The organism is Paenibacillus silagei (genome assembly GCF_017874735.1).
Lineage (GTDB): Bacteria > Bacillota > Bacilli > Paenibacillales > Paenibacillaceae > Paenibacillus_AQ > Paenibacillus_AQ silagei.
Map to the genome: position 1 here is coordinate 230685 of NZ_JAGGLV010000009.1, position 57671 is coordinate 288355.

The 57671-nt window shown below is 53.1% G+C and carries 47 protein-coding genes and 3 tRNA genes (2 of these 50 cut by a window edge); 16 read left to right on the plus strand and 34 right to left on the minus strand.

Annotated elements, in window-relative coordinates; all coding sequences use genetic code 11:
- Both J2Z70_RS15680 and J2Z70_RS15685 read right to left on the minus strand, forming a co-directional pair.
- Nucleotides 1-1195, minus strand: partial view of an RICIN domain-containing protein gene (locus tag J2Z70_RS15680; protein WP_209874604.1) — the 5' portion only. 47 nt of this gene lie to the left of the window's left edge; only the first 1195 of its 1242 coding nucleotides appear in the window; the start codon lies at nucleotides 1193-1195; its stop codon lies beyond the left edge, outside the window.
- A gap of 436 nt (nucleotides 1196-1631) precedes the next feature.
- Nucleotides 1632-2291, minus strand: a complete 660-nt coding sequence (locus J2Z70_RS15685; protein ID WP_209874605.1) for a hypothetical protein — start codon at nucleotides 2289-2291, stop codon at nucleotides 1632-1634.
- A gap of 174 nt (nucleotides 2292-2465) precedes the next feature.
- Between J2Z70_RS15685 and J2Z70_RS15690 the strand changes: the two genes are divergently transcribed.
- Complete coding sequence (locus J2Z70_RS15690; RefSeq protein WP_209874608.1) at nucleotides 2466-3353, plus strand: fructose bisphosphate aldolase; 888 nt, start codon at nucleotides 2466-2468, stop codon at nucleotides 3351-3353.
- Between the two features lie 372 nt (nucleotides 3354-3725).
- Here the strand turns inward: J2Z70_RS15690 and J2Z70_RS15695 are convergent, their stop codons facing one another.
- The 3 genes from J2Z70_RS15695 to J2Z70_RS15705 all read right to left on the minus strand — a co-directional run bounded on the left by J2Z70_RS15695 (nucleotide 3726) and on the right by J2Z70_RS15705 (nucleotide 8361).
- Nucleotides 3726-4772 carry an Atu2307/SP_0267 family LLM class monooxygenase gene (locus J2Z70_RS15695; RefSeq protein ID WP_209874611.1) on the minus strand — a complete coding sequence of 349 codons (1047 nt, stop codon included), beginning with the start codon at nucleotides 4770-4772 and terminating at the stop codon, nucleotides 3726-3728.
- Nucleotides 4773-4933: 161 nt separating this feature from the next.
- Complete coding sequence (locus tag J2Z70_RS15700; RefSeq protein ID WP_209874614.1) at nucleotides 4934-7864, minus strand: insulinase family protein; 2931 nt, start codon at nucleotides 7862-7864, stop codon at nucleotides 4934-4936.
- Nucleotides 7865-7995: 131 nt separating this feature from the next.
- Nucleotides 7996-8361 (minus strand): DUF4180 domain-containing protein, encoded by a 366-nt coding sequence (locus J2Z70_RS15705; RefSeq protein WP_209874617.1) that lies wholly within the window; start codon nucleotides 8359-8361, stop codon nucleotides 7996-7998.
- 63 nt (nucleotides 8362-8424) lie between these two features.
- Here J2Z70_RS15705 and J2Z70_RS15710 point away from each other — a divergent pair, with 63 nt between their 5' ends.
- The gene (locus tag J2Z70_RS15710; protein ID WP_245368260.1) at nucleotides 8425-8814 is read left to right on the plus strand and encodes a VOC family protein; all 390 of its coding nucleotides are present in this window, start codon (nucleotides 8425-8427) and stop codon (nucleotides 8812-8814) included.
- A gap of 399 nt (nucleotides 8815-9213) precedes the next feature.
- Here the strand turns inward: J2Z70_RS15710 and J2Z70_RS15715 are convergent.
- Nucleotides 9214-9286: transfer RNA gene (locus J2Z70_RS15715), tRNA-Lys, on the minus strand.
- A 145-nt stretch (nucleotides 9287-9431) separates the two neighbouring features.
- Nucleotides 9432-10739, minus strand: a complete 1308-nt coding sequence (locus tag J2Z70_RS15720; RefSeq protein WP_245368261.1) for an APC family permease — start codon at nucleotides 10737-10739, stop codon at nucleotides 9432-9434.
- Between the two features lie 132 nt (nucleotides 10740-10871).
- Between J2Z70_RS15720 and J2Z70_RS15725 the strand changes: the two genes are divergently transcribed.
- Genes J2Z70_RS15725 through J2Z70_RS15740 form a run of 4 tightly spaced genes read left to right on the plus strand, consistent with a single transcriptional unit; the run spans nucleotide 10872 to nucleotide 14777 of the window.
- Nucleotides 10872-12152, plus strand: coding sequence for a serine hydrolase domain-containing protein (locus J2Z70_RS15725; protein ID WP_245368262.1), 1281 nt, complete (start codon nucleotides 10872-10874; stop codon nucleotides 12150-12152).
- The gene (locus J2Z70_RS15730) at nucleotides 12152-12970 is read left to right on the plus strand and encodes an ABC transporter permease (protein WP_209874621.1); all 819 of its coding nucleotides are present in this window, start codon (nucleotides 12152-12154) and stop codon (nucleotides 12968-12970) included. Before J2Z70_RS15725 ends, J2Z70_RS15730 begins: the two co-directional genes overlap by 1 nt.
- Before the next feature lie 32 nt (nucleotides 12971-13002).
- Nucleotides 13003-13785: an ABC transporter permease gene (locus J2Z70_RS15735; protein WP_036725439.1), complete on the plus strand. Its 783-nt coding sequence runs from the start codon at nucleotides 13003-13005 to the stop codon at nucleotides 13783-13785.
- Entirely contained in the window at nucleotides 13785-14777 is a 993-nt protein-coding gene (locus tag J2Z70_RS15740; RefSeq protein ID WP_245368263.1) for an ABC transporter ATP-binding protein, read from the plus strand. Before J2Z70_RS15735 ends, J2Z70_RS15740 begins: the two co-directional genes overlap by 1 nt.
- 110 nt (nucleotides 14778-14887) lie before the next feature.
- Here J2Z70_RS15740 and J2Z70_RS15745 read toward each other — a convergent pair whose 3' ends face one another.
- The gene (locus J2Z70_RS15745) at nucleotides 14888-15952 is read right to left on the minus strand and encodes an ABC transporter substrate-binding protein (protein WP_209874623.1); all 1065 of its coding nucleotides are present in this window, start codon (nucleotides 15950-15952) and stop codon (nucleotides 14888-14890) included.
- Nucleotides 15953-16200: 248 nt separating this feature from the next.
- Between J2Z70_RS15745 and J2Z70_RS15750 the strand changes: the two genes are divergently transcribed.
- Both J2Z70_RS15750 and J2Z70_RS15755 read left to right on the plus strand, forming a co-directional pair.
- Nucleotides 16201-17307: a FecCD family ABC transporter permease gene (locus tag J2Z70_RS15750; protein ID WP_209874625.1), complete on the plus strand. Its 1107-nt coding sequence runs from the start codon at nucleotides 16201-16203 to the stop codon at nucleotides 17305-17307.
- On the plus strand, nucleotides 17307-18074 hold the full coding sequence (locus J2Z70_RS15755; RefSeq protein WP_209874628.1) for an ABC transporter ATP-binding protein: 768 nt from the start codon (nucleotides 17307-17309) through the stop codon (nucleotides 18072-18074). Before J2Z70_RS15750 ends, J2Z70_RS15755 begins: the two co-directional genes overlap by 1 nt.
- Before the next feature lie 61 nt (nucleotides 18075-18135).
- On the opposite strand, the gene J2Z70_RS15760 is transcribed toward J2Z70_RS15755, so the two are convergent.
- The 5 genes from J2Z70_RS15760 to J2Z70_RS15780 form a co-directional block, all read right to left on the minus strand.
- Nucleotides 18136-18966, minus strand: coding sequence for a response regulator transcription factor (locus J2Z70_RS15760; protein WP_209874630.1), 831 nt, complete (start codon nucleotides 18964-18966; stop codon nucleotides 18136-18138).
- A complete protein-coding gene (locus tag J2Z70_RS15765; RefSeq protein ID WP_209874632.1) occupies nucleotides 18938-20656 on the minus strand; it encodes a sensor histidine kinase in 1719 nt (572 codons plus the stop codon). The genes J2Z70_RS15760 and J2Z70_RS15765 overlap by 29 nt, the downstream gene beginning before the upstream one ends.
- Nucleotides 20657-20778: 122 nt before the next feature.
- Nucleotides 20779-22434 carry an ABC transporter permease gene (locus J2Z70_RS15770; RefSeq protein ID WP_209874633.1) on the minus strand — a complete coding sequence of 552 codons (1656 nt, stop codon included), beginning with the start codon at nucleotides 22432-22434 and terminating at the stop codon, nucleotides 20779-20781.
- A complete protein-coding gene (locus J2Z70_RS15775; RefSeq protein WP_209874635.1) occupies nucleotides 22431-23537 on the minus strand; it encodes an ABC transporter ATP-binding protein in 1107 nt (368 codons plus the stop codon). The genes J2Z70_RS15770 and J2Z70_RS15775 overlap by 4 nt, the downstream gene beginning before the upstream one ends.
- Before the next feature lie 45 nt (nucleotides 23538-23582).
- Nucleotides 23583-24620, minus strand: coding sequence for an ABC transporter substrate-binding protein (locus J2Z70_RS15780; RefSeq protein ID WP_209874638.1), 1038 nt, complete (start codon nucleotides 24618-24620; stop codon nucleotides 23583-23585).
- Between the two features lie 349 nt (nucleotides 24621-24969).
- Between J2Z70_RS15780 and J2Z70_RS15785 the strand changes: the two genes are divergently transcribed.
- A complete protein-coding gene (locus J2Z70_RS15785) occupies nucleotides 24970-26112 on the plus strand; it encodes an asparaginase (protein WP_209874641.1) in 1143 nt (380 codons plus the stop codon).
- 133 nt (nucleotides 26113-26245) lie between these two features.
- Here J2Z70_RS15785 and J2Z70_RS15790 read toward each other — a convergent pair whose 3' ends face one another.
- The 3 genes from J2Z70_RS15790 to J2Z70_RS15800 are packed head-to-tail and all read right to left on the minus strand — an operon-like array spanning nucleotide 26246 to nucleotide 28650.
- Nucleotides 26246-26971, minus strand: a complete 726-nt coding sequence (locus tag J2Z70_RS15790) for an ABC transporter permease (protein ID WP_209874644.1) — start codon at nucleotides 26969-26971, stop codon at nucleotides 26246-26248.
- A gap of 12 nt (nucleotides 26972-26983) precedes the next feature.
- Complete coding sequence (locus J2Z70_RS15795) at nucleotides 26984-27736, minus strand: ABC transporter permease (RefSeq protein WP_209874646.1); 753 nt, start codon at nucleotides 27734-27736, stop codon at nucleotides 26984-26986.
- A complete protein-coding gene (locus J2Z70_RS15800) occupies nucleotides 27733-28650 on the minus strand; it encodes an ABC transporter ATP-binding protein (protein ID WP_209874647.1) in 918 nt (305 codons plus the stop codon). The genes J2Z70_RS15795 and J2Z70_RS15800 overlap by 4 nt, the downstream gene beginning before the upstream one ends.
- Nucleotides 28651-28814: 164 nt before the next feature.
- Between J2Z70_RS15800 and J2Z70_RS15805 the strand changes: the two genes are divergently transcribed.
- The 4 genes from J2Z70_RS15805 to J2Z70_RS15820 all read left to right on the plus strand — a co-directional run bounded on the left by J2Z70_RS15805 (nucleotide 28815) and on the right by J2Z70_RS15820 (nucleotide 32976).
- Complete coding sequence (locus J2Z70_RS15805; protein WP_209874649.1) at nucleotides 28815-29528, plus strand: response regulator transcription factor; 714 nt, start codon at nucleotides 28815-28817, stop codon at nucleotides 29526-29528.
- A complete protein-coding gene (locus tag J2Z70_RS15810) occupies nucleotides 29528-30910 on the plus strand; it encodes a sensor histidine kinase (protein WP_209874652.1) in 1383 nt (460 codons plus the stop codon). The genes J2Z70_RS15805 and J2Z70_RS15810 overlap by 1 nt, the downstream gene beginning before the upstream one ends.
- Nucleotides 30911-31049: 139 nt before the next feature.
- Nucleotides 31050-31613 carry a hypothetical protein gene (locus J2Z70_RS15815; protein ID WP_209874654.1) on the plus strand — a complete coding sequence of 188 codons (564 nt, stop codon included), beginning with the start codon at nucleotides 31050-31052 and terminating at the stop codon, nucleotides 31611-31613.
- 55 nt (nucleotides 31614-31668) lie between these two features.
- Nucleotides 31669-32976: a TerD family protein gene (locus J2Z70_RS15820; protein WP_209874658.1), complete on the plus strand. Its 1308-nt coding sequence runs from the start codon at nucleotides 31669-31671 to the stop codon at nucleotides 32974-32976.
- A 407-nt stretch (nucleotides 32977-33383) separates the two neighbouring features.
- Here J2Z70_RS15820 and J2Z70_RS15825 read toward each other — a convergent pair whose 3' ends face one another.
- The 3 genes from J2Z70_RS15825 to J2Z70_RS15835 form a co-directional block, all read right to left on the minus strand.
- On the minus strand, nucleotides 33384-37808 hold the full coding sequence (locus J2Z70_RS15825) for an Ig-like domain-containing protein (RefSeq protein ID WP_209874661.1): 4425 nt from the start codon (nucleotides 37806-37808) through the stop codon (nucleotides 33384-33386).
- 629 nt (nucleotides 37809-38437) lie between these two features.
- Nucleotides 38438-38764, minus strand: coding sequence for a carboxymuconolactone decarboxylase family protein (locus J2Z70_RS15830; protein ID WP_209874663.1), 327 nt, complete (start codon nucleotides 38762-38764; stop codon nucleotides 38438-38440).
- 29 nt (nucleotides 38765-38793) lie between these two features.
- Nucleotides 38794-39180 carry a tautomerase family protein gene (locus tag J2Z70_RS15835; protein WP_209874666.1) on the minus strand — a complete coding sequence of 129 codons (387 nt, stop codon included), beginning with the start codon at nucleotides 39178-39180 and terminating at the stop codon, nucleotides 38794-38796.
- A 111-nt stretch (nucleotides 39181-39291) separates the two neighbouring features.
- On the opposite strand from J2Z70_RS15835, the gene J2Z70_RS15840 reads away from it, so the two are divergent.
- Nucleotides 39292-40173 (plus strand): LysR family transcriptional regulator, encoded by an 882-nt coding sequence (locus J2Z70_RS15840; RefSeq protein ID WP_209874669.1) that lies wholly within the window; start codon nucleotides 39292-39294, stop codon nucleotides 40171-40173.
- Nucleotides 40174-40312: 139 nt separating this feature from the next.
- On the opposite strand, the gene J2Z70_RS15845 is transcribed toward J2Z70_RS15840, so the two are convergent.
- Nucleotides 40313-40792 (minus strand): IS1096 element passenger TnpR family protein, encoded by a 480-nt coding sequence (locus tag J2Z70_RS15845; protein ID WP_209874672.1) that lies wholly within the window; start codon nucleotides 40790-40792, stop codon nucleotides 40313-40315.
- A 22-nt stretch (nucleotides 40793-40814) separates the two neighbouring features.
- Nucleotides 40815-40970, minus strand: coding sequence for a hypothetical protein (locus J2Z70_RS15850; RefSeq protein WP_209874683.1), 156 nt, complete (start codon nucleotides 40968-40970; stop codon nucleotides 40815-40817).
- Nucleotides 40971-41259: 289 nt separating this feature from the next.
- On the opposite strand from J2Z70_RS15850, the gene J2Z70_RS15855 reads away from it, so the two are divergent.
- A complete protein-coding gene (locus tag J2Z70_RS15855; protein ID WP_209874685.1) occupies nucleotides 41260-41907 on the plus strand; it encodes a transcriptional regulator in 648 nt (215 codons plus the stop codon).
- A 482-nt stretch (nucleotides 41908-42389) separates the two neighbouring features.
- Here J2Z70_RS15855 and J2Z70_RS15860 read toward each other — a convergent pair.
- The 3 genes from J2Z70_RS15860 to nrdR all read right to left on the minus strand — a co-directional run bounded on the left by J2Z70_RS15860 (nucleotide 42390) and on the right by nrdR (nucleotide 43272).
- Nucleotides 42390-42462: transfer RNA gene (locus J2Z70_RS15860), tRNA-Lys, on the minus strand.
- A gap of 9 nt (nucleotides 42463-42471) precedes the next feature.
- Nucleotides 42472-42547 (minus strand) — tRNA-Ala (locus J2Z70_RS15865).
- 251 nt (nucleotides 42548-42798) lie between these two features.
- A complete protein-coding gene (gene nrdR, locus J2Z70_RS15870) occupies nucleotides 42799-43272 on the minus strand; it encodes a transcriptional regulator NrdR (RefSeq protein WP_036725557.1) in 474 nt (157 codons plus the stop codon).
- Between the two features lie 165 nt (nucleotides 43273-43437).
- Between nrdR and J2Z70_RS15875 the strand changes: the two genes are divergently transcribed.
- Entirely contained in the window at nucleotides 43438-43656 is a 219-nt protein-coding gene (locus J2Z70_RS15875) for an alpha/beta-type small acid-soluble spore protein (RefSeq protein WP_036695868.1), read from the plus strand.
- Between the two features lie 99 nt (nucleotides 43657-43755).
- On the opposite strand, the gene J2Z70_RS15880 is transcribed toward J2Z70_RS15875, so the two are convergent.
- The 10 genes from J2Z70_RS15880 to J2Z70_RS15925 all read right to left on the minus strand — a co-directional run.
- Complete coding sequence (locus J2Z70_RS15880) at nucleotides 43756-44319, minus strand: lytic transglycosylase domain-containing protein (protein ID WP_036725612.1); 564 nt, start codon at nucleotides 44317-44319, stop codon at nucleotides 43756-43758.
- A complete protein-coding gene (gene coaE, locus J2Z70_RS15885; RefSeq protein WP_209874688.1) occupies nucleotides 44319-44915 on the minus strand; it encodes a dephospho-CoA kinase in 597 nt (198 codons plus the stop codon). The genes J2Z70_RS15880 and coaE overlap by 1 nt, the downstream gene beginning before the upstream one ends.
- Before the next feature lie 9 nt (nucleotides 44916-44924).
- Complete coding sequence (gene ytaF / locus J2Z70_RS15890; protein ID WP_036725560.1) at nucleotides 44925-45626, minus strand: sporulation membrane protein YtaF; 702 nt, start codon at nucleotides 45624-45626, stop codon at nucleotides 44925-44927.
- A 178-nt stretch (nucleotides 45627-45804) separates the two neighbouring features.
- Nucleotides 45805-46647, minus strand: coding sequence for a DNA-formamidopyrimidine glycosylase (mutM, locus tag J2Z70_RS15895; protein WP_209874742.1), 843 nt, complete (start codon nucleotides 46645-46647; stop codon nucleotides 45805-45807).
- A gap of 51 nt (nucleotides 46648-46698) precedes the next feature.
- A complete protein-coding gene (polA, locus tag J2Z70_RS15900) occupies nucleotides 46699-49371 on the minus strand; it encodes a DNA polymerase I (RefSeq protein WP_209874690.1) in 2673 nt (890 codons plus the stop codon).
- A gap of 149 nt (nucleotides 49372-49520) precedes the next feature.
- The gene (gene phoU / locus J2Z70_RS15905; RefSeq protein WP_036725564.1) at nucleotides 49521-50180 is read right to left on the minus strand and encodes a phosphate signaling complex protein PhoU; all 660 of its coding nucleotides are present in this window, start codon (nucleotides 50178-50180) and stop codon (nucleotides 49521-49523) included.
- A 79-nt stretch (nucleotides 50181-50259) separates the two neighbouring features.
- The gene (pstB, locus tag J2Z70_RS15910; RefSeq protein ID WP_245368264.1) at nucleotides 50260-51015 is read right to left on the minus strand and encodes a phosphate ABC transporter ATP-binding protein PstB; all 756 of its coding nucleotides are present in this window, start codon (nucleotides 51013-51015) and stop codon (nucleotides 50260-50262) included.
- 160 nt (nucleotides 51016-51175) lie between these two features.
- Nucleotides 51176-51904 carry a response regulator transcription factor gene (locus J2Z70_RS15915; RefSeq protein WP_036725566.1) on the minus strand — a complete coding sequence of 243 codons (729 nt, stop codon included), beginning with the start codon at nucleotides 51902-51904 and terminating at the stop codon, nucleotides 51176-51178.
- 128 nt (nucleotides 51905-52032) lie between these two features.
- Entirely contained in the window at nucleotides 52033-53826 is a 1794-nt protein-coding gene (pnpS, locus tag J2Z70_RS15920; RefSeq protein WP_209874696.1) for a two-component system histidine kinase PnpS, read from the minus strand.
- A gap of 533 nt (nucleotides 53827-54359) precedes the next feature.
- Nucleotides 54360-57671 carry the 3' portion of a carbohydrate binding domain-containing protein gene (locus tag J2Z70_RS15925; protein ID WP_209874699.1) on the minus strand. It continues 663 nt past the right edge of the window, so 3312 of the gene's 3975 nt are visible here — the last part of the coding sequence; the start codon falls outside the window, past its right edge — the gene reads right to left on this strand; it ends in the stop codon at nucleotides 54360-54362.

Sequence of the window (57671 nt, forward strand, 5' to 3'; positions counted from 1 at the left end):
CCGTCCATTGCTGCACGACCGCTCCGTCTGCGGTAGAGGAGTTAGAGACATCCATAGCCAGCCCGCTGGCTTTGGAGATCAGCTTGTAATAACCGCCGCCCACATCGATGATGCTCCACCGCTGGGCGTTGCTGCCGTTGTCATTCGCCTGCTGAAGCTGGACTCCGCTTGCCGTGGAGGCATTCGGCACATCCAGCAGCTTGCCGCTATGCATCGCTGTAAGCTTGTAGAAGCCGTCTCCCGTGCTCTCCACTCTGAATTGCTGATTGGCGGCGGTGTAATTGGTCCACTGATGCATTTTGGCCCCGTCTGCTGTAGAAACATCTGTCACATCCAGTACCTTGCCGCTTGCCTTGTTCATCAAGGTGTAGACTCCGCCGCTGACAATTCCGCTCGAAGGAGCGCCCGCTTGATACACCCGCACATAATCCACGAGCATCTGCGCCGGGAAGGGGGTAGCTCCATTCGGAGCACCAGGCCAGTTGCCGCCTACCGCAAGATTCAGCAGCAGGAAGAACGGTTTCTGGAATTCCTCCGTATTGCCGGTTCCGTTCTCAATATAGAATTCATTGAACTGGTTGCCGTCGACGAACCATCTGATGTACTTCGAATCCCATTCCACACTGTATACATGGTATTGGGAGAAGTCCAGATTACCGGATACCCTTCCGAATTCAGCATGGCCGCCTGCATCCCAGTGCACCGTACCGTTGACGGCAGCGTTATTATTTACCCGCTCCATAATATCTATCTCTCCGCAGGCCGGCCAGCCGGGCGGGGTGTTGATATTGGAGCCGAGCATCCAGAACGCAGGCCATAATCCCTGGCCGGAAGGCAGCTTGATTCTGGCTTCAATTTTGCCATAGGTGAAATTCTTGAGTCCCTGTGTCTTAATCCGCGCCGAGGTATAATTCATGCCTTCATAGGATTCTTTCTGCGCCGTGATGACCAGGTTGCCGCCGGTAACCTTCAGGTTCTGTGAACGGTTCGTATAGTATTGCAATTCATTGTTGCCCCAACCGCCGGTACCTGTGCCAATCTCAGCCGTCCAGTTAGCGGTGTTCAGGGAGGAGCCGTCGAACTCATCGCTCCAGGCCAGATTCCAGGTTGCTGCGCTTGCGCTCCCCGCAGGGAGCAGTGCGATGAATAACGTGAACAGCATGAACAGACTTAAGAATTTACCTCTTTTAAGCATTATTGCCCTCCTCTATTGATTTCAAAATGGCCAGCCTTATTTCAATGCACGCGTACGTTCGTGCAGTTGAAACCTTACCCAACCGGTTTCGGACATGGATAATGGCAGCGCCTTCTTCTGCTACATCCCATATATATCGTTTTTGCTTCCCGGAAGAACCAGAAATTTGACAATTCAGCGAACCTGGGGGAAAGAGGGGGCTGGCCTTCGGAAGACACCAGTAGAGCGTCAGGTTTACATTATACATTGGGCCCACGCGCACTCGGCCATTACATTGTGTACGGTTTTCCGCATACATTGGGCCCTCGCGCACTCGGCCACCACATGCCTCATAAGACTGATGCTCTGTTAGTTTGTCAGCCCCAAACACAGCAAAAAACCGCTCTCCAACGGAGGCGGTTCATGCTTTTGCAAAGATGATACCTTGATTGCCGTACTACTCGAGTCCGTGCTCTTCGCGGATCTTATACATCCCTTGCACGAGCAGCTCCGAAGGATCACGGTTAAGCTGCAGATGCGTCAGTAACAGATGGAGCGGGATAGCGCATACGTTATTTCCGTCCGTGATTGCAGGGAAGCCTGCTTCAAAGACCGGTCCATGCTCCTCGTTCCAGGCCAGGCCGGCATGCACCTGCTCCGGTGCGAACTCCTCCGTTACAGCGGCGATACACATCGGAACCAGCACATTATCGACAGCGGCCTTGGCTTCCTCTTCACTGGCGAGCGGCTTAGGCATGGAGTTGCCTCCCTTGGTCTTCATCAGCTCGTGGAAGAAGGAGGCCATCCAGATCTCCGGACTGTTGCCGGACTGGAACCGGGCAGCCAGCTCACGAAGGAAGAAGCCGCAGTAATAATCAGCGTTATCTTTATCCTTCACACGGAATACAAATACCGGTCCGTAGTTGTCCAGGTTCAGCACCTGTCCTTCCACATCGCTGAAGCTCATTTTGAGCGCTACAATGCCGTTATGAAAAACAGCCTTGAGCAGCTCATTCCAATTCTCTTCGGTCATGGCCTGCCCGGCAGCTTCCGCTTCACCGTTCACCGGCTCATTCGTGGTCTCATTGGTGGTCTCATTGGTAGTTTCGTTTGTCATAATTAAATTCACCCCACTTTCTATCATACCATCCTATTGAACAAGGTAACATACCATATCTCTCAACTCAAATGGAAAGCTCTGCCGGACCCCCATGTATGTCCTTATGCGCAAGTGCTATACTAGACAGGGTACAGTAACCATCTCATTTTGCAGAAGGGAATGAACCTAACCATGAATACTGAACAATTGGACCGGATTCACACTGGCCAAGGCTTTATAGCTGCTCTGGATCAGAGCGGAGGAAGCACCCCCAAAGCACTGCTGCAATACGGTATTAAGGAAGACCGTTATTCAGGGGACGAAGAGATGTACACCATGGTTCACAGCATGAGAACACGTATTATTCAGAGTCCCGCCTTTAACCGGGAGCATATTCTAGGTGCAATTCTGTTCGAGAACACGATGGACCGCCTCATAGACGGGCAATATACCGCCGATTACCTGTGGGAGCAGAAGGGCGTCGTGCCTTTTCTCAAAATAGACCAGGGACTGGCCGCTCCTCAGCACGGGGTCCAGCTCATGAAGCCTATCCCCGCCCTCAATGATCTGCTGAAGCGGGCAGTCAGCAAGCATATCTTCGGCACCAAAATGCGCTCCGTAATTCATGAGGCGAACCCGGAGGGTATCCGGCAGGTCGTGGAGCAGCAGTTCGAGCTGGCCCGGCAGATCGCCGCCTTCGGACTCGTTCCGATTATTGAACCGGAAGTAGATATCCTCAGCAAGGACAAGCAGGAGTCAGAGCAATTGCTGAAATGGGAACTGGCCGCACGCTTGTCTGAGCTGCCAGATGGCGTGAAGGTCATGCTCAAGCTGTCGATCCCGACAGAGGATAATTTATACAGTGAGCTCGCCGCAGATCCCCATGTGGTTCGGATCGTAGCACTCTCAGGAGGGTATACCCAGGCTGAAGCCAACGAGAAGCTGGCCCGGCAGCATGGAGTGATTGCCAGCTTCTCCCGCGCCTTATCCCAGGGGCTCAGCGATCAGCAGACGGAGGAGGCATTCAACAGCACCCTCGCCGCGTCGATCCAGGCCATCTATGAGGCCTCGATTACTTGATCAGATCCATGCTCATTTAAGCTCATAGCTTCATATACAGAAGAGGACCCCAGGTCTAGTGCCGCGGGGTCCTCTTCTGTATATGCCGAATATAAGTTCCGAACTCAAAACTACGCCTGATAAATCACCGGCTGATCGCTGCTGTCACCGCAACAAATCTAAAGTGTTGCAGGATCTGCAACTTCCAGTCCTGTATACCTGGGTATGCGGGAGAGATGTTGCATGATATACAGGATTTCTCGAGCTAATCCGCACAAAAGAGGGGAAATGCTGCCTTTCCTGCAACAATCTTCGATCAAGACCTGTTTAGTGGAGAGAATGTTGTATTTCAGGCAGGATTTCATAGCAGTAGCGCTCTTGCTCTAGCAGGAGCTATGCCTTAAGCCGCTTAATTCCCTCCCGCACCCTAGGCGCTACCTCTGTCCCGAAGAGGCGGATGGCCTGCATCACCTGGGCATGCGGCATAGAGCCGTGCGGGACATGCAGCAGGAAGCGGGTGATCCCTACGTGCTCGTAGAGGTGGAGGATTTTGCGGGCAACTGTGTCCGGGTCGCCCACATATAGAGCACCGTCAAAGCTGCGGGCAGCATCGTAATCCGCACGGTGATACGGAGGGAGTCCTTTCTCCACCGCCCGGACATTCGTCCGCGCATGTGTAGACGGGAAGAAGGCCTCCACAGCAAGCTCGTCCGTCTCCGCAACATAACCATGAGAGTGTGAGGCAATCGGAAGCTTGGACACATCATGACCAGCCTTGGCCGCTGCCTCCTTGTAGAGCCGTACATGCATGGCATAATCGGAAGGATTCACATTGCCGATAATCGCCAGAGCAAAGGGCAGGCCCAGGGTACCCGCACGGACCGCAGATTCCGGAGTTCCCGCACTCGCAATCCATACCGGCAGCGGATTCTGCTCCGGGCGCGGATAGATCTCCAGATTCGTTATAGCCGGGCGGTGCTTGCCGCTCCAGCTCACCTTGCCGGGCTCCCGCAGCTTGAGCAGCAGGTCCAGCTTCTCGTCAAACAGCTCTTCGTAGTCCTTCAGATCATAGCCGAACAGAGGAAACGACTCGGTGAACGAGCCCCGGCCCACCATAATCTCGGCACGGCCGCCCGATATTCCGTCCAGTGTTGCGAAATCCTGAAATACCCGCACCGGATCGGCTGAGGACAGAATCATGACCGCACTGGTCAGGCGGATTCGGGTCGTCAGCGGTACAGCCGCCGCCATCAGCACAGCAGGCGACGAAGCTGCAAAATCAGGCCGGTGATGCTCACCCACGCCGTATACATCCAGTCCCACCTGATCCGCAAGCACGATCTCCTCCACCACTTCGCGCAGCCGCTCCGCATGGCTAAGAGTCACTCCGTTATTTACATCAGGCGTTGTCTCGACAAAGGTGCTTATTCCAAGTTCCACGTATTGTTCCTCCTAGAAGTCAGTAATCTTTATATTCTAAAACTAAATAGTCAAATATTCAAAGAAAACTTTAACCCGCAGCAAACAGGGCGCCCCGGCTGTATTAACAGCTCCAGAGGCACCCTGTTTCGTATTAGCTGGCTAATCGTAGCCGCTCCCGCTTACTTCACCAGCTCCTCCAGGCTGCCAAAAGCACCTGAAGCCGATTTCAGCTTGGATTCACCCCCGACTACACAGAAGTAATTCTGCTGCGTTACCGCCTCAAGCAGACTTGCATAGCTCCTGATATCCCCGGCTGTGGCTGACAGGATTTCATTACGTTCCTGCTGAAGGTCTTCCGCCGTAATCTGCTCGAAATAATGCCGGTCCGCCTGACGGCCTGTAGCGCCGGGACTCAGCGGCTGGTCCAGCATGGCCAGGGTCCCGATAATCGCCCTCTCCATCTCCGCTTCATCAGCCGAATATTCTCCGGCAAACTGAGAGGCCCGGTCATAGACCTCCAGCGTCTCCAGCAGGTTCGGATCGCGGTAGGAAGTGAACAGGATTACCCCGTCGCGGCGCAGGAGCAGATTGCCGCCATACGCTCCGCCCTTGACCCGGACCGTATTCCACAGGTAGGTCAGGCTGAGGATCTTCTTAAGCACCTGCAGCTTGCCGGAATAGGCGAAGCCCAGCTTCTTGTAATCATAACCTTTGACTACATACTGCACCTGGCTCGCGGACATGAAGCCTTCGTTGACCGCCTGCCCCTGTGCTGATAAGAGCGGCAGGGACTCTACCACCCGTCTGCTCAGGTCCAGCTCCTGCACATGTGCGGCGAATTCCGCATACGAATCCGCCGTACCGGTGAGGGAGAGCGTCAGATTCTGCGTATTGAACAACAAGCCGCAGATTTCCTTCAAGGTATCTGCAAGCCCTTCAGCCTGCTGGTCAATGCTGCGGGCAAGCTCCTTGATGAAGCGGTAATACGCCACGCCGCCAAGCTGCTCCTCGTACATTCCCCGGTCCGAGAAGTAGGACAGCACCCGGCTGGCTGCAATCTCATTGCCTTTCTGGGTCAGCATCGATTCCATGCCGGAGGCTTCCCGGCGGACAATCTCCTGCAGCTTGGACAGGTTATCCAGATTGCTGCCGTAGAGCAGCTCATGCAGCAGCTTCAGGGAACCGCCGATGTTGCCCTGCATGACCTTGATCCGCGCGCTGAATTTGGCCTGATAGCTTCCTTCCGCAGACTTCCCGGCTCCGAACACCTCATTCTGGAAACGAATGCCGCCCGTAGTAATCCCAATCTCACTGGTCAGCTCCTCAATACTGTAGGCTTCCGTCTCCAGCTGTCCGAGCACTCTCGCCAGCAGCTCCAGATAAGGAATCTGCTGTGCTGCAAGCACGCTGGTGTCCCAGTACAGCTTGATATAGGCAATTGCACCGGCAGCCACTTCATGATGCAGCACCTTAATCCCGTCCAGCGCAACCTCCACTGTGGGTACCCCGGCCGGGGCAATAGGGTTAACATCCTGGAGGGTCAGCTTCGGCAGCTTCTCCAGCTCCTCTGCGGGGTCAGGAGTATTCTGCCGGGCCAGCAGCTTCTGCGTGCTAAGCACCAGTTCATCCAGCTGTGCCGGGGCCAAAGACGCTTTATATGACGCCAGACGGCTGCGGACCGCCGCATCCTTTTCCCCCGCAAGAGTCTGAGAGGGCTGGAGAACAACGACACTACAGTGGTTACTGTTCAGCAGGTAGGTCTCAATCAGGCGCTCGAAATAGCGGGCCGAACTTTGTTCACGGATCGCCGTAAGTGCCGCTTCATACTCCAGATATGTGGATGGCAAGCCGTCATACAGCCAGGCCTTCATCACTTCCATATTGTAGGTGAGACCCTTCGGATATTGGCTGAAATCGGCTTCCCGCAGTTCAAATTCCTTGCTGTTCACCGCAGCGAGCACCAGCTTCTCATCCAGTCCGTCCGCAGCAAGGCGGCTTAAGGTAGCTCTGACCAGATTCACGAACTCCTCCTTGGCCTCAGGGTTAGAATGTGTCAAAGCAATACCCAGCATAGGCTGAACCATGCTATCTGAATAAAAAGCAACCACATCCTTGCCCAGACCGCTCTCCAGCAGCGCTTGCTTCAACGGGGCGGCGCTACTGTCCATCAGCATGCTTTTCAGAATGGCAAAGGCCAGATTCAGCTCCCGGTCCAGAGAGGTCCCTATTACATAATTCAAGCTCAAGTATGTCTTGTCCGCAGCCGTTTCCGTCTCCAGAATGGGATACTCCGCCGTAAGCTGGGTCATGCCGGTCGAGGCCTGTAGCGGAATTGAAGTGTCCATTACCTTACGGGTATAGCGGCTGAGATATTCTTCATGGATAAACTGCAGCCGTGCTTCGATATTCAGGTCACCATAGAGATAGAAATAACTGTTCGAGGGGTGATAATAATTCCGGTGCGCCTCCAGAAACTGCTCATAGGTCAATGCAGGGATATGCTGCGGATCGCCGCCGGAGGAGTGACGGTAGATCGTACCCGGGTAGAGCGATTTTTTGATCCGGTCAATCAGCACCGTCACCGGCGAGGAATACGAGCCCTTCATCTCATTGTAGACAACGCCCTTGTAGATCAGCTCATCCCCGGAATTGGGCAACTCATAGTGCCAGCCCTCCTGCTCAAAAATCTCCGGCTGACTGTAAATGTTCGGCTGAAAGACGCTGTCCAGATAGACCTCCATCAGATTGGCAAAATCCTGGTCATTCTGGCTGGCTACCGGATACATCGTTTTATCGCCAAAGGTAAAAGCGTTCAGGAACGTCTTCATCGAGCCCTTCAGCAGCTCAACGAACGGTTCCTTCACCGGGAATTTGCCGGAGCCGCAGAGGACCGAATGCTCCAGAATGTGAAACACTCCCGTGCTGTCCGCAGGCGGAGTCCGGAACGTGACACTGAATACCTTATTGTCATCCTGATTCTGTACATAGAGCAGCCGTGCGCCGCTCTGCTGATGCTCCAGCGTGTATACGGAGGATTCGATTTCCCGTATGTACTCCTTGCGTATAACTTCAAACCCGGAATAGACCTCACCTGCTATTAAGCTGCTCATAACTTTTCCCTCCTTGGTTCAGGGCTGCCCTGATTCCATGAGCTTATCATATCCGGGGTTTCGGGTTCCACTATGGGCTGCATAGAGGACCTGCTGACGGATGCAGCTCTCAGCGCTGACGCTGCGAGAATCTAGACCCGGCTCAACCGCTCAACCGCCTGCTGTTCATCCGCTACGAAAAATATATCCTTCCCTTGGTTGCATTCATAGATGAAATCACGCAGACTGCGGCTGGTATAGCTGCTGAAATTACCCACCACCGCTACCTTCACCTGATAGTTAATGAACTTCTGCAGAATCTCACCGGCCAGCCGAGTCTTGAGGTCGAAGAACTCCTCGCTCAGCAGCGCCTTATGGATCACGATCCGGTCACAGTCGGTCTCATAGCGTACCGTTGCCAACAGATCCAGCGCACTCTGGACATCACCTACCACGGCTTCGTTGCCGCTCACTACAGCGATGATCGTGCCGCCAGCTTCTATAGTTGTTATGTTCATTGTTATAACCTCCTGATCAAATATGTTAAAATATGCGGATAGCTTATCTTAGCAGCAATTGAAATGTACAGCAAAGGATGGATCATGATGGAGCTCACGATGAATTGGATTACACTCAGGGTACGCAATCTGGAGGCTTCCCTTGATTTCTATCACCGGATTCTAGGGCTTCCTGTGGAGCGCAGATTCGAGAGCAGAGGGAAGCAGATCGTCATGCTGGGGATAGAGGGGCAGCCGAAGCTTGAGCTGATAGAGGGTAGTGACCCGCCGGTGAAGCCGGAGTGCGGAGTCTCTGTAGGCTTCGAGGTCGCATCGCTGGACAAGGCTATGGCCGAACTTGCTAAGGAAGGAATCCCGGTCGCCCGCGGCCCCATCGCGCCGAATCCCAGCCTGCGCTTCTTCTATATTCTGGACCCAGACGGGTTCGAGGTGCAGCTTGCGGAGCATATGTAACGGCGTTCGGATGGGCTTGCCATCCACGGACTAGCACTAGTGTACCAGATTTGCTGATTTAACCTGCGATTGAGCCGAATGAGATGCATTAGTGCTCCTCATTTGGCCCACACGCCTCATGTGAACACAATGTATGCTGTTTTCCACATACATTTGGCCCATATACCGCTGTACCAGCCGTTTGTACTCGGTTTTTAGCATACATTCAGCCTTTTACCTATGAAATTAGATACACTCCTGCTCTCCCGGCGACCCTTCAGCCCCATTCAGCAACCAAGTCACTCTACGAATCATTCAAAGAGCTCTTTTCCACAAATGTAGACTCACCTTGTCCACAACAGGGGGAATTATAATTTCCTGTACAGCAAAAAAACGGCATTTCTGCCGTTTCTTAAGGGATGGACTCTCAGGGGCTCGAACCCTGGACAAATAGATTAAGAGTCTACTGCTCTACCAACTGAGCTAAGAGTCCGTATGGTGTCTATGTATCATTACTCTAGACGATGATCTCTAAGCTGACTGCGTCCGCTCAAAAGTACTTTCATAGTATACTTTTTAGAACGGGCGCTGTCAACTGTTTTATTAAAAGTTTCTCACCCCCGGCAATGAACAGCTGTCTACACGCGATTCTTCCGCATCATCACCACATACACGGGGAGTCCGGCAAGCGTGATGCCAATCCCTATAAGCGAGCGCAGCGGATCACTGATAATTGTACTGGCTAGAATATAGAGCCCCCCTGCTACACCAAGGATCGGGGTGAAGGGATATAGCGGCACGCGATAACGACCTTGTACAGGCGGCAACTTCCTGCGCAGGAGGAACACGCCGAACACCCCCATGGTGAAGAAGATCCAGAGCACGAACACCAGCAGATCCGTCAGCGTATTGAAGGTGCCCGAGAAGATGTAGACCACCGCCAGCACACTCTGAAAAACAAGCGCATTCGCCGGTGTCTGGAACTTCGGATGAATGCTGCTCAGCACCCGGGAGAACGGAAGCTGTCCCCGCTCCCCCATCGCCTGAGGCACCCGTGCTGCGGTCATGAGATAACCGTTCAGCGCACCCAGCACAGAGACAATAATGCCTGCCGTAATAAAGGCTCCGCCGCCGCTACCGAACAGTGCTTCGGCCGCATCGGCTCCCGGAGTCGGGGACGACACAATCTGGTCATAGGGCAGCGCCTGGAACACCGCAATATTGAACAATACATATACGGCGATGACAAAAATAACGCCGATCGAAATGACCTTCGGCAGCGTCCTGGCCGGGTCTTTGATCTCTCCCGCCATATTGGTTACGCTGATCCAGCCGTCATAAGCCCAGAGTGTGCCGAGCACCGCAGCCCCGAAGCCTGCACCCGCAGCCGCTGTACCGATGCCGCCGAAGCCGGGAGCCAGATCCGAGAACAGTCCGACGCCCACAATGCCCGCTACCGGAATCAGCTTCCCAACCGTAGCCACCGTCTGAATGATCCCGCCGAACTTCGTCGCTATAACATTCATCAACAGAATGAAGCCCAGAATGCCCACGGCAAGCAGCTTCTGCTGCCATGCATTCAACGGCAGAAAGTAACCGGAATAGGTAGCAAAGGCAATGGCCAGCGCCGCCACAGAAGCCGGATAGGAGATCACCGCCTGCACCCAGCCAAGCAGATAGCCGAACACCCCGCCGTACAATTCACTTAAATAAGTATATAGGCCTCCCGACTTCGGAATGGCAGCCGCAATCTCCGCCACACTCAGCGCCGAAGCCAGGGTAATGATCCCTCCAACACCCCAGGCCAGAATACTCATCCATGGGCTACCCGCATTATTCAATACAATTCCGGGCTTCAAAAAAATCCCCGATCCGATAATCATCCCGACCACCAGGGCCAGGGCTTGCAGGAACGTAATACTTTTGGTTAACGGCTTTGTTGTCATGATGTGATTCATTGTCCTTCCGTTCTGTGAAATATTTATCATGCTTTTATTTCTCTATTCGTCCTGTTCACCCCTCTTTTTGAGCCGGAGAAATTGGTTATAAACCAAACTCCCCATTGTAACTAACACTATATGGAAGATATACTGAAGCCTGGGCGTATTTCCCTGGGCATAGCTGGTTCGCTCAGCGCCACAACCTTCGAGGAGGCATATACCTTTATGCTGTACACTCCAGGCATTACCGACTGCTCACCGGCAGAGGTGAATTATGACGCAACAAGAATCGGGGTATTGCATACCCACTTCCAGCAACTGATCGATGACAAAAAGATTCAAGCCGCCTCATATTGTATATCCAGATACGGCAAGACGTTCATGCACGGCGCCATCGGCCCCCTCTCCTACCGCGAAGAGCGGACGGAGCCGTTGTTGCCGACTACCGTTCATAGAATTGCTTCAATCACCAAAGCCATTACCTCCGTGGCCATAGCCAAGCTTGTGGAGGATGGCGTGCTCCGGCTGGACCTTCCCGTCGGCACTTTTCTGAAACCGTTTAACGTGGAGCCCTTTGCCAAAATCGATATCTACAGCCTGCTTACCCATACCTCCGGCCTGTTCCCCGACTGCGCGGGCAGCATGATTCCCTATCACAAAAGCTATTGGCAGCTTATCGGCGAATACTTCGACAGCTACAGGCCGGAGGACGGGGAGCCGGACTGGATCACCGCCGCGCTGAGCTGCGGCGTGAATAAGAAGGTAGGCGAGGAATGGCAATACTGCTCCTTCGGCTTCTGTATTCTTGGCGAGATTATCAAGAAGGTGACTGGCGTTACCGCCGAGCAGTACATAGAGGAGAACATCCTGAAGCCGCTCGGCATGAGGGATACGATGTGGGAGCCGACGCCGGAGCTGGCGGGGCGCTTCATTATCCGCAACGAAATGCGGGAGAAGCAGTTGAATGAGCTGGCCCAAGGCATCCAGCCCGAGGTCTCTGCGGCAGATAAGCTGTGGGAGACGGTATCCAGCACCGGCGGAGGGCTGTCCTCCACACCGGCTGACCTGATCCGCTTCGCCAACATGCTGCTGGGCATGGGCCGACTGGGTGAGACCCGCATTCTCGGCCGCAAAGCCGTCGAGAAGCTCACCACCCGTACACTCTACGGGGTTCCCGACTACTGTTGGGGCAATGATGTCAAAGACCGGAGCTACGGCATTGGACTGGATATGCGGAAGGGTCCCGCCTTCTTTTACTCCGAGGGCAGTTATTTCCATGAAGGAGCCGGAGCCTGCTGTATGGTGATGGACCCTGCCGAGCAGCTTGCTGCGGTATGGTTCGTGCCGTTCAAGGACGATAACTGGTACGCGGAGGCGCTGTTCAATGTCACCAATATTATCTGGTCAGGCGTGATCTGATGAACCGTCTCAAGCATAACTGGAGGATCTGCCGCTCCGTGGCGGCGGTAACCTATAAGGAGTGGAGTGCCTACCGCACCCACTCCCTGGTGTCCGTAATCGTCGGTCCTGTCTATTTCATGGTGCAGTATTTCATCTGGACCGCAGTCTATGGAGGGCAGGCTACACTGGGCGGGCTTGATCTCCAGCAAATGATCCGCTACTTCGGGGCAACGGCGCTGATTGGTTACCTGATCATGGATTTCGCCGACTGGAATCTGTCGATGCTTGTCCGCACCGGCAAGTTTCTGACCTTCCATCTGCGTCCGGTCGATCACCGTTCCTTCGCGCTGTTCCAGAAGCTCGGACACCGCTTCCTCGGCTTCGTGTTTGAATTTCTGCCATGCCTGCTGATTTTTATCCTTATCTTCGGCATCGATATGCGGCCGGCAAGCCTGCCGTGGACCATAGTGTCCGTGCTGCTCGCTTTTCTGATGAATTTCTATGTCAACTATACGATTGGCCTCACCTCCTTCTGGCTGGTGCAGTCAGGGGGCATACGTAGCGCGTTCATGCTGGTATCGGGGATTTTCTCAGGTGCGCTGATTCCGCTGGATTTCTTCCCGCACTGGCTGCAGGTGACCCAGTTGTTCCTGCCATTTCAATACATTGCTTATATGCCTGCCATGGTGTTCACCGGCCATTATTCACTCGGCGGCCTGGAGTTATCCATCCCGGAGGCTGTCGGCATGCAGGGAGCGGCTGTGCTGGTAATGTTCGGGTGCAATGAGCTGGTGCGCCGCCGGGCCATGAAGCAGTTTACTGCGGTCGGCGCGTGAATGAATGCCCCGAAGAAAGGAACATTCTTGACATGAAAAGGTATGTAGAGGTATACAAGCAGTGCATGTACTCCGCCGTGCAGACGGCTTCGGCCTATAGAATGAACTTCATCGTCAGCAGTCTGATTACCCTCATCGGTAATATACTGTTTCCGCTGGTGACCCTGCTGATCTACCGGGCAGGCACCAGCTTCCCCGGCTGGAGCTTATACGAGGTCTTGTTGATCCAGTCCGTATTCACGATGTCCAGCGGCCTCTCCAGCCTTGTCTTCGGAGGGGTCATGTGGACCACCATGTCGCATGTCCGGGAGGGCAGCTTCGAGGTAGTGCTGCTTAAGCCGCTGAATCCGCTGTTCTACCTTGTGGCTACGACCTTCTCCACCGAAAGTGCCGGGCTGTTCCTGGGCGGAGCGGCGTTATTCGTGTTCTCCGCCTGGCATGTAGGCGCGATTCCGGCCTTAGCCTGGCTGCAATTCGCAGGCATGTTCTTCGCCGGAACGGCAGTCCTGGCCGGATTATCACTGATGATGGCGGCGATGTCGTTCAAGTGGGTGGGCAATTCGCGGATTTCCGAGCTGGCCGACAGTGTACTGAGTGTCGGCAAGTATCCGCTGCCGATCTTCCCGAAGGCGGTGCAGGCGGCAGCGACGATGATCATTCCTGTGGGCATGGTCGGCTTCCTCCCGGCCTCGGCGCTGCTTGGCCGGGTAGGAGCCAGTGATTTTGCAGCGATACTGCCCTGCTTTGTCTTTCTCTGGGCAGGCATTTGGGTCTACCGGCACATGATCAGATTATATGAGGGGGTTGGCGGCTGATGCCGGTTATAGATGTGAAGCATTTAACGAAGACATACACCACTTATAAGCGGGGCGCAGGCATGGGGCAGACCTTCAGGAGCTTCTTCAAGCGTGAAGAAGTCTCGGTCCAGGCTGTGAACGATATCAGCTTTGCCATTGAGCAGGGCGAAATCTGCGGCATGCTGGGGCCTAACGGGGCCGGCAAATCGACGACGATCAAAATGCTCTGCGGCGCACTCTACCCGACAAGCGGGGAGATTTCGGTCCTCGGCTATTCCCCGGCCCGTGACCGGAAGCGGTATGTCGGCAAAATCGGAGCTGTCTTCGGCCAGAAATCCCAGCTCATCTGGGATATTCCGCCCATCGACAGCTTCAATATGAACAAGGCCATCTACGGAATCTCCACCCCGGATTTCAATCATCGGCTGGAGGAGCTCGCGGCGCTGCTGGAAATCTCCGAGGTCATTGAGAAGCCTACCCGGGTGCTGTCGCTGGGCGAGCGCATGAAATGCGAATTCGTCATGGCCATGCTGCACCAGCCGGACATCCTGTTCCTGGATGAGCCGACGATCGGGCTGGATGTGATCGCCAAGGTCAAGATCCGCGAATTCATCCGCCAGATGAACAAGAAGCTGAATATGACCTGTATCCTGACTACCCATGATCTGGAGGATGTGGAGGAGCTGGCGCACCGGGTCATCGTCATTAACCATGGCGAGAAGGTGTTCGATGATTCGCTGCAGCGGCTTAAAGTCTTTCTGGGAGAGAAGAAGCAGGTCAGCTTTACCTTTGTAGAGTCTGTGCAGAACACCCCCTTCGACAACGATTACACCAAGGTGGTTGAGCGGCCGTCAGACTTCCAGGTTACGCTGGAGGTGGACACCGCCAGCATCTCGATCAGCGAGTTCATCGAGAATATCTCCCGCAAGCACGGCTTCTCGGATATTTCGGTCAAGGAGCTGCCGATTCAGCAGGTGGTCATGAATATTTATGAGAGTGCACAAGCATAAACCAACAAACAGCCTGAACCGTCACTTTACCGTGACCGCTCAGGCTGCTTGTTTTCCAGATGTTTATTAGCTCTTATGGATAGAGTAACGCCCTCTTAGGCAGCTCCGGCTTACTTCGCAGCAGCCAGCTCAGACGCAAGCTTCTCCGCCCCGTCAAAGATGGAATAGCTGTAGCCCCAGAACTGGTTGAAGTCAATCTTATAGATCGCTTTGTTCTGGATTGCCTTCAGACTCTGCAGTGACGGATCGGCATAGAACGCTTTTATCGACTGGTCAGCATCAATACCGCCTGTGTATACCGAAATCAGCAGGACATCCGGGTTGGTCGCGATCAATTGCTCCTTGCTGATCTCACCGGTCACATCCGCGTAGCTGTTGGTCAGTCCAAGCAGTCCCAGCACATCTCCCGCAAAAGTATCCACGTTCCCGCTATAGACAGCGATCGCGCCGTTGCCCCCGTCAGAGACGTAAGCAAAGGTCTTCCCTCCTGCTGCTGCCCCTTCCTTCAGCTTCGCTGCACGCTCCTTCAGCTCTGCAATATATGCAGTAGCCTTCTCCTGCACATCAAAGATCTGGCCGAGCTGTTCAATATCCTTGTACAGGCTGTCAAGCGTTGCCCCTTGCAGACTGGTGCTCTGCACGAAGGTCTTGATGCCCAGCTCATTGAGTCCGCCTACCGTCCCGACTCCCCAATCCGCATCTGCGAACAGGCCGCCGCGCCCCATCACCAGATCCGGGCTTGCGCCCACAACGAGTTCTTTACTGGCATAGTCCTGGGAGATGACAGGAATCTTCTTGAATTCCTCTTGAACCGCCGGATCGCCTGCACCGTAGAGAGCCGCAACCCCAACCATTTTGTCGGTAAGCCCCAGCTTAATCAGCAGTTCAGCCGCACCTTGGGTATTCGCTACTACCTTCTCGGGAGCCTTATCGAAGGTCTGCGATTTAGTCGTCCATTCGGTGCCTTCCCCGTTATTCGTGTGATTCTCGATGGTAAGAGGATATACCGTCTTGGCTGCCTGTGCAGTCTCCGCCGGTGCGGGACTGGCCGATGCAGGTGCAGCCGTTGCCGCCGCTTCCTTCTCATTACCTGCATTGGAAGAACAAGCTGCCAGCATGACCGCCATCACCAGAACCGCCAGCAGCGGTACATATCGTTTGAATACTTTCTTCATTCTCTTAGGTCCCCTTTTCTGTATGTATGTTAGTTATCCTGCGGGTAGGGCATTAAGCCCATAGCCTTGCAGGGGATACCTCCGTAGAATATAGAAAGTTGGATCACATGTCAATGAGAATTATTATCATTGACAATCGTTCTCAATATCCTTTATATTTAAAAACATGCTACGATATCCTGCTCACAGTGTCTTCTGATGAGTCCGTCCATACTAATCTTTTAATGTAAAGGAGCCTTCCCATTGTCATGCATACTGATCTAGCCATACCTTCACAGCCTAAGCAATCTCTCATTCATTCCCGTTACGGCTTCATGGCTGTTATAGGCGTCCTGTTCATTATCACCCTGCTGTCTGCCGGGGCTGCGGTCTCCTTCGGCCAGGTGGACATTCCTGTCTCCCAATCCTACCGGATTCTGCTTCATCACATCACAGGCATCCAGATTGGAGATATGCAGGAGCTGACGAACGGTTCTTTCGTGGATATTATCTGGAAAATCCGCTTCCCGCGTGTCCTGATGGCGATGTTCATCGGCGCCGGACTTACGCTGTGCGGGACGATCATGCAGGCGGCAGTACAGAATCCCCTGGCTGATCCATACATACTCGGTATCTCCTCCGGCGCTTCGCTGGGCGCAACCTTCGCCATCCTGATCGGCTTCGGCTCGATGGGGCTGCTCGGCCAGTCGGGAGTCGCCTTTTGGGCTTTTGCAGGAGCGGTTGGCGCTTCTCTGCTAGTCCTCACACTTGCCAGTGCGGGCGGCAAAATGACCTCCGTCAAGCTGGTGCTGGCCGGGATGGTCATTAACGCTCTATGTACCGCTTTTGCCAACTTCATTGTCTATTTCGCGAACAATGCCGAAGGCATTAAGACAGTTACCTTCTGGACGATGGGCAGCCTGGCCGCCTCCAGCTGGGACAAGCTGCCGCTGATCTCGGTCACCGTCCTGCTCGCCGTTATCCTGTTCCTCTCGCAGTTCCGTGTGCTGAATGCCATGCTGCTAGGAGATGAGGCGGCGGTTACGCTGGGCATTCATCTGGGTGCCTACCGCAGAGTCTACATGATTCTCACAGCACTGATTACCGGCGTTATGGTAGCAAGCTGCGGGATGATCGGCTTCGTGGGACTGATTATCCCCCATCTGGTGCGGGGACTGGTAGGCTCGGACCACCGCAGGCTGCTGCCGGCGTCGATTCTGTTCGGAGCGATCTTCCTGATCTGGACGGACGTCATTGCCCGGACCATCGTACCGAATGTGGAGCTGCCGATCGGGATCATTACCGCCCTGATTGGAGCGCCGATGTTCATGTACATGCTGATTAGAAAAGGCTACGCCTTCGGAGGGAAAAGCTGATGAATCTGAATGTTGAACGGCTAAGCGTCTCTTTCGGTGAGGCGAAGATTGTGCAGGAGGTCTCGCTGAGGGTGCAAAATAAGCAATTCGTCGGTCTGATCGGCCCGAACGGCTGCGGCAAATCGACGCTGCTCAAAAGCATCTACAAAGTCATCAAGCCCCGTCATGGAGAGGTCTTCCTCTCTGAGCTTAATGTGATCAAGGCCAGCCCAAAGCTTGTTGCCCGGAAGCTGGGCGTAGTCGGCCAGTTCAACGAGCTGAGCTTCGACTTCACCGTTCGTGAGATGGTGGCAATGGGCCGGACACCCCATAAAGGCATGCTGGAAAACGACAGCCAGCAGGACGCTGACATTGTCTCGGCCGCACTCCGCAAGGTCAATCTGGAGGGGCACACAGGCCGCAGCTATAACTCCTTATCCGGCGGCGAGAAGCAGCGTGTCATTCTGGCGCGTGTGCTGGCCCAGCAGCCGGAATTCATGATTCTGGACGAACCGACCAACCATCTGGATATCAAATACCAGCTGCAGATTCTGAATATCGTCCGAAAGCTGGATATCGGCATTCTCGCCGCCCTCCATGATCTCACCCTGGCCGCTGAATACTGCGACTATCTGTATGTTATGAAGGAAGGCCGGGTCGCAGCCAGCGGAGTCCCTGAGGATATTCTAACGAAGGAATTAATCCGCGAGGTCTTCGATGTGGAGTGTGAGACCTACCGCAATCCGGTCACTGGAGCACTGGGTATCGCTTATCTGGAGACAAAGTAGCTCTCAGCTTAATGACAGGTTACACTTAGGCAGACTGAGAAGCGGCGCTTACCGCCGCCCCTTAGTCTGCCTGTTTTGTGTGACTGTCCCCTGCCGCTTCCCCGCTGTTCTGTCCAAGGCCGTACCGCTCCTGGTAGTAGCTGGGTGTGCAGCCTGCGTACTTCTTGAAGATTGCAATGAAGTATTTGTAATCTTTATAGCCGACATCGGCGGCAATGGCATACACCTTATCCTCTCCGCTGCGCAGCAGATCCATCGCCTTCTGTATACGGTAACGGTTCAGAAAATCGTTGAAGGTATAGGTCGTTTCGCTTTTGAACTTCTGATTCAAGTAAGTGGCGCTTACTCCCAGGCTTTCCACGAGATCCTTAATCCCGATTTTCTCCGCATAATGCTCCTGAACATACCGGATCATCCTCGACACGTAACGGGACGATTTCCCGGGGAGCTTAACGACAGAAGCTTGTAGCGCTTCCCCGTTAGCAGCGCCTGATGTCAGCACAGCCGAGTACTGCCGCTTCATCGCTAGCTGCCCCTTGGCCCGCTCCAGTGCAGCGAGTAGCTGCTCCTGCTCCAGCGGCTTCAGCAGGTACTCGGTAACCCCAAGCCGGATGGCATCCTTAGCCAGCCTGAACTCATCGTAGCCGGACAGGATAATGTAGCTGCAATCGGCTTCCTCTACACTCTGCTCAATCATACCAATTCCGTCCAGCAGCGGCATATTCACGTCAACAATGACGATATCCGGCCGGAGCTCGGCGATCTGGCGCAGTCCGTCCTCGCCATTCTCGGCTTCCCCGACCACGACACAGCCGGCTCCCATCCAATCGAAGGTGAACCGCAGCCCCTTGCGGATCATCTCCTCATCCTCTACCAGCAGCACCTTGAACATCTGTCTCCTCCTTCCGGTATGGCAATCTGAATGTAACGACTGTGCCTTCTCCCTGCGTGCTATCCACCTCAATACCGTAACGGTCGCCGTACATCAGCACAAGCCGCCTGTGCAGATTATGCAGCCCGATATGCGGGGCACGGTTATTCTGTGAATGCATGATTGCTTGCACCTCCGCAAGCCGCTCCCTGCTCATTCCTCCGGCATTATCCTTCACCTCAAGGATAAGATCCTTCCCCTCTACCCAGCCCAGCACCGTAACCGCTACCGATTGGCGCTGGCGGTAGCCGTACTTAATCGTATTCTCAATCACCGGCTGGAGCATCAGCCGGGGTACGAGCGCCGTCCGGGCCGCTTGATCGACCTCCTCGCGGTAATGGAGCCTGTCCTTGAAGCGGATCTGCTGGAGCTTCATATAGCCTGCTATATATTCCAGATCACTCCCGAGCACTACATGATCCTGCTCATTGCCTATACTGTAGCGCAGATGGCGGGACAACGTAAGCACCATATCCTGGGCAAGCTGATTATCCACGATAATGGCATAGCGGAGCGTCTCCAGTACATTGAATATGAAATGCGGATGAAACTGCGATTGCAGATGCTTCACTTCAATGACTCTGCGCAGATCGGACAGCTCTGTATTCTGGGCGACCAGCTCATTCAGGCGCTGAAGCATCTGGTTATACTGATTCGCCAGCGTCTCGAACTCGTCACCGGTTCCGATGTAGACGTAAGAATCCATATTGCCGGATTGCAGCTCTCTGACGGCATAGATCAGCTTATCGATCGCCCTCGATTGGCGCGTGGAGATAATGCGGGCCGAATACCAAATGACAATCCAGAGCAGCAGACTCGCCATCGCAAAAAATACAGCCAGAGACAAATAGGCGCTGCGGTTCCCTTCGGCGGCACTTAACGTATAAATGCGCCATTGCGACAACGGGAGATACGTTTCCTTACTGTAATACTTTCCGTCATCAATCCATACGTAACCCTTGGAATCACTGGTCAGGCTGTATTTGTTCATCAGCCCCTGGGTCAGATTATTGGTTGTGGCGATAATGGTCCGGTAGGGATCGGTGACTACGGCAATTTCGTTATTCTGCACGAAGAGCAGCTTCTGCAGATCCAGCTCGTACAATTGATAGATCAGATACCCCTGTACTCCCCCGCTCCCGCTAATTGCCTTGGCAAACGTATAGGCGGTATAGCGGTCATGCGAGAAGCGGATAGGGTTAGTCTCGGCCAATTCCGTCAGGCCCTGATTGTGCATCCGCCGGGCGATAGCCTGAAGCGCAAGGTCAGAGGAATCAGAGCCGTAGTTAGCAGAGGAGGCCAGAATATCTCCATCTGTATCTAAAATATACATAATACTCTTCACCCGCTGCCGGTTATTGAACGTATAGAACCGCTCGAACACCTCAGGACCTCGGGCCTGCACACTTGTGAACGCCCTAACGGAATCCAGCGCCGAGGCTTCATTCGTTTCCTTCACGTAGGAGCTGTAGACTTCCTCCATTGCCAGCTTGATTTTTTTGCCCGCTTCTGTCGTCTGATTGATGAGCAGGAACCGCGAATTAATCATCATGAACATCAGGAACAGCACAAACAAGATGGAAATCGGCACAAGCGTATGCAGCAAAAACAGTCTGCGCAGCGAATCCTTGAAGCTCCTTTTTGCCCTCATGCCTTCCCCTCCTATTCGTCCTGCTATCATACCCCAGGGCAGGCGCATCCCGATACCTGTCCTCCTGTCGGCGAGCGGATGCAGCAAAGCCCGGTACCCGCTGGCGCGGGTCCGGACTACAGCTACATGGTTACTTCTTTTTTGCCGGAGAGCTTAAAGAACAGCAGCAGGGACAGTACAGTGATTACCGTCAGCAGCGTCGATAAGGCAGCAGCCACCCCATAATTGCCGCGCACCACCTCAGTGTAGACCGCTACGGTCATCGTCCGGGTCTTCCCTGTATACAGAATAATCGAGGTGCTAAGCTCTGTAATAATGCTGATCCAGCTGATAATTGCCCCGGCGAATACCCCGGAGATCATCATCGGCACGGTTATTTTGAAGAACGTCCGCAGGGTAGAGGCTCCGAGACTGATCGCCGCCTCCTCTATGCTGTCATTCACCTGATGGAGCACAGCCGCACTGGAGCGGATCGTGTAAGGCAGTCGCCGGATGACAAAAGCAACAATCAGAATCACAGCCGTGCCGCTCAGCACCAGCGGTTCTTTATTGAAGGTCACGAGCAGGGCAATCCCCAGAATCGAGCCTGGTACGATATAAGGCAGCATGGTGAAGGTATCCAAGACATTTGCCCCCGCACCTTTGCGTTTTACTGTAACGTAGGCAATCAGTACAGCCGCCAGCGTAATGATCACAATGGTGATGCTGGCCATCATGAAGGTGTTGTAGATCGCATCTCCCACTTTGGAGAAGGCCGCCCGGTAGCTGTCCAGAGAATAGCCGTCGACGAATATTTTGCCGGAGGTCTTCAGGAAGGAGGTATACGCTACATAGACTTGCGGCATCAGCGCCAGTACCGTGAACAGATATACGTAGGCGTGGGCCGCCAGATTGGCCCATCCCTTCAGCTTCTTCGGTTCAATTGGATTCAGCGCGCTCATGCTGTACGATTTCCGGTTCGCCACATACTTCTGGAGCAGGAATACCGCGACCGCGAACAACACAACAATGACACTGATCGCCGCAGCAAAGCCGTCATCTCCCCCGACCTCACTGATGAATTCATTGAAAATCAGGACAGGCACGGTCCGGTAGCCTTCGCCGATCAGCATAGGTGTGCCGAAATCCGCAAACGCCCGCATGAAGACCAGCAGCCCTCCGGCGAGCAGTGTCGGCGTAATCAGGGGCACGAGGATTTTCCACATTTTGCGCAGCCCCGTGCAGTTCATGCTCTCCGCCGCTTCCATCAGGGAGTTGTCCACATTCTTCAGCGCCCCTGATACATACATGAAGATTAGCGGAGACAACTGAAGCGTCAGCACCAGCAGAATGCCGGAGAAGCCGTAAACATCAGGCATCGTGAACCCGAATACCCGGGACATGAAGGCAGTGATCACCCCGCTGCGTCCAAGCAGCAGAATCCAGGCATATGCACCGATGAACGGAGCGGACATGGAGGAGATCAGAATCAGAATCCGCACCGCAGCGCTGCCTTTGATTCTGGCAATGGTCATAATGTAGGCCAGCGGGCCAGCGACCAGGATAGACAGCAGGGTAACACTTACCGTGACCTTGATGCTATTCCATACTGCGTTCATATAATAGGCTTTGCTGAAGAATTTATGGAAGTAGGCGAGCGAGAAGTCTCCGGTGTTGCTGTCGAAGAAGCTTTTTATCAATAGCATGAACAAGGGCAGGGCCAGGAATACCAGATACCCTACAAAAATAACAAAGGTAATCAGCGACCAGATATCCCAGCGCTTCATCCGGCCGCTCATAGCCGAATCCCCCGGTTCAGATTGCGTTCCCCGGATTGATCGTAAACATTGACCGATTCCGGGAGAATGGCAAGCGTCACCTGCTGTCCGATCTCCACCGCCTGAGTGGAAGCCGACTGCTGGATGACCTCCACCTCCTGTCCGTTCTCAAGCGCCACCACCAGGTGGGTGTTCAGCCCCAGGAACACATTGTTCACCACGGTTCCCGGAAGGCCTGCCCCGTCTCCAGCCAGCACGAATTCCTCCGGCCGCACGGAGACCTTCACCTCTGCCGTTGCAGCGGATAACAATTCCTCTTGCAGCCCCGGAACCTCCAGTGAATAGCTGTTACCCACACGAAGAACCATGCTGCCTCCGGCTCCCCTCTCCAGCTTCGCGTCCATAACATTGGTCCGCCCGATGAAGGTGGCAACGAACAGATTGGCCGGACGCTGATAGATATCCCGCGGTGTTCCCACCTGCTGGATGATACCGGACTTCATCACCGCGATCCTGTCGGATACCGCCATCGCCTCTTCCTGATCATGGGTGACGTAGACTGTCGTAATTCCAACCTCGCGCTGGATACGCTTGATGGCATTGCGCATATCCACGCGGAGCTGCGCGTCCAGATTGGACAGCGGCTCATCCATCAGCAGTACATCGGGATTAATAACGATGGCACGGGCCAGGGCTACGCGCTGCTGCTGACCGCCTGAGAGATTTTTGGGCATTCTGTTCTTGTAAATTTCAATCTGCACCGTATCCAGAATCTCCGCGACTCTGCGCTGCCGCTCCTCCTTGCCCACCTTACGGTTCTCCAGCCCGAAGGCTACATTCTCCGATACGCTCAGATGGGGGAAAATGGCGTAATTCTGAAAGACCATTCCGATGTTCCGTTTGCCCGGAGGGACGTTGTTCATGACTTTATCGTTGAAGCCGAGATCCCCGCCTTCAATACTGTTGAAGCCGGCCACCATCCGCAGCAGTGTCGTCTTCCCGCAGCCCGAAGGACCCAGAAGGGTGAAGAACTCACCCTTTTGGATGTTCAAGGACAGCTCGGGGATCACGGTGGTGTCGCCATATTTTTTGACAATATTCTTGAAGGATATTGCGACGCTCATGTTGCACACCCGCCTTCTCTCTATTTAGCTGCTCTGTAGCCAGGGTTATTTAGCAATACTCGTAAACAACTCGTTGTAACGTTCCACAATCACTGCCTTATTCTCGGCAACATAAGCCACATCCTCATCAATCACCTTGATCTGATCCATCGGTGTCATGAAGTCTCCAATTACCGCATCCGACCGCAATGGACGGTTCGTGGTCTCTTTCCCCAGTGCATCCTGTCCTTCTTTGGAAATCAGGAAGTCAATGAACTTCTTGGCGTTCTCCTGATTCGGAGAGCCTTTGACCACTCCCGCTACCGCATCCAGAAATACCGCTCCCTCTTCGGGATACACGACCTTGACCGGGGCTCCGTCTCTGACATAGCTGACTGCCGGATCTTCGTACGTCAACGCCACCACATATTCGCCGTCCGCGACACTCTTGTGCGCTTTGCTGGAGCCGCCGGCAATTTTGCCATCCAGATTCTCCAGCAGCTTAGCCACATAATCCCAGCCAGCCTCTGAGGTATAATCGCCGCCCATCGCTCTGAGCATATTCGTTAATTGAGCAAATGCCGAGCTGGAGTTCGCCGGGTCTGCCATGGCAATCTTGCCCTTCAGCGCCGGATTAAGCAGATCCGCATAGCCCTTAATCGGAATGTCGCCTGCCAGATTCGTGTTCACCAGCAGCACACTGCCGTCAGAGACATAAGAGGTCATGATCCCTGTCGTATTCGTGTGTCCCAGCAACAGATCCTTATCATTAGAAGATACATATTCTTCGAACAGGTCCGCATTATCATTGAACAGAGCATAAGCACCACCGAACATAACGTCGGCATACGGGTTTGTTTTCTCGGACTGAATCCGCTTGATCAGCTCACCGCTGCCCGCCGATACCAGCTCTACAGTAACGCCCGTCTGCTTCTCAAAGGCCGGAATAAGTGCGTTAATCATCGCTTCACTATTAGGGGTGTAGACTACCAGCTTGTCCGAGCTGCCGCCCGCCGCGCCTTCATTCGCTTTGTTTCCTCCGCACGCCGAGAGCACAACCACCATCATTGTCATAATAAGTGACACCTTCAACCACTTTTTCATTTTCATTCACCCCTTATCTGGATATAGGTCTATTTTAGCAGCTTCAAATTTCTTTAAAATCCTATTATTCGACAAAATCATCTAAAATTCGCAACTAAAATAACAATATAAGTTATGTTAACTAACATTTGAGTAGAGTGGATTATCATCAACACCACTATTGACCATCTTAACCGAAACAATTGGATTACGTCATAATTATGTTATATATAATTACACAAAATCGAATTTATCTAAATTTTTATGCATATTTATGAATTAATTTTACATAAAAGTTAAATTATAATTTTGACAATTATGAAGAATGTCATATATACTTACACAGAAATCAAATTAGAGGAGGTCATTTATGAATCTTGTTCTCCAAAGAAGTCAACGTCTCTTCACCGCCCTGCTTGTTCTCTTCATCGCGTTGTCATTTCCTTCCGTCACGAAGGCCGCCGAAGTCACCACTCCCGGGAGAATCATACCGAATGTCGTAGTGGTCGGTGTCGGGGGAACCATCACCTCCACTTCTCCTTCCAGAGAGCTGTTTCAGACGTATGGCACGCCAAAGGTATCCATTAATGATATTATCCAAAGACTACAGCCCGAGCTATCCAAAATAGCCAATGTCACCAGTACTGAGCTAAGCAATATCAGCTCGGCGCAAACCACCTCCAAGGACTTATACAACCTTACCATCGCTATCGACAAGGAACTGGCCAACCCGGCTGTTCATGCTGTAGTTGTTACTACCGGCACCAACATCATGGAAGAGTTGGCTTACTGGACTGATCTCACTGTCCGCAGTCCCAAGCCTGTTATCTTCACCGGGTCCATGCGACAATCCAATACGATCTCCTTTGACGGGGAAGCTAATCTGCTGAATGCAATCCGACTGGCTGCAAGCCAGAAAACCACTTACTATGGTACAGTTTTGATGATGAATGATGAATTCTTTGCAGCCCGGGAAGTTACCAAGACCGATGCGCTGCGCCTGGATACCTTTGACGGGGGCCGGTACGGCGCTCTGGGAACGGTAGACGAGAACCGGATACGTGCGGTTCGTGCTCCAGCCCGCGTCAGGGATGCCGGTACGGAGAAGTGGAAGACTCCTTTTGATCTCAGCACCATCCAGCCGGAGGATTTGGCGAAAGTCGATGTTGTGTATAGTTATACAGAAGCCTCCGCTGCGCCCATTACGGCCTTGGCTAATGAAGGGGTTAAGGGGATCGTAACTGCGGGTCACGGCGCAGGAGGCATCTCCACCGCACAGCAGGCAGCCCGTACGGCGGCTATCGAGAAGGGCGTCTTATTCGTAAGTGCAACACGCGCGGGTTCAGGCGCAGTATATGACACAGGCGCCAAAGGCATCATCGGTGCAGGCGATTTACTCCCGCAAAAGGCAAGAATCCTGCTTCAGCTGGGCCTTACCTTCTCCAAGGACCAGGAGCAGATCCGTCAGTGGTTCTCTACCATTGGAATGCCGGATTACGATATGAGCAAATAAGAAGACGCGCGCGTTTCGAGCGGGTCCTCCACATCATTTCCTCATAGGGTACGAAAGATAAGCGGAGGCCCCCGGCCTCCGCTTTCTGCTGCTTAACGCTGCTTAATGCTTCCTACGCCTGCCCGCTACCGCATCAGCCTACATCCTTATACCTCAATCTGCGGATCGACCAGACTGACAGAACTACGAGGTAGACTCCATTCATCAGGAAGAATAGCAGATTCTCCATAGCTGTCAGTCCGCGCTGGGTGAGCACGCCCATGCCAATGGTCAGCAGCGAATATGGGAACAGCAGCCCCAGCTTGAGCACATACAGGCCCAGCCCGACAAAAACCGCACATAGACTGATTCCGATCGGCGCTGCAAAGCTGCGGATACGGATGGACAAGCCGAGCTGCAGGGCAGCAATACTCAGCGAAGCCACCCAGCCGCGCAGGGTCCACACGATGATGTCCATTGGAAAATCCCCCGTCATAGACAGCATCTGTCCTGCCGCCCAATACATTAGAAGGAATAGCGCCTGCGCTCCGGCAATCAGCATGCCCACAATAACAAGCTTGGCTATAAAGAGACTGGTTACGGATACTGGAGCAGCCAGAATCATATTCCAGTTCCGGTTCGCATGCTCCAGCCGGCAGACAAACGCGCAGCAGATGGCAATCAGAATCGGCAGGAAGAACTCTCCATAAAATAAGCTTACCTGAGTCCATAGACTATACCACTCTCCCTGCAAGGCCTCCCGGTTCATCACAAAATTAGCACAGCCGATCATCAGGCTGACCACAGGCAGACTGACCAGCACCAGTCCCATCCGCGAGCGGCGCAGCTTGGGCCATTCGGCAGCAACACTTCTAAGCATAAGTTCTCCTCCTTAGACCGATTGTTTGGAGACATGGGTATTCCCGGCAACATACAGAACCAGTGTCAGTATCAGAGCTGCACTTAACTGAATCAGAGGCATGCTTCCGGTAGCATAGGTTCCTGATGAAGCCTTATACACATAAGTCACCGGACTGAGATCCAAATAATAAGACCAGACGACTAACTGACGGACAGCGGCAGGGAACAAGCTTGCGGTCGTCCCCAGGAACCCGCCCAGCATGCCAAGACACAGGGCAAATGCCTGATTCTTCACCGCCAGCGATATCCATTGCTGCATCGCAATAATCAGCAGACTGGCAATCAGAGTACCCGCAGTGAACTGCAGCAGCAGGCCTGCCGGAAGCGGTTCTGCGAGTCTATGGAACATACCGAAGCCGGCAATAAAAACAACCTGGGCCAGAATGCCGTAAAGGATCAGACTTCCGGCACAGACGAATTTGGCGGCATACACCGTCTGGCGTCCGACAGAAGTAGTCATCAGCATTTTCCAGGTATCCCCTTTATGCTCCATGTCGCAAATCCTTGACACCACAATCGCCGACAGAATCGGCAGGAACAGCCCGTTCATGGACGAAAGGCTGAAAATCAGCGCTTCCCAGGTAGCATTGTCTGCACTCCGCGAGATCGAGATGCTCATGGACATGGCCGCCCAGCCCAGCTCGGCGGCCAGAAAGAGGGTCAGCATCGCCCATACCTTTCTCCGCCGGATTTTGTAGTATTCCAGGAACAAGGCTTTCATCACAGGCTTCGCTCCTTTCCGGTGAGATCCAAGAAGATATCCTCCAGACTCTTCCTCGACTCCACGATCCGGCTCACAGCAATCTGGCCGGACACCAGAATCTCATTGACCCGGGCCACCTCAGAGTCCGGCATGGCACTGAACACCAGCTGCTGCTCCTGCATTATGGGCCTATACCCGTGCTCCGACAGTATCCGGACTGCCCGGGCGGGATCATCGATCCGAAAGTGAACCGCCGCCCGGTTCTGCGCCTGAAGCTGAGCCATCGCCCCCTGGAACAGCAGCTTGCCGTCACTGATGATGCCAACCGAGGTAGCAGTCTGCTCAATCTCCGACAACAGGTGGCTGGATACCACAATCGTCATGTCATACTGGGCAGGCAAGGATTTAATCAGCTCCCGGATCTCTCCGATCCCCGCAGGATCGAGCCCATTCGTAGGCTCGTCCAGAATCAGCAGGCTCGGGAAAGCCAGCAAGGCCATCGCCAGACCCAGGCGCTGCTTCATTCCGAGCGAATACTGCCCGGCAGGCTTGTGCCGGTGATTGTCCAGCCGGACAATCTGCAGGACCTTATCGATATTCTTAGCGGGCAGGCTGCGCAGCCGCTGCATGACTTTCAGATTCTCAAGGCCCGTCAGATGTCCGTAATAGGAAGGCGACTCAATCAGCGAACCCGTCCGGTTCAGAATCTCCAGCCGGTGGCTCCGCAGCTCTTGGCCGAACAGCTTAACGGTTCCTTGGGTGGGTTGCACCAGTCCCAGCAGCATCTTGAGCGTAGTCGTCTTCCCTGCTCCATTCGGACCGAGGAAGCCGAAGATCTCTCCCTGCTGCACCTTCAGATTTACTTGATCCACCCGGGGCGTTCCCCCATAGGTTTTGGTTAATTGTCTTGTCTCGATAATTGGATGAGTGTTCATAGGTTTTCAGTTCAGCTCCATTTCTCTCAAGTTAGCTCTTGCTTCCCAGCATAGAGGCCTTCTCTTGCTCCAGGCTGAAGATAACCTTACGCCTACCTTAAATACGCCGGCACCTCCCATTCTTCCCCGCCTGATCGTGTATACTAATTCATGGGTGATGACGATTGAATAACATGAAGAACCGCAAAATAATGATCGTTGAGGACGAGCCAAAAATACGTGAGATGATCGAGCTTTTTTTACGAAAAGAAGGGTATTACCGCATCTATGCGGCTGGAGATTATAGCAGTGCCCTCGCCATATGCCGCCAGGAAAAACCGGATATCGCCATTCTGGATGTGATGCTGCCGGACGGGGACGGGTTCTCGCTTCTCTCCGCCATACGCACCTTCTCTGATATGCCGGTACTATTCCTGTCTGCGCGAGGTGAAGATGAGGACAGGCTGCTGGGTCTGGGACTGGGGGCGGATGATTATATCGTTAAGCCATTTCTGCCGAGGGAGTTAATGCTGCGTCTGACGGCTGTGCTGAAGCGGGTATATGCCTCGCCGATTCCAGAACGGCTGCCTGTCTTCAGGTCAGGAGAGCAAGTGGTGGATCTGAACAGCGCTGTGGTACGAAGAGACGGCCAGGAGCTGCCTCTGACGGCTAAAGAGCACGCCATTCTGGTCAAGCTCTATGAGAACCGCGGCCGGATTGTGACCAGCGATGCTCTCTGCCTGGCGGTATGGGGAGATGACAGCTACGGGTATGAGAATACCTTAATGGTACATATCCGGCGTATCCGCGAGAAGATCGAAGCCGATCCTTCGAAGCCGGTACAATTGCTGACGGTCAGAGGGCTTGGGTATAAGCTCTTGGTGCAGGAGGCGCTCTAATGGACAGTGCGGTCCGGATTTTACGCAAATTCGTAGGTTCTACCCTGCTGGTCTCTACGCTTCTGCTCCTGTTCAATCTGATTCTGCTGGGTTCCCTGATCTTCAAGGAAACGCATCAGGAGGCTTCACCGGAAAAGGTTGTGCGGGAGATATCCTCAGCTCTGCAAGGGTCTGACGGCAAGTATTCCCTTAATCCCAAGGGGGGTGCCCTGCTTCAGCAGAACCGGGCCTGGGCTATGCTGCTGAACGCGGAAGGCAAGGTGACATGGAGTGAGCAGCTGCCGCCGGAGATTCCGCACGCTTACAACATCGTAGAGGTGGCGAAGTTCTCACGCTACTACTTGCTGGAATATCCTGTGTATATCTGGGAGCATCCAGAAGGACTTATTGTCGTAGGCTATCCTAAATATTCATATGAAAAATATCAGCTCGGATACATGACGGACTGGCTGCGCTCCCTTCCCTTAAGAGTGCTGCTGCTCCTGATCTGCAATGTGGCACTGGCCGTGGCCCTCTCCTTGTTCATCGGCACCAGGCTGATCCGCAAGATCCGTCCGCTGATCAACAGCATTCATGCCCTGGCCAAAGACAAGCCGGTTAACCTGGAGACTGCCGGACTCTTCAGTGATTTGTCCGAGAGTATTAATTCGGCTTCCGCTACCCTGCAGACCAGGAGCTCTCAGCTGAAATCACGGGATGAAGCCCGCTCCAACTGGATCGCCGGGATCTCCCATGACATCCGCACCCCGCTCTCGATGATCCTGGGCTACGCAAGCAATCTGGAGGAACAAGACAACCTGACCGGAGAGCAACGCCAGCAGGCTGCCATCATCCGCCGCCAAGGCGAGCAGCTAAGGTCGCTGGTCAGCGATTTGAATCTCGTCTCGATGCTGGAGTATGACATGCAACCGTTGCAGCTTAAGCCGGTACGCTTATCCGCTCTGGCCCGGACCGTGGTATCCGACTTCATTAATAACGGCCTGGAGGAGCGCTATTCACTGGACCTGTGCATTATGGACGAGCGCCTGCAGGTAATGGGCGATGAGAAGCTGCTCTACCGTGCAGTAAGCAATCTGGTTCAGAACAGCATCCGGCATAACCCGGATGGGTGCCGGATTACGGTAACGGTTTCCCGCAGCCCGGAGGAGCCGGAATGTTGTCTATCTGTATCCGATGACGGGCCAGGGGTTCCGGCAGAGCTTTTGCCGGAGCTGGTCCTGTTACCTTACTCCGGGAAGCGGACCCGCCCCGTCCGGCAGGGCCACGGGCTTGGCCTTCCGATGGTCGCACGCATCGCCGAAGCCCATAAGGGCAAGCTTGTTCTGGAGAGCCCTACGGGGGAAGGGCTGTGTGCAACTCTGCAGTTACCTCCTTTGGCGTGAAGACGGATTGATAACGAATAGAAGAGCCTCTTGCGGCGCAAGAGGTTCTTTCATTTAGGCTAAAATCCTCTCTCCAAGATTCCCCATTTTCTGCTATGCTAATAGAAATCCAAAGTAGAAGCAGGAGGCGTGCAATAGAATGGATGCATTTCAATACGAGCTTACTTCTGAGACAGCGATCAACTTGAGATATGAGTATGGGGGTGAGTATTTTACATTCAACCTGTTCCGGGACGACAGCGGTTGGGTGCTTCATCCGTTTGACGGGATGCTGCTGAGGAATCAGGCGATGTGTACGCTGGTTGCGCAGGAGCTGTTCAAGCACAAGCCTTTTCAGGTGATGCTGGCCAAGGAGGGGATTCTGTTCACCGACATACGCTCCACGGTCAATCTGGATAATGTCAGCGCGCCGGTTGCCGCACGCAATGAACGCGAGTCACGCGGTAATCCTGCAGACGACCTGATGGAATTCGTTCAGCAGCACTCGATTGAAGAGGTCATTGACTACGAATGCAAGCTGGTGGGGAGCCGTATCTCCTTTTACCAAGAAATTCTACAGCGCATGTTCATGGACAACCTCGGTCCCTCGGACCCCGAGTTCCAGAAGATACAGGATATTGTACGGATCTACGAGCAATCCCTGGAGCGCCTGACGGATCTGAATGGTCCCAATCTGGATGCCGGAAGCCGGGGCAGATTCTGAGTCTGCCACCCGCACTTATACATGCTTGAACTACTCATAGGAAAGGCTGGTTCTCATGACACTTGAGCTTATCAAGGGGCAAAAATGCAACTTAACCAAAGACAATCCTCTCCTCGGCCGCATCATCGTAGGCATGGGCTGGAGTGATGCAAGAGCTGGGGTCGAGATTGATTTCTCCGTTTTTTTACTTACCGCGTCGCAGAAGGTTGCAACAGAGAAGGATCTTATTTTCTATGGCAATCCTGCGGCCCCGGACCAGTCTGTAGTGATAATGCCGCCCGCACAACGAGTCCATAGCGGACCCGCTGACGATACACAAATTGCTGTAGAGCTTAGTCTAATTCCTGCGGAGGTTGAGCGGATTGCCTTTGCCCTGACGATCTATGAGGCGGAATCAAGACAGCAGAGCTTCTCGCTGCTCTCCGATCCCTATCTGCGCATTATGAACGCTGCGGATGGAACCGAGCTCCTCCAGTACCGCCTGGGCGGCGGTTATTCCGTGGAGACGGCCATTGTAGCAGGGGAGATCTACAGATATCAGAACGAATGGAAATTCAGCGCGGTCGGCTCCGGTTATGCGGGAGGCTTAGCCGCGCTCTGCCACAGCTACGGAATACAGGTCAAGGACATCCTGCCCGTTGTTCAAGCTTCCAGAACAGCCGAACCCGCCCGCAACTCCCCCTTTGTTCTTCCGGAGCTGCGGTCACGGTCTAAGCCGGTCGATTCATCGCCTCCCGCAGCACCAGCCGCTCCTTCCGCTTCGCCCTTGAACCCGGACACCATCGTACTCAAGCGGCACGGGGAGACCCTCCGTCTCCAGCAGGGAGCAGGAGCCGCAGGAGAGATTCTTATCAATCTTAACTGGCTTCAGACTCCATCCTCCGGGTGGTTCGGAAGCAGAGGCATTGACCTGGACCTCGGCTGTCTGTTCGAGCTGAAGAACGGCCTTAAGGGTACGGTCCAGGCGCTCGGCGAATCGTTCGGCAGCTTGAACCGGCCGCCCTACATCCTCCTAGACGGGGATGACCGCACCGGCTCCATCGCCACAGGCGAGAATCTGCGGATTAACGGCCATCACCTGTCCGAGATCAGCCGGATCGTCATCTTTGCTTTTATCTATGAAGGTGTTACGAACTGGTCGCAAGCCGGCGCCGTTATAACCATCAGCCAGCAGGGCGGGCCGGAGATTAAGGTGCAGCTGGACGAGCATAACAACGATAAGGGAATGTGCGCCATCGCCATGCTCCGCAGCCAGCCAGACGGAAGCTTCAGCGTGGAACGGCTTGTAGAGTATTTCAGCGGGCACGAGGAGCTGGACCAGCGCTACCACTGGAATCTGCGGTGGGAGGCGGGGAGTAAGTAGCGGCCAGCATGATCAGGAACAACGTCCCCTGGCGGGCGGGTGATATGGCCGATAGCGCTGAGCCACCTTCTGCCGGACCAATGTGGTCGGTTTTTCGACCACATTGGACTCACTCGCCTCACGCTGGCCCAATGTGGTCGGTTTTTCGATTACATTGGGCCCACTCGCTCCACGCCGGACCAATGTGGTCGGTTTTTCGATTACATTGGGCCCACTCGCTCCACGCTGGCCCAATGTGGTCGGTTTTTCGATTACATTGGGCCCACTCGCTCCACGCCGGACCAATGTGGTCGGTTTTTCGATTACATTGGACCCATGTACTCTTGTAGCCGCTTTTAGCATTCAGCCCACACCACAAAACAGCCCTTCCCCGTCTAAGACGGATGGAAGGGCTGTTTGTGTAGCCGTTATTCTGCAGTATGATCTACAGATGCTGCCTGGATGCTGCCGAATGCCCAGTAGCTTGCCGGGACATCTGCCCATTTCTGGGCTGCGCTGGTCAGAGGAGCGATCTTCAGAGCACGGTTGATGATGGTTACGGCTTCCGCACGTGTTAACGTCTGGTCTGGACGGAATGTGCCGTCCTGATAGCCGGTAATCATGCCTGCCTGGGACATCCGCTCAATCGCGGCCTGTGCCCAGTGTCCGGCAATATCGCTGAAGCCGGCCGATTGGCCTTCGCTGCTTGTAATCAGGCGCGATAGAAGGGTCGCCATCTCAGCTCTGGTAATCGTCTGGTTCGGCTTGAAGCTGCCGTCCGTGTAACCTTTCATCATGCCGCTTCGCGTCACTTGACCGATTGCTTCTGCCGCCCAGTGTCCGGCAGGAACATCGGAATACGCTACGCCAGCAGTAACTGCGGACTGGCTGAAGGTGCGGGCAATAATGCTGGCCGCTTCTGCCCGGGTGATGCTGCTCCCTGGCTTGAAGGTTCCATCGGCATAACCCGTCATATACGCCTTCACCTGCAACGCAGGATCTTGTGCAAGTACAACGGTAAAGGTACTAAATTTGCTGATGCTAAATTGAATGCCTGACTTTCCGGTCTGACCGAAAGGAACGATCTCTCCCTTGACCAATTCTTTGGTGCCATCACTATGCTCAATGAAGACCGCAAGTGCCTTCAGTTGCTCCGCCGTTAACGAAGTGTTATTAAGCGGCAATACCAGCGTAACCGGACGGCTCTGCAGATTGGTCTCAATCGTTACCGGACGGCTTACCAGCGTAACTGATGCACCGCGGGATACACTTTGCACCTGTGCTTTGGCAAGTGCTTCAACCTCTGCGCTCTGCTGTGATGTCTTCAGTGGAACGAGGTTGAAATAAATATCTGTACCGAATCCAGCCATTGAGCTGTCCGGCACCTTCACCTCAGCATTCACTGTGAATAGATCCAGCATGATCTGATTGTCAGCAAATTGCTTGCTGGAAGCTGCCGGAATCGTCAATCTGGTTCCAGCCACCTCATCATTCTTATCAGGCACGATGATTCTGGCAATATTGGACCCGGCCGCCTTAAGCTCATTGACTGCCCGGATCGCCTGCTCCAATGTGAACGTAAGAGTATCACTCTTCACGCCGTTCGCATCCTTGGTGCGGGTAATGACAACGGAGGATACCATGGAGCCTTGAGCAGCCCCGTTTTCAACGTTTGCGTTAATACTTTCTGTCTGAGGACTTGGTGTTGGAACCGGAGCCGGTGCTCCCCCACCTGATCCTGAACCACTGCCGCCCGGTGCCGGTGTAGGAGATTCAGTTGGCGTGACTGGAACAGGAACTGTTGCGAAGCTCCAGACCTTACTATCCGCAAGTCCTGCATAACTGTTACCTGCTTCATCTGTAAAAGCACCCGGTTGTATAAGCACGTAATAGCTGCCGCCCTGCTTCAGCAGGCCGTTCGTGTTGATGCTGACGGTTGAGTTCGCAATCGAAACTAGCGTCTTGTCGTCCGCTTTAATCGACTTAACGACTTCACCATTCTCTGCATTGACAAGCTCAATATTGGCATTTCCAGCTAACACATTCTCGTTAAAAGTCAGTGAGAGCGCAGCGGATACAGGTACATTCGTTGCATTCCCTGCTGGACTATAAGATGTCACTACAGGCGCTGCTGTATCTGGCGCACTGGTGGTCACAAACCGCCAGGCGTTAATGCCTGCAATGCCGGTATAGCTGTTGCCTGCGAGATCTGTAAATGCTCCCTCAGAAATACGTACAAAGTAGCTTGTCCCTTGCTCCAGATTGTCGGCCGGATTAATGGTTACTACATGATTCAGGATGGTTACCATTTCCGAACTGGCAGGAATCGTCACTACCGGATGAATGTCATCGGTGCTGCGGAAAATCTCAATGGTACCAGCTGCCGCCCGAACATTTTCGCTGAAGGTAAGGACCAGATTAGCGTTAATTGCTATTTCTGTGGCCCATGGCTCCGGCGAATACGTAATCACTGTTGGCGAGATTCTATCCGGTGCATCTGTGGTTGTGAACTGCCACGTGGTGCTATCCTTGATTCCGGCGTAACGATTTCCTGCTAAATCTTGGAAGGCCCCGCTTCCAATTCGTACATTGTAGGTTGTTCCATACTTCAGAGCATCTGCCGGATGAATGGTCACCACATTGTCCTCAATGGTTACGTTCGTGGAAATGGCGTGAATATTCGCCACCGGTTCTTGATTCGCACTGTTGTAAATCACAATATTGCCTGCCCCTGCCTGTACACTCTCACTGAAGGTTAGAGTCAATGGGGTAGTTGCCGCTACACCTTCTGCCCCTTGTACAGGGGAATATGCAGTCACAGTTGGCGCTGTAGTATCCGGCGCAGCCGGGGTGGTGAAGTGCCAGGTTGTATCGTCTGCGATACCGGAATAGAAGTTGCCGGATTGATCTGCGAAGGCATCTCCTGAGATTCTTACATAGTAGCTTGTACCATACTCCAGATTGTCTACCGGATTAATGGTTACAACATTATTCAGAATACTTACGTCCCCGGCGGAGATCGTAGCTGCCAATTTGTCAGCCGTGCTGTTGTAGATCTGAACGCTGCCTTCACCAGGCATCACATTCTCGCTAAAAGCAAGCTCCAGGTTAGCTCCGATAGCTACCTCTGTTGCCCCATTCTCCGGGGAGTATGTGCTTACGATTGGCGCGGTCGTATCCGGTTCGCTGGTGGTACTAAAGCGCCAGGTTGTACTGTTCGTGATACCGGCGTAGCTGTTGCCCGACATATCCGTAAATGTACCATTATCAATCTGTACATAATAGGTTGCACCGTATTCCAGATCAGCCTGCGGATTAATCGTTACCACCTTGCCGTCAATGGTTACTTCATCAGAATCAACAGGGAGCGTCACAGGCAGAGCTTCGCTGTTCGTGCTGTTGTATATCTTAATTTGGCCTTCACCCTTCTGTACATCCTCATTAAAGGTAAGGGTCAGGTTGGTGCCGATCTCTACATTGGTTGCTCCATTCTCAGGAGTAAAGCCGATTGTTAATGGCGGTGCAGTATCAGGCGCATCTTCTGTTGTGAACTGCCAGGTGTCCTTGTCCGAAATACCTGCATAAGAGTTAGCATTTTCCGCTAGATCTTTGAATGCTCCTTCATCGATGTTTACAAAGTACGTAGTACTGTACTTAAAATCATCATACGGAACAATGGTTACCACGTTATCCTTAACCGTAACATCCGCTGAGTTAACCGGAATTACCATTAGGTTTCCTTCGTCCATACTGTCATAAATCACAATGTTGCCGCTATCTGTCGTTACATCCTCACTGAAAGTGAGCGTCAGATTTGTGTCAATGGCTACTCCTACCGCCCCTGGCACAGGAGAATAATCACTTACAGTCGGAGCTTCCGTATCACCCGGCCCAGCAACTGTCGTGAAACTCCACTCTTCCGCTGTGATTGCTGCATTGCCGCTTGCACCGTTAGTAAAAGCATTCTCGTCAACTGTAACGGCATATTTCGTCCCTGAATCAAAATTTTTGCCCGGATTAATCGTTACCGTATTATTAGCTGGATTTACCGTTACTCTGCTGGCGTCATCCGCCGGGATGGTTTCAACCGGGGTAGATGTATCCGCAGCCTTGAAAATATAAATATTTTCAGTTCCCGCCTCTACTGGCTGATTAAACATGATCTCCAGATTTCTATCTATATCTACATCCGTCTCATCATTCCCTGGAGTCAGACTGAGAACCCGTGGAATGTTGGGAACGACATACGACATAATGATCTCTCCGGAATCACCCGCTGCAATAAATTGGTTCTGGCCCGAATTGAATACGATACCGTTAAGATTAGCCGTTGCGTTTGTAGTCTCAGGCTTCCATGTCTGCCCCAGATCGGTAGTGGAGAACACTTTCCCGCCATCTCCTGCGGCCATAAATACACTGTTTCCGAAGGCCACACCTTTCAGGTTCACATTCGATCCAATGACCTTCTCTGCGGCCTTTGAACTATCCGGAGAGGTAACAACGATTCCGGACGCACCGGCAGCCACGAACATTCCACCGCCAAAGGTAATTCCGTTCAAGTTCAGGTTGGAGTTATCGGTTGGTTTACGTGTTACCTTCTCCCATACCGTTCCATTTACGGAGGTTAATACTATACCGTTATCACCCACTGCAACAAACTTGTTGTTGCCAAAGGCAACAGCGTTCAGATTCGCATTAACGTCTGGGACGAATGATGCAGTCCACAAGATACCGCCGTCGGTAGACGTTACTATCTTTCCAGCATCGCCGACTGCCACCAGTCTGCTATTGCCATAGGTGACGTCATTCAAGTTACCAGTGGAGGACGTAAGAAGCGCGGGCAACCAGCTCACGCTATCTGTAGACGTTAAAATAGCTCCATTGTCCCCAACCGCAGCAAATCTGCCGCCTGTTCCTGTGTAAACAATACCGTTTAAATCAACTGATACCCCAGAATTACGAACAGCCCATGTCGAAGGGCCACTTGCAGTAACAATACTTCCTGTTTGTCCCACCGCAACTAATGTATCTGAGCCTATAGCAACTCCGTTTACGTTTTTGCCATCTGGCAGCGGACCGACATTCTCCCAGCTTGCCTCACCATTGTCTGTTGAACCCGCATATACCGGAAAGGCTCCGGTCCAAACCAAGCTGATCACGAGTAACAACGAGAAATATTTTTTCAATCCCTTACCCTTAAACAAATGTATCGTTCCCCCTTGTTCATTAATCCTGTACGCTATATTGCAAGTTCTGCTGGAGTCTAGCATCTGCCCCCTTAGAAATTTCATCTCTGCGCCCATTCTAGCAGACAGCTCTAAACAAACTCTTAACAATTCTCGACAAAAACCGATTCATCAGGACCTAATTGGGGTATAGCTCTAAAAAAAATGAAAAAACAGCGATTTTCTAACCTCTTATCAAAAAAATTGTCTAAACCAAAAAAAGCGCACGGAGCTTTCGCTCACATGCGCAATTGTGTTCATATTTCCTCGAAAATCCCCTTGGCAACCTGTATCGCCGATGCGGCACGCGGCCAGCCTGCATAGAAGGCGAGATGAGTCATGGCCTCAATCAATTCTTCTTCGGATAGACCGTTCTCCAGAGCCAGACGGACATGAAAAGGCAACTGCTCGGTAAGTCCACCGGCGACCAGGGCCGATATCGTTAGAAGACTGCGTTCCCGAAGCGATAATTGCTCCCCTCTCCATACCTCCCCGAAGAGCACTTCCTCTGAATAACGCGCGAACGAAGGAGCAATGTCTCCAAATGCTTCAAGAGCATTCGATGCAATTTTCCGATGCTTCATTCCAATACCTCTCTTCCTTAAATGATCATTCATTCAATCATTTGAGCGATGCCATTGCCAAACGTCCAGTCCTCGAATTCTGTATCGACCAGCACGACGAAGACGTCTTCTCTCCTGATGCCCAGTGTGCTCGACAACGTCTCGGCCAGCTTGCTGTAAAAGCCCCTTTTCTGCTCCTTGCTTCTCCCGGATTTGAGCGTAATCTGAATATAGAGCAGCCCATCCGTTCGCTCTATGTTTAAATAATTCGGACTGTAATAAAATTCGCTTGCTTTATGGGCATGGAAGACTTGAAAGAAATCATCTTGCGGCACGTTAAAATATTCCCTTAGAGCACTCATAATTTCGCGGCTAATGATAGGCAGCTGTTGGTCATCGTATTTGTTCTCCAAGTAACTGACTCTGACAAAGGGCATGTTCAGTTCACTCCTTCTGTGGTGTAACTTCATTGTACTCCGCGCTTCTTATTCTGTATAATTGAATTAAATGATACATAAATTCAAATTATCCGATGGAGATATCTGCTAATGGACCTAAAAGAACTAATTACATTTCAAACCATCCTGCAAGAAGGAAACTTCTCTAAAGCAGCCGCCAAACTGAACTACGCACAATCCACAATCACCAATCAGGTTCAACGTCTGGAGAAGGAACTGGGCATCAAGCTGTTCAAACGGGGCTGGGATTCTGAGCTTACAGCTTCGGGGCGAATATTTGCCGCTGAGATCGACAGTCTGATCCGACATTGGAACTATGTTGCGGACCAGGCAAAAGCTCTGCAAAAAGAGGAGATCGGAACGCTCAGGATCGGAGGGCTGGAATCATTGACAGAGCAGATACTACCAAAGTCACTGCTGCGGTTCATGGAGCATAAGCCTAATGTATCCTGCCATTTTGTGATCGGTAACACCGCTTCGCTCTCGCATGCACTACTTCAGAATCAATTGGATTTTGCCATCTGTGGAGAGCCTGTTGACCTATCTTCCTATCACTTCGAACCCTTGTATCAGGAGCGGATATCTTTTGTCGCAGGGAACAACCACCCTTTGGCCGCAAAAGATGAGATCGCTTTCGAGGAATTGCTTGGTTATCCAATCATTGCCGGGGGAGCTACCTGTCTATATCATTCCCAATTATCGAAGCAGTTCTCCCGGTACACCGAAACTCCCTTTCTGCATACCGTAAGTCAAATCTCTGCCATTGCGGGCTTCGTCCAGCAAATCGCTTTTGTAGGAGCCGTCCTCGAATCTACGCCGTTACCGCCTAATGTGGTGAGACTCCAGGTCACGCTGAAGGAAGCCGCCATTCCCGTAGGCCTGCTGCAATCACGCAACGATGAGTATCTCTCCTCATCCAAGAAGCTTTTGATGCAATTAGTAAAAGAGGAGCTGGAGTCTATCCACGATTAAGGCAGGTGGAGTAACGGGGATGCGAGTAAATAAAAAAAGGTTCGGGATGTTCCGGATAACGTGGATTAATTCCTCCATCATTTCTCCGGCTCCCGCACCCGTGATTTTAATACCTGTCCGATCTGGATCTTATATCCAGTTATGCCTCTTCATCCTCTTCGTCTTCATCTTCATCAAAGCCGCCATATTGATCCGGTGCCTCTCCCTCGATCTCCGTGACCATAGGCAGTTTTTGTCCCGGCTTCACTTCAGTCTCTCCCAGATATTGAACAATCATTCTCCACTCATCGCCATAATCGAATAGGAGCAGCATCTTTTGTTTGGGGGTATGAAAAACTTTACTGATTTTTGCTTTTTGCACTCCAGGAAACCTATCCCCCGCCCCCACATCAGCAAATAATTCATAGCCTTCCTCAGAGCGTGTCCAGTTTTTGAGATTATCATAGAATCCAAGGGCATGATCCAGATCAAAATCAAAAGATTCAATCGTAACTGCCGCAAGATCGTACAGCGACGCCTTTTCAGAAATTGCAATCTTCCGGGTCGGCCGACCACGCACCGCACCGTTCCAGTCGCTTAAGGTTACTTTGAATAATCTGGCTTGTTCATTCTTAGTCATCGGACTCTCCCCTTTTATCAATTCATTCTTCCTCACGCATTCTCCGAACCTCATTGTACAGTTTTTTTGCTTCATTAGGCGTCAGTATACCTTCAGATTCAAGAATATCGTCAATTGAATAGTCATCTTCAGCTAGCTCACTAGTTGTTTGTTTATCCATTCTTTTTGGCACAAGCATGTTTGATTTCAGCCTCCTATGAGGATTTAAGGATAATATACATGCAAACAATAAATAAAAGAAAACAAAAATATAAATCCTCTATAGTATACTGCACGATTAGAACCTCTGTAACTACTTATTGATTCCTGGATTTGTAGCGCTATAATAAGAAACATAGGTTGTGAAGCACACGCCGCTTGTAATGCTCTGCCCCTTCCGAGTTAGATTCTTGGAGAGGGTTGAGTATTGAGGCGGCTTTTTTGCGGGAAAAATAAACACTAAGTTGAGCGTTCGAGGAGGAGTACGGATGCCGCGATTTGAGCAGCAGTACGAGGAATGGTTAGTTAGCAATCTTAAGAATGAGAGCAACCACAGGCGCAAGGAGTTACTTGGCAAAGGATTAGGCCACGGAACAGTTGAATTTCTCCGCAAGGTATGGTTTCCGGCAATCGGCAATTTCGATCATTTGTTTCCAGAATGGGAAGTGCGTGATTTCAATAACGGGTACCGCTATCTGGACTTGGCTTATATGCCTGGAGGTGCAAAAGGCGGGATTGAGATTCAAGGCTATGGACCTCACGCCAGAGATCTGGATGTCAGACGCTTCAAGGATCTATGCCGCCGGCATTGCTTACTGGCCCTTGATAGTTGGACTTTTCTTCCTATCGCTTATCCTTCAATTATCGAAGAACCCAAGCAATGTCAGCAGTTGGTGTTGTCTTTTATCGGCAAATTCATTGCGACGGATGTTTCTTCCACATTAACTTGGCTGGAAGCGGAGACCCTTCGTTACGCAAGACGTCTGCTCAGGGCATTCACACCTTTGGAACTTGCTAAGCATCTCAGGGTAACGGATAGGCACTCCAGACGAATTCTGCATCATTTGGTCGAACAACAGTTACTGGATGTGGCCGGAGGACAGCAGCGTTATCGGACATATCAGCTTAGAGTTTAACGTATGTTTAGGAGCATGAAATATAAAGCTGATATGGTAAAAACACTTGAATTCCGTGGCTGTGAGCGTGAGAAGTAGAGGTATCAATCAGCTGTAACGGACCGAGGCGCACCTATTTCTACAAAAAGCACAATTTTACCAAGCTTACGGACTCAGATGGCGCTATTTACTAGATTTCATCTCATATATGGATGGTGAAAAAGCAATAAGCGCGATATGGTCCGTTAGCCCTTTTAATTATGCTGAATAAAGAACATAAGGGCTGTGGGGTCCGTAGCAGTCCTTTAGACACATTTTGAACCGAAGGAACTCGATGGAAACCATATTTCGCAGTTTGGGTTCAGGGTTCGGGGGTTCGGCTTCGGGTTCGGGTTTGGGTTCGGGTTCGGGAATGGACCTAATGCCCCTGTTGTACTCCCCACTTAATCACCCATATTCCATGAAACAGCAAAAGAACGGCATCTCTGCCGTTCTTCATGTGATGGACTCTCAGGGGCTCGAACCCTGGACAAATAGATTAAGAGTCTACTGCTCTACCAACTGAGCTAAGAGTCCATATGAAATTGGTGGAGCCAAGGGGGATCGAACCCCTGACCTCATCGCTGCCAGCGATGCGCTCTCCCAGCTGAGCTATGGCCCCATATTTTTACAATTTTGCCAATTTAGAATTACATTATGTATTCTAAAATCTGATCTGAGCGAGAAGCACAAGTCGCTTATTCATCAATGTGTTTCGTAGGCGACTTCTATATAATACAGAAATCTGCTTTCAGTGTCAACACTTTTCCGAAATTAATTTTGATACAAGACGCTCCACCCGGGAACTGACCTCTCAACCTCAAGGCCAGCCCCACTACCCCAATCGAATCCTTCACTTCTAAACGGCGAAGCTTACAGCCCGTCCAGCTCCTCAGTCTTGGACAGCAGTCCCTTCAGTTCCTTCATGAACATGTTAATGTCCTTGAACTGGCGGTACACGGACGCGAAGCGGACGTAGGCTACCTCGTCGACAGGGTAGAGCTGCTCCATAACCAGCTCGCCGATCTGGCGGCTCTCGATCTCGGCGAGAGCGATGCCGCGCAGGCTTTTCTCCACCTCAGATACGATGACCTCCAGGCGCTCTACAGGGACCGGACGCTTCTCGCAGGCACGGATCAGGCCGCGGAGGATTTTGTCACGGCTGAACTCTTCACGGCTGCCGCCTTTTTTGATCACAATCAGGGGGGTCTCTTCAATCATCTCGAAGGTGGTGAAACGGCGGCTGCACAGCTCGCATTCCCGCCTGCGGCGGATGGACTTATTCTCATTGGCCGGGCGCGAGTCCAGGACTTTGGTATTGGTGTGGTCGCAGTAAGGACATTTCATAAGCTTCTTCACTTCCTCATTATTAGAATGGTCAGGCCCCGCCCCTTGATACACAAGGGCTATGCGGGCATTATTTAATTTCCAGAAAACACCGTTTATTTGTTGTTATGAATCTGACATGTCCGGCACATAATACAGTTACCAACCGATAGGAGGTGAACAGCAATGAGCCAAAATAACAACTCCAATAACCTGGTAGCTCCAAACTCACGCGGTGCCTTGGAACAACTGAAATATGAAGTTGCCCAGGAACTAGGTATCACCCTCTCCCCAGACGGATACCAAGGCAATAAAACTTCTTACGAAAACGGTTCGATCGGTGGTTACATCACTAAACGTCTTGTAACCCTGGCTGAACAGCAACTGGCAGGTCAGTACAAATAATACCTGCCCACACGACATAAGCTTGCCTAAGAAGTATCGAACGGCCTCCGGCCGTTTGATGCTTCTTTTTACATAACAGCAGCAGAAGTAACAAGCACCCTAGAACTCACTATAGAGCTCGGTGTATTGATCATAATAATAAATTACACGCTGTACGTAGTGACGGGTCTCACCGAACGGAATGTCCTTCACAGAGGCTTCTGTTCCGTCCCATTGCCCTTCATCCAACCAGCTCTGCACCTTACCAGGCCCGGCATTATAGGCGGCTATGACCGCTATACGGTTGCCGTCGAACTGCTTGGACAGCGTAGACAAATACCAGGTGCCCAGTTCAATGTTGGAGGAGGGCTCTTCCTTCAGCCGCTCCAGCGACACGTCGGGGAGCTTGGCCTTTTCGAGCGCCCACTTGGCGGTATCCGGCATGAGCTGCATGAGCCCCAGTGCGCCTTTTTTGGATTCGCGGCCGGTCTTATAATTGGTCTCCACACGGATGATGGACGCCACCAGGAATGGGTCCATCTCATACGTCTGGCTGTGCTGGCGGATCTCTGCTTTATAATAAATGGGATAAAACCATGACATCCAGTTGGAGCCAAGAAACAGGATCGCGGTGAAGCCGATGAACAGCAGCAGCAGGACTCTTTTTTTGCGCAGCCACTTCATCATATCAGACCCAGCCTGTCCCACAGACGGGCAACCTGAAGCTCGGCAGACTCAGGATCACCGCTATTGTCGATCACATAATTCGCTTTCCTGCGCTTCAGTTCAATATCCATCTGCGACCTCAGCCGGTCCTCAGCCTGTTCCAGCTTCATTCCGCTGCGCTCCATGAGGCGGGCTAGCTGCACCCTCCTCGGAACATAGACCACAATAATCTGATCAAACAAGGAATCCAGCTCTGATTCGTAGAGCAGCGGAATGTCCACAATGACGAGCCGGTGCGGATTCTCCTGTTCAAGCGCATACATCCTGTCCTTGATCTCCCTGCGTATTGCCGGATGGGTCAGGTTATTTAGTGTCTTGAGCGCCTCCGGGTCCCGGAAGACAATCTCGCCAAGACCTGCCCGGTCCAGCGAACCGTCAGGCAGCAGAATGCGGTCTCCAAAAGCCTCCACCGCCGCCGCCAGCACCGGGTGCCCGGGGAGCATCACCTCTCTGGCGATGACATCGGCATCCACCAGTGCAGCTCCCTTGCGGACAAACAGTGCAGACACGGTGCTTTTTCCCGAAGCGATGCCTCCGGTTAAGCCTATAATCATGTACTCACCTCATAATAACTTCATTATACCCATTACAATTAATAATATCGCGGGCAGCGCAGCCGCATGCTTCATCCAGTAGCTGCCGGATAATCTCAGTCCTGTCTTCATTCCCATCAGCAAAAAGGTTCCGCTGAATACAGCGATCATCAGCGAGGTGGACCACGGGCTGAATCCGAGTAGTGCCGCACCGAGACCGGCACCGAAGGCATCCAGCGACAACGCGATCCCCAGGATCATGGCTTCCATGGAGGAGATGCTTCCCGAAGCATCCATATCAGCGGAAGACGGCGTGCGGAGAATCTGTATAACCACGCCCAGATGGCGAAGCTCCAGCGAGAATACAGCCGGCTTCAGCTCTGCCTCAGCACTCTGTGCGGCAGCAGCCGTCTCCCTCCTGATCTCCTGCCCGGGCGCAGCCTCTTCCTGCTCCTTCTCCTTCTGTGTCAGCATCTGGAACAGGGACCAGCAGCCCATTAAGACGAGAATAACCGCTCCGACACTGGAAGCGGCATTCGGGGAGACTACCTTTGCCAGCAGCACGCCGACCTGCATAGAACCATAAATGACGACCCCTGAACAGAGCGAGATAATGATAATGGAGAGCAGGGGAATTTTCATTTTACGCAGTCCATATGTAATGCCTACACCAAATCCATCCAGACTAAGCGCAAACGCAAGCAACAACAGTGACAACAATGGGCTAAGCACCCGCAATCCCTCCCGTGAAGAACCGGAGCCGGAGCTCCGTTTCGCCATAATCAGCAATCTTCACACATTATATGGGCGGGACGGGCAGGAAGTGCCTGCCTTTATACATAACGGTTATAACTCAGATGTAACTAGCCCGGAAACGGGCTGTAAATGCAGCGCTGACTCTAAATAAATATTACAGAATCAGTACAGGTACCGGCTGGCAGCTGGGACAATAATGCGTTCCCCGTCCGCCGACCACACTCTTTTCAATCAGCGTGCCGCAGGTGGCACACGGCTGATCCTTGCGTCCGTAGATCTTGTGCTGATCCTGGTAGCTCCCGCTCTCCCCCTGGCCGTTGACATATGACTTCACGGAGGAGCCTCCGGCATTCACTGCTTCCGTCAGTGTTGCGACAATAGCATGATGCAGTCTGGCCAGCTGATCCTCCGAGAGGGACTTCGCGGTCTCCTCCGGGTGGATGCCTGCACGGTGCAGGGACTCATCTACATAAATATTGCCGATACCTACTATATATTCCTGATTGAGCAGCAGCGGCTTGATCTTGGTGCTCCGCTTGGCGACAATCTCCTTGAACCGCTCCAGCGTGAAATCGGCATCCAGCGGCTCCTGCCCCAGCTTGTTCAGCGGCTTCAGCTGCAGATCCTCTCCCGGCTGGAATAGATGCATCGTCCCGAATTGGCGCACATCCGTATAACGCAGCTCCGTCCCATCTGTGAAATGGAAAATAACATGCGTATGCTTGTCCAGCAGCTCGCCCTCACGGTACACCCCGTAACGGCCCTCCATCCGCAGATGGGAGACCATCACCAGCCCGTCAAATACGAAACGCAGGAACTTGCCTCTGCGCTCAACCGTTACCACTGTATGGCCTGCCAGCATAAGGGCAAAGGCCTGAATATCATCCGGGCGCTGAATAATCCGCGGCAGCCGGACGGTGACATGCTCTATCTGCTTGCCTGTAATTAACTCATTAAGTGTTCTTCTGACTGTTTCGACTTCCGGCAATTCCGGCATCATGGCTCACCTCCACTCCATTATACCGGATATCTGCCATGTGCGGGGAGCCTATTTCGCTTCGTACCAATTGCTGCCATAACTTACCTCTGCCTTCAGCGGAACAGACAGCTGCAGCGCTCCGGCCATCACCTCGGGCAGCAGCTGCTTCATTTGCTCCAGCTCCTCCTCCGGCACCTCGAATACTAACTCATCGTGTACCTGGAGCAGCATCCGGCTCTTCAGGCCGCGCTCATGCAGCGCCTTGTCCATATGAACCATGGCCAGCTTGATAATATCCGCAGCGGTTCCCTGAATCGGCGTATTCATCGCCGTACGTTCTGCGAAGGACCGCAGATTGAAGTTCTTCGCATTGATCTCCGGCAGATAACGGCGGCGTTCCAGCAGAGTAGTCACATACCCCTGCTTACGGGCCTCGACTACGATATCATCCATGTAACGACGCACACCTTGGAACACCTCGAAATACTGCTCAATGAACCTGGCCGCTTCCTTACGCGGGATGTTCAGGTTCTGCGACAGGCCGTAATCGCTGATGCCGTACACAATCCCGAAGTTAACTGCTTTGGCGGAGCGGCGCATATTACTGTCCACACTCTCCGCAGGGACGCCGAATACGTCCATGGCGGTCTTAGTATGAATATCCATATCCTCGACAAAAGCTTCCTTCATCCGCTCATCACCTGAGATATGCGCCAGCACACGCAGCTCGATCTGCGAGTAATCCGCCGCCAGAATCGACCAGCCCGGCTCGGAGGGTACGAATACCTTACGGATCTTGCGGCCCTCTTCGAGCCGGATTGGAATGTTCTGCAGGTTCGGGAACTGGCTGCTGAGCCGGCCCGTGGCCGCAATCGTCTGCCGGTAAAAGGTGTGTACCTTGCCGGTCTCCGGCGAGATTTCCTTCATCAGGCCTTCCACATACGTGGATTGCAGCTTAGCAATGGTACGGTATTGCAGAATCAGGCGCACAGCGTCATGATAAGGCGCAAGCTTTTCCAGCACCTCGGCATCCGTCGAATACCCGGTCTTCGTCTTCTTCACGACCGGCAGACCCAGCTTCACGAACAGAACCTCGCCCAGCTGCTTCGGAGAATTAAGATTGAATTCGGTTCCGCAAGCGGAGTAGATCTCAGTGACCAGCCGGGAGATCTGGGCTTCAAATTCCCTGCCGAGCTGGACGAGATCATCCTTGTTAACAGCAATGCCCTGCTTCTCCATATCGGCGAGAATCCGCGACAGCGGCATCTCCAGGTCCTGGAAAAGGCCGGTCATGTCCGTCTTGTCCAGCTCCTCCTGCTGCTTCTGTACAATGCCTAACACAGTCGCACTCTTACGGGCGACATGCTCACCGAGAATCTTAAGCTCAGGAATTCTATATTTGGCCCCTTTGCCGAAGACATCCTCATCCGGCGACAAGCGGGGTAGGCCGTATTTCGTGGTCAGGTCATTCAGATTCTGGCTGGCTTCGGTCGGGTCCAGCAGGTAGGCGGCCAGCTGAACATCGTTAGCGGCTCCGGCAAAAGCAATCCCCTGCCAATGCAGCGCCAGATCGGCACGGTGCAGATCATACCCGCTCTTCGGCGCCTGCCCGTCACCGAGCCAGTCACGCAGGGGTGCTGCCGCCTTACTCTTCAGCAGGGCAAAAGGCACAAAATAATGCTGCTCCGGCGAAGACAGCCCCAGACCGATCACTTCGGCACGGTGCGGGTTCTCCCCGTTAGATTCCACATGCAGGGCGGAGATGCCCGGCAGTGCCTGAACCAGCTCGCTTATTCCGTCTTCGTCAACAATTGTAATATTAAGCTCTGCGGCTTCCACCACGGGTGAACCCGTCAGGCTGCCGTCCGCCGCATGTGAATAGGCGCTCAGCGACAGACGCTCCAGCAGCGAGCGGAATTCCAGCTTGGCGAGCGCAGGCCCAGCCGTATCCGTGTTAATCCCGCTGAAGACCATATCCTCCCACGTATGCTCAAGCGGAACCTCGCGGTAGATCGTCGCCAACTTTTTGCTCATGACGGCGCTGTCCGCGTGCTCTTCCAGCTTCTCTTTCATCTTGCCCTTCAGCTCACCGGTTCCGGCCAGCACGCCCTCCACCGATCCGAACTGCTGGAGCAGCTTAAGCGCTGTCTTCTCCCCGACTCCCGGCACCCCGGGAATATTGTCGCTGGCATCGCCCATCAGCCCCTTCAAATCAATGATCTGCTCTGGGGTGAGATCATATTTGTCACGGATCTGCTTAGGTCCGTAAAGTTCCACTTCCGTAACTCCCTTGCGCACCAGCGCTATGGTGGTATGCTCGGAAGCCAGCTGCAGCATATCCTTATCCCCGGACACAATCATCACCTGACGGCCGGCGGCATCCGCTTCCCTGGAGATGGTGCCGATAATATCGTCAGCCTCGTAGCCGGCAATCTCGAATTGCGGAACCCCCAGACCCTTCAGCAGCTCCTTGAGCAGCGGGAACTGCTCGGACAGCTCCGGCGGGGTCTTCTGGCGCCCGCCTTTATACTCCTCATAGCCTTCATGCCGGAAGGTAATCTTCCCCGCGTCGAAGGCCACAATCATATGTGTCGGTTTATGCTCCTCCAGCAGACGCAGTAGCATCGTCGTGAAACCGTATACCGCATTCGTCTGCTGTCCCGCTGTATTCGTCAGCGGCGGCATGGCAAAGAACGCCCGGTAAATGATATTATTTCCATCAATGAGTATCAGCTTGTCCACACTAGCACCTCGCCTTTTTCTTGCTTTCTCCTTACATAGTAACATATGCTCCGCACCAAGACGAAATGGCTCTGCCACGAATCGCCGCTTTATGCCAAAATAAAAAACAAGCCCCCGGAATGAAGGCTTGCCTCTGGCAGTCTATACTGTTATTGGTTCAAATCCGGACGTTTACCTGTAACCAGATACACTACACTCTCGCCAATATTCGTGGCATGGTCGGCAATCCGTTCAATGTAACGGCCAACCAGTGTGAGCAGCATCGCCTGATTCACGGTTTCAGGCTTCTGAACCATATACGTGTACAGTTCGTTAATCATCGCGCTGTACAGGCCATCTACCTGATCGTCATCCTGCGCCATTTTGTAGGCCAGATCCGTGTTCTCGTCGAGATAAGACTGAATGGCCTCCGTGGTCATGATCGTCACAAGCTCAGCCATACGCGGAATATCCACAAGCGGCTTAATCAGCTGCTGTCCCTGGATTCGCATCGTTACCTTGGCTACATCCAGTGCCAGATCGCCCATACGCTCCAGATCGCTGGAGATTTTGAAGGCTACAATAATGCGGCGCAGATCCTTCGCCACCGGCTGCTGGGTGATGATCAGCCGCGAGCCGATCTCCATGATCCGGTCTTCCATGGCGTTCAGCCGCAGGTCCGCTTTGACAATCTCCTGCGCCCGTACCGTATCAAGGGTCTGCAGGGCCAATATCGCACCATCCAGGGCATCCGTTACATGCTCGCCCATCTGCTGCAGCAGGGTGCGCAGTTCTTCCAGATCTTTATCGAATTCTTTTCTGCGAATCATATCGAAAGTGCTCCTCCTCAAAAACATATGGTCATATCGGGTGAACGGAGTGAACTTGAGACTTACGAGTCAGCTATCCTTAGCCGAAGCGGCCGGAGATATAATCTTCTGTGCGGGAATCCCTCGGATTCGAGAACAACAGCTCCGTGTCCGCAGCCTCCACAATAACGCCGTTCAGGAAAAATACAGTGCGTCCCGATACCCGGGCGGCCTGATGCATATTATGCGTGACCATTACAATCGTATACTTATCCCGCAGCTCCTGGACCAGCTCCTCAATCTTGAGTGTGGACACCGGGTCCAGCGCTGAAGTCGCCTCATCCATCAGCAGAATATCCGGCTGTACGGCAAGGGCTCTGGCAATACAGAGACGCTGCTGCTGGCCTCCGGACAGACTTAAGGCCGACTTTTTGAGGAAATCCTTCACTTCCTCCCAGAGTGCAGACTGGCGCAGACTTTGCTCTACCAGGACATCCAGCTCGGCTTTGCTCTTCACACCGTGCAGACGCGGGCCATAAGCCACGTTATCATAGATCGACTTGGGAAAAGGATTGGGCTGCTGGAACACCATCCCCACCTGCTTGCGCAGACTCTCCACTTCAATCTCGTCGCTGTAGATGTTTTTGCCGCCGATATTCACTTTACCTTCAATACGTGTTCCGGGAATCATGTCGTTCATACGGTTAAGGGTACGCAGCAGTGTGGATTTCCCGCAGCCGGAGGGTCCGATAAACGCAGTCACCTGCTTCTCCGGAATCTGCAAATCCACCTTCTTCAGGGCATGGAATGACTCATAGTAGAGATCTAGCTTCTCTATGTCAATGATGGATTTCATTAGTTTCTGTTGTCTCCTTCTCATCATCTTCGTTCCCCATGATAAGCTTTCAGTGTAAATAGAGCTCCAGAGAATTGTTAACGCAGTGTAAAAATCCTTGTACAGTTAGACAATGCTGGAGGAGAAGTTCCTTATCTTGTGAGAAAAGAACACCGTCATGTTAAATGACCGGTGTTCTCTTCTTGTTGACAACCAGCTTGTAGCCCACGCCGCGGATGGAATCGATATGCACGGATTCAGGGTCAAGCTCCAGCTTCTTGCGCAGGGAGCTGACATGCACATCGACGGTACGCTGGCCTCCGATATAGTCGAAGCCCCAGACCGCATTCATCAGATCATCCCGTGTCAGGACAACGCCCGGCTTGCGGGCCAGATATAGCAGTACTTCAAATTCCTTCGGCCGCAGATTGATGCTCTGTCCGCCCAGCGAGACTTCATAACGCTCGGGGTAGATCTCCAGCTGTCCGAGAATAATCGTCGATGCAGACACCGCCGTCTCGGGCGGAGCTTCTTCGGCAATACCGGAGATCCGCCGCAGTACAGCGCTGACCCGCGCCAGCAGCTCGGATACGCCGAAGGGCTTCGTAATATAGTCATCCGCCCCGGACTTCAGCCCGCGGACGACATCCTCTTCCGCATTCTTGGCCGTCAGCACAATAACCGGTGTGCGGATGCCTTGTCCACGTAATTTATCCAGAATGTCAATGCCGTTCATGCCGGGCAGCATCAGATCCAGTACGATCAATTCAAAAGGTTCTCTAGTCGCACGGTCATATCCTGCCGTTCCATGATCCTCCACCGTCACCTCGTAGCCTTCCTGTGTCAGGTTGTACGACAGCAGCCGGGCCAGTGTCGGTTCGTCTTCAATGACAAGCAATCGTTGTGCCATAGGTTCCCCCGTCTTTTCATAGGTTATTAATTTTACAAAACTGCACACATGCACATCATAGCACCACAATGTTAACTTGGTGTAAAATCATAAATTTATTCTCTATTGATCCGTTATGATCCGCAGGGTTATAGATTCTCTTCCTGCAGCAGCGGCAGTTCAAGGATGAACGAGCTGCCGATGCCCAGATCGCTCTCAACGTTAATTGACCCGCGATGCAGCTCAACCAGATGCTTCACGATGGATAGACCGAGGCCGGTTCCGCCGGAGCTTCTGGAGCGGGCTTTGTCCACCCGGTAAAAGCGTTCAAAGATCCGGGGCAGATCCTTGCGCGGAATCCCCATCCCCGTATCACTGACTGTAAAGCGTACGCTCTCGGTGCCATCCTTCTTCTGGATGCTCACTGCGGTGACTCTGACATTCCCCCCGTCCTGGGTGTAGTTGATCGCATTGGAGAGCAGATTCATGAAGATCTGGCGCAGCTTGTCTTCATCTCCCTCAATGAATAGCTCCGCAGGCACATCCGAGCTAAGTGTAATCTTCTTCTTCTCCGCGACCTTACTGAGCGTTTCCAGCACGGAGTCGAAGAATTCGATCAGATGAACCGGGGAGCATTCCAGCTGAACGCGTTTGGATTCGATTTTGGACAGCTCCAGAATGTCGCCGATCAGGCGGTTCAGCCGTTCATTCTCATCGTAAATGATCTGCAGGAACGAACGCGCCGTCTTCTCATCCGTAACGCCACCGCCCAGGAGGGTCTCGGCGAAGCCTTTTACCGCAGCGACAGGGGTCTTCAGCTCATGGGAGACATTGGCGACGAATTCGCTGCGCATTTTCTCAAGCCGGCGGATCTCGGTAACCTCCTGAAGCAGGAACAGCATGCCCCGGGAGCAGCCATCCTGAATCATCGGCACCCCATCCAGACGCACAATCCGCTCCACGGGATTATAGATGCTGCGCTCCTCGTGAATAGGTTCACCCGCGGACACTCCATCATCAATCAGCCGGGTAAGCTCATAATGATGCTTAATCTCCTTATAGGAATGTCCGGTCATCTCGCTGTGCTTCACATCGAGCAGCCGTTCGGCGGCCCGGTTGAGCAGGGCAATCTCCCCTTCAGCGTTGATCATCACGATGCCGCCGGTCATATTGTCGAGTACACTTTGCAGCAGGTCCTCATTGTCGCGGATGGTTTTCAGCTGGGCCTGGAGACTGTCGGCCATCGCGTTGATGGCTGTAGCCAGCTGGCCGATCTCATCCTTGCGCTTCATGGGCACCCGGGCATCGTAATCGAGATCGGTAATCCGCCGCGCCACTCTGGTGATCTGCTCCAGCGGTGAGGTCATACTGGAAGCCACCTTGTAGCTCACCAAGGTTGCGGCAATGAACAGCAGCACCAGCCCCCCTGCCATGATCATCCACGCCCGGTTCAGTCCTTCGGATACGGTATCGAGCCCCATCGACAGCCGGATATACCCGTCAAAGCCCTGATCGGAGGACACGGAACCCGCCACATACATCATTTCACGGTCTAATGTATCGCTGTAACGGATCGCCCGGCCAATCCCTTCCTTCGCGGCCAGCAGCTCCTCTTCGCGGGTAGAGTGGTTGTCCATCTCACGCGGATTCTTCTCCGAGTCCCCAATGACCCGGCCTTGCTTCGTAATGAAGGTGACACGTGATCCGGTCAAGATGGATATCCTCTCTGCCTGTTCTGTATAGTAGTTCAGGGCATCCGGGCTGCTGGTATCCATGAATGAGAAGGTGCCGGAGAGCAGCTTTATTTCCCGGGACATGTTCTCTTCCAGCACGGAAATATGCGAATCCTTGAACAGCTGAGCCATGGTGATTCCGGCCCCGGTCATTGATATTCCTATCAGTGCCATAAGTATGATGGTAAGTCGAATGCGGAATGGTTTCATCTGCGGCGGTCCTCTTCCCTCGTGTTTATGTCCATGAGAACACTCTACCTGCATTTTCGGCAAAATACCAGTTCCGGCGGCGATTATCAACGGGGTGTAAATTTTACCTGATCGGTGAAAATCCGGACACAAAGGCGAACGCTACCGCTTCTCCGCGGGTCAGTCCGCCCGCTGCGCTGTTTAAGTGGTGGGAGATACAGGAAAACCCTGTAAACCTTAGACCCGCGCACACATCCGTTACGCTCCCCCTTGCTCCTATACAATGTATTCGGTTTTCCGCATACATTTAGCCCGCAGACCCCGCACGTGCACATTGTGTTCGGTTTTCCGCATACATTCGGCTCGCACACCTCACCACTGCGCATTGTATTCGGTTTTCCGCACACATTTAGCCCGCATACCCCGCACGTGCACATTGTGTTCGGTTTTTCGATTACATTTGGCACGCACACCTCTCCAACCAGAAAACGCCCTTCCTAATTGGCATACTACACCACTTAGAAAGGGCGGCCCCGTTTTGTTACTTACATGCGCTACTGATCCTTCCAGCGCTGCACGGTCAGTGTGACCGTCTGCGACCCGCCTGACGTAGTGAGCGTCCGGTTCGCAATATCTGCACCGCTGGATGCGGTCTCTACTGTGCCCCAGCTTCCGCGCGTCAGCTTATACGTCACGGCGCTGCCTGCCGGAAGGTTCAAGGTGATGGAATAGACGCCGTCACTGCCACGGGTCAGCAGATAGGCCGGATCTGCCGCATTCCAGCTGTTGAACGAACCGCTCAGATAAACAGGAGCATTCGCCGGAGTCGAACCTGGTACGTTAACCCGGAAGGTTACGCTATCCGCCTGCGGTTCCCCGGAGGTCAGGCTTCCCCCTGCCAGACTGGAGCTACCGGTGCCAAAATGATAGTTATTCCCGCCATTGTTATCCCAGGTCCCGCTGCCGTTATTGAAGGCTGCGGTCAGGCCTGTGGCGCTGCCGAGCGGAATGATAATGGCTTTGTAGCCGCTGAAAGTAGAGGCCTGCATCTGCACACCCGGTGAAGTCGTCCAGGTGGTTGCCCCATCCAGCTTGTAATGAATGTATGAGTTACTGAATGCCGTATTCTTGTAATAGATGGTCGCGGTGTTGCCCGCCGGTGTGGCGGTTGGCACAGGTGTCGCCGTTGGCGCTATGGTTGGTGTTGCACTCGGAGCTACCGTCGGTGTAGCGGTCGGCGCTACCGTCGGTGTAGCGGTCGGCGCTACCGTCGGTGTAGCGGTCGGCGCTACCGTCGGTGTAGCGGTCGGCGCTACAGTTGGTGTAGCTTTTGGAGTTGCAATAGGCGTTGCACTTGGTTTAACTGTCGGTGCCACCGTTGGCGTAGCACTCGGCTGGGTCGTCGGGGTCGCAGTTGGTACTGTTGTCGGTGTTGCGGTCGGCGCTACAGTTGGTGTAGCAGTCGGTGCTACGGTTGGTGCCACCGTAGGAGCCACGGTCGGTGTAACCGTCGGAGCTACACTCGGCGATGCAGTTGGCGCAGCGGGACCGCCTGGCTGGATTTTGCCGGACCCGGTGTAGGTCCAGGTGCCGCTGCCGAACAGGTAATTGTTGCCCCCGTTACTGTCCCAAGTGCCGCTGCCGTTGTTGAAGCAGGCTTCAAGCTGGGTGGCTGCGCCGATGTTAATGGTGATTTTGTGATAGCCCGCTACCTCAGCGGCCGGAATCGCTACGCCTGGGGCTGTCGTCCATGTCCCCCCAGCCGGGCGGTAATGGATGTAAGGAGTGGAATAGCCCTGCTTATAATAGATTGTTACATTATTGCCAGCCGGTGTAGTGGCAGTTGCTGCCGCACTGAAGCCGGAGAGGTTGCCGGAGGCATCATAGGCTTTAACTCTGTATTCATAGGCTGTACTGGCTGACAAGCCGCTGTCTGTATATGAGGTGGAAGCTGTTGTTCCGATTTTGACGCCATTGCGGTAGATCTCGTAGCCGGTAACACGAATATTATCTGAAGCGGCATTCCAGGTCAGCCCGATAGAAGAAGCATTAACCACTGTGGCCTGAAAATTGCCTGGAACAGCCGGAGCTTCAGTATCCGGGACAGCGGGCACATCTGTGATGAACGGATGCGTCCCTTCAATAGTACCTTGCATGCTCTCCGTATATTTGCCGTTCGCCAGCTTATATTTGCCGGCACCGACATAGACCTGCTGGATATCACTTTTGGTCACATTGCCTTTAGCATCCTTGGCTTCAATGTAGTAGTCCAATAGCTGATCGCGGTAATCGGAGATGTAGGAGAAATACAGATTCCCGATATCCGTGGCCGGAACCTTCTGCATAATCGTCTTACTGCTTGGCTGCCAGTCAACACCGTTAATATCGGCGCTCAGGTCGCGGACATTCATCGGGTATTCCGTCCACGTGCCAACCTTGGCAGGTTCAATACCAGGTACTCCGGCTGCGGCCAGACCTGCGGGATCATATACTTTGAAGGTATTATCCGCTGCGTCTGCCGTCTTATCACGGTGTGCCCGGACCTTCACCTTGATGTCACTGATTCCGCTGGTGTCGAAGGCATACGTATAGATGGCAAAAGCATTATTGTAATGCTGCAGGGTCCAGCCCTCTGCCTTGCTGACATTGGCGCTGCCCGGATTGTACGGGTAACGCTGGGGCCACCAGACGGAGGGGCCGGTTTTGTCTTTGGCCAGCTTTTGCGATACATAGGGCTTGGAGAAGTATAACGATTGATTGAAGGACAATGCCGGCTTCACGCTGTCATCCACATTCTCATCGTAATAGCCGAATCCCGAATCCATCGCAGGCAGCAGGAAATACCAGGCCAGCTCAGCAGGATTGGCACCTCCGGCGTAATCACTCGCCGTGTTGCCCTTTACAGGGTAGGAGAGCATCCACGGATTCAATTGATTGCCTTCGTAGGTCACCTCACGGTCCAGCGGGTTCGCAGGCTTCCAATAATTCGGGTGCTCCTCCAGCCAGATCTGCTCAGCGGTCTTGGCATAGTTCAGGGAAGCCTGTAACAGTGCGAAATTACGCTCCAGATAATGATAGCCCTTCTCGAAGGATACCGTCATGCCTTCCTCGACACCCGCCAGATTCTTCTTCGGGGCGTAAGCAGTCCCGTTCACCTGATTGAAGGCCGCGAATTGGCCTTTCCAGATCCCAAACGGCAGATGCCAATGGTACCAGGTCGGATCGGAGGACGAATCCCGGGTATCGATCCAGGAGCCGTCCTGCACATGGACCACATCGGATGCGGCCGGTGTATTGCTGCGCAGATACTCATCGATCCCCATACCGGTCACACCGCTGCTGGCATAGGTGACATTCCCGGCATTGCGCCAGGTCTCCTCGGAGCCGGCCCGGCCCGAAGAATTATCCCCGTCATGGGCCACGACAAAAATCTGCTTCTGCGCGACCAGATTCTCATACGGCTTAAGCGCATCTGCTTTTACCTGGCCCAGATACCCTTCTTCCCATGACTGCGCCTGGGCGACAGGCACGCCGACCACTCTCGATTCTGCCCCGGTTGCCGGGTCCACATAACGGACCCAATGGGCCGTTGAGGCAAAAGGATATTTATTATAGACCACCTGCTGCTCATTGAACATCGGCTCACTTACCCAGGCTCCGGCTGTACTGACATTCTGCAAATCGCTGCGGTTGGGCGGTGAGATCATCGTATCTGTGCCTGGACTGTCCAGCAGCGGATAATCCTTAAGGGTGCGGGAGAAATGGTTGTTGCCGATCACGGACCACTGGATGCCAAGCTTGTTCAGCACCGGGATCATCCGCTCTGAGAACCCCAGCTCTGTCGGAAAAAATCCCTTAGACGACTT

What these genes read in the sequence shown, in the direction of transcription:
- J2Z70_RS15685 (WP_209874605.1), bottom strand. Translation starts at nt 2,291, where the DNA reads ATGACAAACGAAACTACCAATGAGACCACCAATGAGACCACGAATGAG.
- J2Z70_RS15690 (WP_209874608.1), top strand. Translation starts at nt 2,466, where the DNA reads ATGAATACTGAACAATTGGACCGGATTCACACTGGCCAAGGCTTTATA.
- J2Z70_RS15700 (WP_209874614.1), bottom strand. Translation starts at nt 7,864, where the DNA reads ATGAGCAGCTTAATAGCAGGTGAGGTCTATTCCGGGTTTGAAGTTATA.
- J2Z70_RS15705 (WP_209874617.1), bottom strand. Translation starts at nt 8,361, where the DNA reads ATGAACATAACAACTATAGAAGCTGGCGGCACGATCATCGCTGTAGTG.
- J2Z70_RS15710 (WP_245368260.1), top strand. Translation starts at nt 8,425, where the DNA reads ATGTACAGCAAAGGATGGATCATGATGGAGCTCACGATGAATTGGATT.
- J2Z70_RS15720 (WP_245368261.1), bottom strand. Translation starts at nt 10,739, where the DNA reads ATGACAACAAAGCCGTTAACCAAAAGTATTACGTTCCTGCAAGCCCTG.
- J2Z70_RS15725 (WP_245368262.1), top strand. Translation starts at nt 10,872, where the DNA reads ATGGAAGATATACTGAAGCCTGGGCGTATTTCCCTGGGCATAGCTGGT.
- J2Z70_RS15730 (WP_209874621.1), top strand. Translation starts at nt 12,152, where the DNA reads ATGAACCGTCTCAAGCATAACTGGAGGATCTGCCGCTCCGTGGCGGCG.
- J2Z70_RS15735 (WP_036725439.1), top strand. Translation starts at nt 13,003, where the DNA reads ATGAAAAGGTATGTAGAGGTATACAAGCAGTGCATGTACTCCGCCGTG.
- J2Z70_RS15740 (WP_245368263.1), top strand. Translation starts at nt 13,785, where the DNA reads ATGCCGGTTATAGATGTGAAGCATTTAACGAAGACATACACCACTTAT.
- J2Z70_RS15745 (WP_209874623.1), bottom strand. Translation starts at nt 15,952, where the DNA reads ATGAAGAAAGTATTCAAACGATATGTACCGCTGCTGGCGGTTCTGGTG.
- J2Z70_RS15750 (WP_209874625.1), top strand. Translation starts at nt 16,201, where the DNA reads ATGCATACTGATCTAGCCATACCTTCACAGCCTAAGCAATCTCTCATT.
- J2Z70_RS15755 (WP_209874628.1), top strand. Translation starts at nt 17,307, where the DNA reads ATGAATCTGAATGTTGAACGGCTAAGCGTCTCTTTCGGTGAGGCGAAG.
- J2Z70_RS15760 (WP_209874630.1), bottom strand. Translation starts at nt 18,966, where the DNA reads ATGTTCAAGGTGCTGCTGGTAGAGGATGAGGAGATGATCCGCAAGGGG.
- J2Z70_RS15765 (WP_209874632.1), bottom strand. Translation starts at nt 20,656, where the DNA reads ATGAGGGCAAAAAGGAGCTTCAAGGATTCGCTGCGCAGACTGTTTTTG.
- J2Z70_RS15770 (WP_209874633.1), bottom strand. Translation starts at nt 22,434, where the DNA reads ATGAGCGGCCGGATGAAGCGCTGGGATATCTGGTCGCTGATTACCTTT.
- J2Z70_RS15775 (WP_209874635.1), bottom strand. Translation starts at nt 23,537, where the DNA reads ATGAGCGTCGCAATATCCTTCAAGAATATTGTCAAAAAATATGGCGAC.
- J2Z70_RS15780 (WP_209874638.1), bottom strand. Translation starts at nt 24,620, where the DNA reads ATGAAAAAGTGGTTGAAGGTGTCACTTATTATGACAATGATGGTGGTT.
- J2Z70_RS15785 (WP_209874641.1), top strand. Translation starts at nt 24,970, where the DNA reads ATGAATCTTGTTCTCCAAAGAAGTCAACGTCTCTTCACCGCCCTGCTT.
- J2Z70_RS15790 (WP_209874644.1), bottom strand. Translation starts at nt 26,971, where the DNA reads ATGCTTAGAAGTGTTGCTGCCGAATGGCCCAAGCTGCGCCGCTCGCGG.
- J2Z70_RS15800 (WP_209874647.1), bottom strand. Translation starts at nt 28,650, where the DNA reads ATGAACACTCATCCAATTATCGAGACAAGACAATTAACCAAAACCTAT.
- J2Z70_RS15810 (WP_209874652.1), top strand. Translation starts at nt 29,528, where the DNA reads ATGGACAGTGCGGTCCGGATTTTACGCAAATTCGTAGGTTCTACCCTG.
- J2Z70_RS15815 (WP_209874654.1), top strand. Translation starts at nt 31,050, where the DNA reads ATGGATGCATTTCAATACGAGCTTACTTCTGAGACAGCGATCAACTTG.
- J2Z70_RS15820 (WP_209874658.1), top strand. Translation starts at nt 31,669, where the DNA reads ATGACACTTGAGCTTATCAAGGGGCAAAAATGCAACTTAACCAAAGAC.
- J2Z70_RS15830 (WP_209874663.1), bottom strand. Translation starts at nt 38,764, where the DNA reads ATGAAGCATCGGAAAATTGCATCGAATGCTCTTGAAGCATTTGGAGAC.
- J2Z70_RS15835 (WP_209874666.1), bottom strand. Translation starts at nt 39,180, where the DNA reads ATGCCCTTTGTCAGAGTCAGTTACTTGGAGAACAAATACGATGACCAA.
- J2Z70_RS15840 (WP_209874669.1), top strand. Translation starts at nt 39,292, where the DNA reads ATGGACCTAAAAGAACTAATTACATTTCAAACCATCCTGCAAGAAGGA.
- J2Z70_RS15845 (WP_209874672.1), bottom strand. Translation starts at nt 40,792, where the DNA reads ATGACTAAGAATGAACAAGCCAGATTATTCAAAGTAACCTTAAGCGAC.
- J2Z70_RS15850 (WP_209874683.1), bottom strand. Translation starts at nt 40,970, where the DNA reads ATGCTTGTGCCAAAAAGAATGGATAAACAAACAACTAGTGAGCTAGCT.
- J2Z70_RS15855 (WP_209874685.1), top strand. Translation starts at nt 41,260, where the DNA reads ATGCCGCGATTTGAGCAGCAGTACGAGGAATGGTTAGTTAGCAATCTT.
- nrdR (WP_036725557.1), bottom strand. Translation starts at nt 43,272, where the DNA reads ATGAAATGTCCTTACTGCGACCACACCAATACCAAAGTCCTGGACTCG.
- J2Z70_RS15875 (WP_036695868.1), top strand. Translation starts at nt 43,438, where the DNA reads ATGAGCCAAAATAACAACTCCAATAACCTGGTAGCTCCAAACTCACGC.
- J2Z70_RS15880 (WP_036725612.1), bottom strand. Translation starts at nt 44,319, where the DNA reads ATGAAGTGGCTGCGCAAAAAAAGAGTCCTGCTGCTGCTGTTCATCGGC.
- coaE (WP_209874688.1), bottom strand. Translation starts at nt 44,915, where the DNA reads ATGATTATAGGCTTAACCGGAGGCATCGCTTCGGGAAAAAGCACCGTG.
- mutM (WP_209874742.1), bottom strand. Translation starts at nt 46,647, where the DNA reads ATGCCGGAATTGCCGGAAGTCGAAACAGTCAGAAGAACACTTAATGAG.
- phoU (WP_036725564.1), bottom strand. Translation starts at nt 50,180, where the DNA reads ATGATTCGCAGAAAAGAATTCGATAAAGATCTGGAAGAACTGCGCACC.
- pstB (WP_245368264.1), bottom strand. Translation starts at nt 51,015, where the DNA reads ATGAAATCCATCATTGACATAGAGAAGCTAGATCTCTACTATGAGTCA.
- J2Z70_RS15915 (WP_036725566.1), bottom strand. Translation starts at nt 51,904, where the DNA reads ATGGCACAACGATTGCTTGTCATTGAAGACGAACCGACACTGGCCCGG.
- pnpS (WP_209874696.1), bottom strand. Translation starts at nt 53,826, where the DNA reads ATGAAACCATTCCGCATTCGACTTACCATCATACTTATGGCACTGATA.